At 48.9% G+C, this 57,671-nt stretch carries 49 protein-coding genes and 1 tRNA gene (1 of these 50 running past the window's edge); 29 read left to right on the top strand and 21 right to left on the bottom strand.

Annotated features, from left to right (window positions below; translation table 11 throughout):
• On the top strand, positions 1-297 hold the 3' portion of the coding sequence (locus JUF10_RS11640) for a phosphoketolase family protein (protein ID WP_203642482.1). The gene continues 2,082 nt to the left of window position 1, outside the view; 297 of the gene's 2,379 nt are visible here — the last part of the coding sequence; the start codon falls outside the window, past its left edge; its stop codon occupies positions 295-297.
• 643 nt (positions 298-940) lie between these two features.
• Here the strand turns inward: JUF10_RS11640 and greA are convergent.
• A complete protein-coding gene (gene greA / locus JUF10_RS11635; protein ID WP_203642480.1) occupies positions 941-1,426 on the bottom strand; it encodes a transcription elongation factor GreA in 486 nt (161 codons plus the stop codon).
• Positions 1,427-1,500: 74 nt separating this feature from the next.
• Between greA and JUF10_RS11630 the strand changes: the two genes are divergently transcribed.
• From JUF10_RS11630 to JUF10_RS11615, 4 genes are all read left to right on the top strand, one after another.
• On the top strand, positions 1,501-1,926 hold the full coding sequence (locus JUF10_RS11630; protein ID WP_203642478.1) for a hypothetical protein: 426 nt from the start codon (positions 1,501-1,503) through the stop codon (positions 1,924-1,926).
• Between the two features lie 816 nt (positions 1,927-2,742).
• Positions 2,743-3,498 carry a response regulator transcription factor gene (locus JUF10_RS11625; protein ID WP_203642476.1) on the top strand — a complete coding sequence of 252 codons (756 nt, stop codon included), beginning with the start codon at positions 2,743-2,745 and terminating at the stop codon, positions 3,496-3,498.
• A gap of 13 nt (positions 3,499-3,511) precedes the next feature.
• Positions 3,512-4,837, top strand: a complete 1,326-nt coding sequence (locus JUF10_RS11620; RefSeq protein ID WP_203642474.1) for a sensor histidine kinase — start codon at positions 3,512-3,514, stop codon at positions 4,835-4,837.
• Positions 4,834-6,177, top strand: a complete 1,344-nt coding sequence (locus JUF10_RS11615) for a signal transduction protein (RefSeq protein ID WP_203642473.1) — start codon at positions 4,834-4,836, stop codon at positions 6,175-6,177. The genes JUF10_RS11620 and JUF10_RS11615 overlap by 4 nt, the downstream gene beginning before the upstream one ends.
• Before the next feature lie 1,054 nt (positions 6,178-7,231).
• Here the strand turns inward: JUF10_RS11615 and JUF10_RS11610 are convergent.
• The 7 genes from JUF10_RS11610 to JUF10_RS11580 all read right to left on the bottom strand — a co-directional run bounded on the left by JUF10_RS11610 (position 7,232) and on the right by JUF10_RS11580 (position 15,035).
• A complete protein-coding gene (locus JUF10_RS11610) occupies positions 7,232-8,113 on the bottom strand; it encodes an RluA family pseudouridine synthase (RefSeq protein ID WP_203642472.1) in 882 nt (293 codons plus the stop codon).
• A 73-nt stretch (positions 8,114-8,186) separates the two neighbouring features.
• The gene (locus JUF10_RS11605) at positions 8,187-8,645 is read right to left on the bottom strand and encodes a universal stress protein (RefSeq protein WP_203642470.1); all 459 of its coding nucleotides are present in this window, start codon (positions 8,643-8,645) and stop codon (positions 8,187-8,189) included.
• Between the two features lie 530 nt (positions 8,646-9,175).
• A complete protein-coding gene (locus JUF10_RS11600; RefSeq protein ID WP_203642468.1) occupies positions 9,176-10,981 on the bottom strand; it encodes an oligopeptide ABC transporter substrate-binding protein in 1,806 nt (601 codons plus the stop codon).
• A 142-nt stretch (positions 10,982-11,123) separates the two neighbouring features.
• On the bottom strand, positions 11,124-12,074 hold the full coding sequence (locus JUF10_RS11595; RefSeq protein ID WP_203642467.1) for an ABC transporter permease: 951 nt from the start codon (positions 12,072-12,074) through the stop codon (positions 11,124-11,126).
• Positions 12,075-12,088: 14 nt separating this feature from the next.
• On the bottom strand, positions 12,089-13,048 hold the full coding sequence (locus JUF10_RS11590) for an ABC transporter permease (RefSeq protein ID WP_203642466.1): 960 nt from the start codon (positions 13,046-13,048) through the stop codon (positions 12,089-12,091).
• Positions 13,048-14,022, bottom strand: coding sequence for an ABC transporter ATP-binding protein (locus JUF10_RS11585; RefSeq protein WP_203642465.1), 975 nt, complete (start codon positions 14,020-14,022; stop codon positions 13,048-13,050). Before JUF10_RS11585 ends, JUF10_RS11590 begins: the two co-directional genes overlap by 1 nt.
• Positions 14,019-15,035 (bottom strand): ABC transporter ATP-binding protein, encoded by a 1,017-nt coding sequence (locus tag JUF10_RS11580; RefSeq protein WP_203642462.1) that lies wholly within the window; start codon positions 15,033-15,035, stop codon positions 14,019-14,021. The genes JUF10_RS11585 and JUF10_RS11580 overlap by 4 nt, the downstream gene beginning before the upstream one ends.
• Positions 15,036-15,468: 433 nt before the next feature.
• Between JUF10_RS11580 and JUF10_RS11575 the strand changes: the two genes are divergently transcribed.
• From JUF10_RS11575 to JUF10_RS11545, 7 genes are all read left to right on the top strand, one after another.
• On the top strand, positions 15,469-15,936 hold the full coding sequence (locus JUF10_RS11575) for an Rrf2 family transcriptional regulator (RefSeq protein WP_203642460.1): 468 nt from the start codon (positions 15,469-15,471) through the stop codon (positions 15,934-15,936).
• 361 nt (positions 15,937-16,297) lie between these two features.
• A complete protein-coding gene (gene lplA / locus JUF10_RS11570; RefSeq protein ID WP_203642458.1) occupies positions 16,298-17,311 on the top strand; it encodes a lipoate--protein ligase in 1,014 nt (337 codons plus the stop codon).
• Positions 17,312-17,445: 134 nt separating this feature from the next.
• A complete protein-coding gene (locus JUF10_RS11565; RefSeq protein ID WP_203642450.1) occupies positions 17,446-17,862 on the top strand; it encodes a hypothetical protein in 417 nt (138 codons plus the stop codon).
• 17 nt (positions 17,863-17,879) lie between these two features.
• The gene (locus JUF10_RS11560) at positions 17,880-18,362 is read left to right on the top strand and encodes a hypothetical protein (RefSeq protein ID WP_203642448.1); all 483 of its coding nucleotides are present in this window, start codon (positions 17,880-17,882) and stop codon (positions 18,360-18,362) included.
• Between the two features lie 347 nt (positions 18,363-18,709).
• Positions 18,710-19,300: a TMEM175 family protein gene (locus tag JUF10_RS11555; protein WP_203642446.1), complete on the top strand. Its 591-nt coding sequence runs from the start codon at positions 18,710-18,712 to the stop codon at positions 19,298-19,300.
• 16 nt (positions 19,301-19,316) lie between these two features.
• Positions 19,317-20,384 (top strand): YdcF family protein, encoded by a 1,068-nt coding sequence (locus JUF10_RS11550; protein WP_203642444.1) that lies wholly within the window; start codon positions 19,317-19,319, stop codon positions 20,382-20,384.
• 15 nt (positions 20,385-20,399) lie between these two features.
• On the top strand, positions 20,400-20,540 hold the full coding sequence (locus JUF10_RS11545) for a hypothetical protein (protein ID WP_203642442.1): 141 nt from the start codon (positions 20,400-20,402) through the stop codon (positions 20,538-20,540).
• 263 nt (positions 20,541-20,803) lie between these two features.
• Here the strand turns inward: JUF10_RS11545 and JUF10_RS11540 are convergent, their stop codons facing one another.
• From JUF10_RS11540 to JUF10_RS11530, 3 genes are all read right to left on the bottom strand, one after another.
• Positions 20,804-21,655, bottom strand: a complete 852-nt coding sequence (locus JUF10_RS11540; RefSeq protein WP_203642440.1) for an SAM-dependent methyltransferase — start codon at positions 21,653-21,655, stop codon at positions 20,804-20,806.
• A gap of 70 nt (positions 21,656-21,725) precedes the next feature.
• Complete coding sequence (locus JUF10_RS11535; protein ID WP_048734070.1) at positions 21,726-22,148, bottom strand: helix-turn-helix domain-containing protein; 423 nt, start codon at positions 22,146-22,148, stop codon at positions 21,726-21,728.
• 588 nt (positions 22,149-22,736) lie between these two features.
• Positions 22,737-24,548, bottom strand: coding sequence for a M3 family oligoendopeptidase (locus JUF10_RS11530; RefSeq protein ID WP_203642438.1), 1,812 nt, complete (start codon positions 24,546-24,548; stop codon positions 22,737-22,739).
• Between the two features lie 190 nt (positions 24,549-24,738).
• On the opposite strand from JUF10_RS11530, the gene JUF10_RS11525 reads away from it, so the two are divergent.
• From JUF10_RS11525 to JUF10_RS11510, 4 genes are all read left to right on the top strand, one after another.
• On the top strand, positions 24,739-25,683 hold the full coding sequence (locus JUF10_RS11525) for an alpha/beta hydrolase (protein WP_203642436.1): 945 nt from the start codon (positions 24,739-24,741) through the stop codon (positions 25,681-25,683).
• A gap of 520 nt (positions 25,684-26,203) precedes the next feature.
• Entirely contained in the window at positions 26,204-26,896 is a 693-nt protein-coding gene (locus tag JUF10_RS11520; protein WP_203642434.1) for a YoaK family protein, read from the top strand.
• 182 nt (positions 26,897-27,078) lie between these two features.
• Positions 27,079-28,710 carry a ribonuclease Y gene (rny, locus tag JUF10_RS11515; protein WP_203642432.1) on the top strand — a complete coding sequence of 544 codons (1,632 nt, stop codon included), beginning with the start codon at positions 27,079-27,081 and terminating at the stop codon, positions 28,708-28,710.
• A gap of 275 nt (positions 28,711-28,985) precedes the next feature.
• On the top strand, positions 28,986-29,555 hold the full coding sequence (locus tag JUF10_RS11510; protein ID WP_203642424.1) for a hypothetical protein: 570 nt from the start codon (positions 28,986-28,988) through the stop codon (positions 29,553-29,555).
• 486 nt (positions 29,556-30,041) lie between these two features.
• Here JUF10_RS11510 and JUF10_RS11505 read toward each other — a convergent pair whose 3' ends face one another.
• Positions 30,042-31,613, bottom strand: a complete 1,572-nt coding sequence (locus JUF10_RS11505) for a bifunctional metallophosphatase/5'-nucleotidase (RefSeq protein ID WP_203642422.1) — start codon at positions 31,611-31,613, stop codon at positions 30,042-30,044.
• A gap of 789 nt (positions 31,614-32,402) precedes the next feature.
• Positions 32,403-34,478 (bottom strand): cation:proton antiporter, encoded by a 2,076-nt coding sequence (locus tag JUF10_RS11500; RefSeq protein WP_203642420.1) that lies wholly within the window; start codon positions 34,476-34,478, stop codon positions 32,403-32,405.
• A gap of 546 nt (positions 34,479-35,024) precedes the next feature.
• On the opposite strand from JUF10_RS11500, the gene spx reads away from it, so the two are divergent.
• On the top strand, positions 35,025-35,423 hold the full coding sequence (gene spx, locus JUF10_RS11495; protein ID WP_048734088.1) for a transcriptional regulator Spx: 399 nt from the start codon (positions 35,025-35,027) through the stop codon (positions 35,421-35,423).
• A 981-nt stretch (positions 35,424-36,404) separates the two neighbouring features.
• Complete coding sequence (locus JUF10_RS11490; protein ID WP_203642418.1) at positions 36,405-36,914, top strand: helix-turn-helix domain-containing protein; 510 nt, start codon at positions 36,405-36,407, stop codon at positions 36,912-36,914.
• A 1,443-nt stretch (positions 36,915-38,357) separates the two neighbouring features.
• Here the strand turns inward: JUF10_RS11490 and JUF10_RS11485 are convergent.
• Positions 38,358-38,645, bottom strand: a complete 288-nt coding sequence (locus JUF10_RS11485) for a hypothetical protein (RefSeq protein WP_203642416.1) — start codon at positions 38,643-38,645, stop codon at positions 38,358-38,360.
• 181 nt (positions 38,646-38,826) lie between these two features.
• Positions 38,827-39,756: an oxidoreductase gene (locus tag JUF10_RS11480; RefSeq protein WP_203642414.1), complete on the bottom strand. Its 930-nt coding sequence runs from the start codon at positions 39,754-39,756 to the stop codon at positions 38,827-38,829.
• A 194-nt stretch (positions 39,757-39,950) separates the two neighbouring features.
• Between JUF10_RS11480 and JUF10_RS11475 the strand changes: the two genes are divergently transcribed.
• Positions 39,951-41,936, top strand: coding sequence for a S9 family peptidase (locus JUF10_RS11475; RefSeq protein WP_203642412.1), 1,986 nt, complete (start codon positions 39,951-39,953; stop codon positions 41,934-41,936).
• A gap of 210 nt (positions 41,937-42,146) precedes the next feature.
• Positions 42,147-42,506, top strand: coding sequence for a helix-turn-helix domain-containing protein (locus JUF10_RS11470; protein ID WP_203642410.1), 360 nt, complete (start codon positions 42,147-42,149; stop codon positions 42,504-42,506).
• 330 nt (positions 42,507-42,836) lie between these two features.
• On the opposite strand, the gene JUF10_RS11465 is transcribed toward JUF10_RS11470, so the two are convergent.
• The gene (locus JUF10_RS11465) at positions 42,837-43,310 is read right to left on the bottom strand and encodes a C40 family peptidase (protein WP_203642408.1); all 474 of its coding nucleotides are present in this window, start codon (positions 43,308-43,310) and stop codon (positions 42,837-42,839) included.
• A gap of 149 nt (positions 43,311-43,459) precedes the next feature.
• Complete coding sequence (locus JUF10_RS11460) at positions 43,460-44,416, bottom strand: linear amide C-N hydrolase (RefSeq protein WP_203642406.1); 957 nt, start codon at positions 44,414-44,416, stop codon at positions 43,460-43,462.
• A 150-nt stretch (positions 44,417-44,566) separates the two neighbouring features.
• Here JUF10_RS11460 and JUF10_RS11455 point away from each other — a divergent pair, with 150 nt between their 5' ends.
• Positions 44,567-45,193: an LVIS_2131 family protein gene (locus JUF10_RS11455; protein WP_203642404.1), complete on the top strand. Its 627-nt coding sequence runs from the start codon at positions 44,567-44,569 to the stop codon at positions 45,191-45,193.
• 96 nt (positions 45,194-45,289) lie between these two features.
• Here JUF10_RS11455 and JUF10_RS11450 read toward each other — a convergent pair whose 3' ends face one another.
• The 3 genes from JUF10_RS11450 to JUF10_RS11440 form a co-directional block, all read right to left on the bottom strand.
• Positions 45,290-45,844 (bottom strand): M15 family metallopeptidase, encoded by a 555-nt coding sequence (locus JUF10_RS11450; RefSeq protein ID WP_203642394.1) that lies wholly within the window; start codon positions 45,842-45,844, stop codon positions 45,290-45,292.
• Between the two features lie 902 nt (positions 45,845-46,746).
• Positions 46,747-47,397 (bottom strand): NAD(P)H-hydrate epimerase, encoded by a 651-nt coding sequence (locus JUF10_RS11445; RefSeq protein WP_203642392.1) that lies wholly within the window; start codon positions 47,395-47,397, stop codon positions 46,747-46,749.
• Positions 47,398-47,425: 28 nt separating this feature from the next.
• On the bottom strand, positions 47,426-47,884 hold the full coding sequence (locus JUF10_RS11440) for a MarR family winged helix-turn-helix transcriptional regulator (RefSeq protein ID WP_203642390.1): 459 nt from the start codon (positions 47,882-47,884) through the stop codon (positions 47,426-47,428).
• 135 nt (positions 47,885-48,019) lie between these two features.
• Here JUF10_RS11440 and JUF10_RS11435 point away from each other — a divergent pair, with 135 nt between their 5' ends.
• From JUF10_RS11435 to JUF10_RS11415, 5 genes are all read left to right on the top strand, one after another.
• Complete coding sequence (locus JUF10_RS11435; protein WP_203642388.1) at positions 48,020-48,346, top strand: hypothetical protein; 327 nt, start codon at positions 48,020-48,022, stop codon at positions 48,344-48,346.
• Between the two features lie 46 nt (positions 48,347-48,392).
• A tRNA-Arg gene (locus JUF10_RS11430) sits at positions 48,393-48,464 on the top strand.
• Positions 48,465-48,725: 261 nt separating this feature from the next.
• A complete protein-coding gene (locus JUF10_RS11425) occupies positions 48,726-50,084 on the top strand; it encodes an MFS transporter (protein ID WP_203642386.1) in 1,359 nt (452 codons plus the stop codon).
• A 246-nt stretch (positions 50,085-50,330) separates the two neighbouring features.
• Positions 50,331-50,906, top strand: a complete 576-nt coding sequence (locus tag JUF10_RS11420) for a helix-turn-helix transcriptional regulator (RefSeq protein WP_203642384.1) — start codon at positions 50,331-50,333, stop codon at positions 50,904-50,906.
• On the top strand, positions 50,899-52,455 hold the full coding sequence (locus JUF10_RS11415) for an MFS transporter (RefSeq protein WP_203642382.1): 1,557 nt from the start codon (positions 50,899-50,901) through the stop codon (positions 52,453-52,455). Before JUF10_RS11420 ends, JUF10_RS11415 begins: the two co-directional genes overlap by 8 nt.
• Positions 52,456-52,552: 97 nt before the next feature.
• Here JUF10_RS11415 and JUF10_RS11410 read toward each other — a convergent pair whose 3' ends face one another.
• Positions 52,553-53,638, bottom strand: coding sequence for a family 20 glycosylhydrolase (locus JUF10_RS11410; RefSeq protein ID WP_236008221.1), 1,086 nt, complete (start codon positions 53,636-53,638; stop codon positions 52,553-52,555).
• A gap of 270 nt (positions 53,639-53,908) precedes the next feature.
• On the opposite strand from JUF10_RS11410, the gene JUF10_RS11405 reads away from it, so the two are divergent.
• From JUF10_RS11405 to JUF10_RS11395, 3 genes are all read left to right on the top strand, one after another.
• Complete coding sequence (locus tag JUF10_RS11405) at positions 53,909-54,229, top strand: nucleotide pyrophosphohydrolase (RefSeq protein WP_236008219.1); 321 nt, start codon at positions 53,909-53,911, stop codon at positions 54,227-54,229.
• Positions 54,230-54,241: 12 nt separating this feature from the next.
• A complete protein-coding gene (locus tag JUF10_RS11400; protein ID WP_203642381.1) occupies positions 54,242-55,963 on the top strand; it encodes a DUF2075 domain-containing protein in 1,722 nt (573 codons plus the stop codon).
• A gap of 82 nt (positions 55,964-56,045) precedes the next feature.
• Positions 56,046-57,368 carry a replication-associated recombination protein A gene (locus JUF10_RS11395; protein WP_203642379.1) on the top strand — a complete coding sequence of 441 codons (1,323 nt, stop codon included), beginning with the start codon at positions 56,046-56,048 and terminating at the stop codon, positions 57,366-57,368.
• The last annotated feature ends 303 nt before the right edge of the window (positions 57,369-57,671 follow it).

Raw genomic sequence — 57,671 nt, 5'->3', positions numbered from 1 at the left:
GGCTTTGAAGACCTGGTTAAGGATCTCTTCTTCGACCGTCACAACCACAACTTACACGTTCATGGTTACCGTGAAAACGGTGATATCACCACGCCATTTGATATGCGTGTCCTGAACCATTTGGACCGTTACCACTTAGCTAAGGAAGCCGTTAGTGATATTGACGAGTACGCCGTTAAGGGTGCTTACTTTATCCAACGGATGGACGACATGGTTGCTAAGCACAATGCTTACATCCGTGAGGTTGGGACTGACTTGCCAGAAGTTAACGCTTGGCAATGGAAGCCACTGAAGTAGTCCATTAATATTTCGATTAAAAATGAGGAGCACGCTACTGGCCGTTATGGTCGGGGGCGTGCTCCTTTTGATATGCCGGAGGATTTTACTGGTAAATGGGGTGGCAGATGCTATACTGAACCCAACAGAAAAAGATCAGCGCACATGAGCACTGACCTCTTCTGCGATAGCTAGCCGTTGAGAAAACGGTAGCTCATTAAAGTTCGACTCATCTTTCGAGTCTTCCCTTAACCGGCCAAAGTTAAGAGGGAAGGCTTATTTCTTGTGATTTTGATTATCATGATGGACCTGGTAAAGAAACACAACCAGGCTCAGCATGAATGATAATCAAGCGACCATCCTGATTTTCCTTTTGTGATATTTTTCAATCATGTCAATTTCCCCTTTCAAATGACAAAGGGACGTTGCAACTGAGCCAAAGGATAAATCGTCTGCCATTCTCTCAACTTCTACTGAGTGCCATACTAGCAGACTTGCGGCGCGCATTATGGACGGACGACTCGGTGGGGATGAATTGGGTATAAATCCCCTTGTGGTTGCGGTTTACGGGCGGATAGAGACTAACAAGTACTAGAGAACACAAAAATACCGGCGAGATTTGCGAGAACAAGTCTAACCGGTATTTTCTAATGGTATACTAATATTATTCCGGTGCGGTCAGGCTGACCGTGAGAATGCGGACGTCATAGCTAGCGTTAGGCGCTTGAATGGTGACCGTATCGCCGGGATGATGGCCCAACAATGCTTTTCCCAGTGGTGATACCCGGGTGATTTTGCCAGCATCGAGGTCGGCTTCCTGGGTGCCAACGAGTTGGTAAGTGTCCTGATCGTCGTCATCCATGAAGGTTACGGTGACCCACTTGCCCAGCTCGACCGCGTCGTTATTGGTGGGGTCGACCACTTTGGCGTACTGCAATTGCTTGTTGAAGAAACGGAGCTGACTTTCCAAATGGCGCAGGTCACGCTTGGCGGCGGAGTATTCGGCATTCTCTGAGAGGTCGCCGTGGGCCCGGGCCTCGGCTAAAATTTCGATTTTTTCCGGCCGGTCGGCTTCTAATGCCGCAATTTTACGCTGTAAGTCACGGTAGCCGGCCGCTGTGATGGGGTTGAAGTCACCTGAATTTGCCATCGAAACACCTCGGTTTATTTCGGATTTGTCTCCATTCTACATAGTTATTTTCAAAAAGAAAAGGGAGTTATCATATGAAAGAATTCGGTCGATTTTGGTTAAAACAAGCGGGTATCGGGTTAGTCTTTGTCCTGATCATCGCTGTTTTCGGCCATTTTAATTACGCGAAGGGTCAGTTGATAGGCGGGATTACCGGCGCCGACTGGTATTTCCTGTTGAGTTGGATTTGTTTTCCCTTTGCCAAGTGGGTCGTTTTGATGGACGACAGGGACCTGCAAGCACCAATCTTCCGTCGTCGGCGCCGGCGTCGCAGACAGGCGGCTGATGAAACGGCCTCGGTCTACGAAAAGATGGCCAAGCCAGAACGGGCACCTCGGTTAGAGGCAGCACCTAAGTCAAAGCAGGCCTGGTACTGGCGGCTGTTGATCGACATCGCACTAGCCTTTATGGCACCCATCATTTTAGGTGGTTTCGTCACTTATTCCCTCAAGCACAATTAAATTGTGCTGTTTAACTCCGCATGAACGTTAAAAAAATGACGTTTTTGCCGCTTAACGTTTGATAAGTAAAAAGCATGGTAAAGTAATGACAGTTGGAAGGGGTCAGTTTTACGGCAACTGATTTTGTGGGTCAATGGATTAAAGTGTGAGCGATTCAACGGATTGATCCATCCGGCCTTACATCCCACGATTATCTAATCAAAACGGGCGGCCTGATAGAACGTCAAACGTAACTTAGGCGAGTAGCAGTTTCATCGCAATGAGCTGAAGAGTAAGTGATGGTTATTGGAATGCCTAGGGGTTATGCGACGTTAGAACTTGGGGGAGTGCTAATAAAGCCAGCACCGGCAATTAAATAATCAGCTTAAAGAAGAGCTACCTGCGGGTGGTTCTTTTTTATTAGAGCGTAGAACGAGGCGTTTAGGACCTGAGCATTAACGTCATTTAAGCAGGACTTGGTGGGCTTTACCAAGTCCTGCTTAAATGGGGTTAAGCGCAGGGTCCTGCCTCGTTCTGCGCGTTTCAGAAGCCGCCAGATTCGGGATGTAAAATTCGGGAGCCAGTCTAACGCAGTAAGCAAGTTGTCCTAACGCCTCAATTAATATCCCGTTCCCCCAAAAAAGAACGTAAGCTCACCAACCTAACCATAAACTAGTCGAATTCTAAACTAGTAAATACACTAATAAGTAAATCACCAAAATGGTTTTAGCCAGTTCTGAGCTTTCGTGACGAAAACAATTGCACGTGACGAATTTTCAGGTTACATTAGTGGGTGATAGGGTTACATAGTATTTTGTAAGAAGGAGTGTGATTTTGGTGCTAGCCGTTTATCTCTGCGAGGACAATCCCGAGCAACTTAAACACTACACGGACACCGTGCAGCGATACATTATGATCAACGATTACGACATGCAAGTCCAGCTGGCTACGCCAAGTCCACAGGCGTTACTGGCCGATTTGACGGCCAATCCGCCGGAGTATGCGTTATTTTTCCTCGATATTGAGTTTCCAGATGAGGATACGACCGGGCTGGAAACGGCCATCGCCATTCGCCAGCAGCTGGGGTTTGCGGAGATCGTCTTTGTCACAACGCATTCGGAAATGGCGTTGTTGACATTTGAACGCAAGGTAGAGCCCATGGATTTCGTGGTTAAGGACCTAGGACGCGCGCAGATCGACCAAAAATTGCGGGAAAATATCGACTATGGTTATCAACGCTATACCAATTACTTAGGAAATACGGAAAATCTCTTTAGCTATACCATTGGTGGCCGAAAATTTAGTTTGCCGATGGGAGACATTTACTTCGTGGAAACTGCTGAGACGCCGCATAAAGTGACGGTGCATGCGGCGAGTCAGCTGGTCGAATTTCCCGGGTTCCTCAAAGACATTGCGGACCAGTATCCAGAACTATACCGAACGGACAAGAGTTTCCTGGTTAATCTGGATAACGTGAGTGGTATCGACGCGGCTAATCGGCGTTTGGTTTTTCCCAATGGCGATGAGACTGATGTGGCGACCCGCCGTTTCCATGAGGTCAAAACGTTGGTGCAGAAGCATTTGAAAGCGTAAGTAGGTGACGATAATGCATGTCTTCGATCAAAATTTTTGGGTAAACTTCGTGTTGGCCGTGACCATGCAGTGGTTCTTGACGCTGTGGATCGGGCTGATTCGGCCGCAAAACTGGAAGCTTCCCCTGAAATGGATGGGGTGGGCGTTGATTCCGGCGTTCATTGGTCGACCGTGGGCACTGATATTGCCACCACTTAGCGCCCTCCTTTACCTCATTCATCACCGGCGCAAAATGGCATTGCTCTTTGTCAACGCAACGATCGTCATCTATTTAGTCGTGGTGCTCGTCAACGATTTGGTTCGGCAAGTCATGATCGAACTTTGGGGGCTCCCGTTTACGCAATTGCCATGGGTGATGGTGGGGCGGCTTTCCTTTCAGATCTTAATCTACTCACTGATTTCTCTAGCGGTGTCCGGGATGCGGATTCAGCCTGGGAACCTGGAACGACTGTCGTTTAGCCGCAAAGAACAGTGGACGGTAACGGCGTTGATGAGCAGTCTGGCGGTCTTGGCGCAAGTGTCGACCATTGTTATTCATAAACTGGATATTACGCACGCAATGTTAACGTTTGCGCTGAGTATTGAACTGGTCATGATCTTGTTGATCAGTGCCAGTTTATTTATCTTTCTCCAGAGCTTTTTTCACCGTCAAAAATTGCGCGCTCAGTATCAGGAATCGCGGATTCGGACGCGTTATGATCGCCGAATTTCCAACCAGGTTCAGGCTATCCGCCAATTCAAACAACTATACCAGAAGCAGATGTTGCGGCTCGGCGGGTACCTTGATAATGAGGACTACGCGGGACTGACGGCTTACTATCAAACGTTAAGTGACCGCTGGCAGGCCACAAGCCAACTGGTGGGGCTGGAAGAGGAAGGCTTACAACGACTGGGCGATCCGCCGTTAAAGAGCCTCCTGTTTCAGAAAATTTTGGCCGCGCAGAACCGAGGTATCAGTCTGCGGTTGGAAATTCCGGACCCGGTTCAGTCGATTCCGATGGACAGTATGCAGTTGCTACGAATCGTGGGAATTCTGCTGGACAATGCCTTGGAAGCCGGTCCGGTGAGCGCCGACACGGAGATTCATTGTGCTGTGTTGGACTATCCAGACGCCGTTGAACTTTCGGTAGCCAATCCCGTGTCGCCTGACCAGCCGCCGAAAATCAATCGGTTTATGGCTGCTGGTTACACGACTAAAGGGGGGAGTCACGGGCTAGGGTTAAGCACGGTCCACGATATCGTGTCGCAGACCAAGAACGCGGCCCTGCAGATCGAGTTAAAGCACAATATGTTATACTTTACGATTATTTTGACCAAACCAGGGAGGTCCTTAGCGTGATTACAGTGGGTCGAGTAAGTTACACCCTGGCGAACTTCTCGCTGGTCTTTTGGTTTGTTTACTTTCAATACTATTGGTTCCCGCGCTTGCGGAATGAACGTTTTCTCCACAGGGAACACTTTTTCTTACTTTATTGTGCGTTAATGGCCGGGGGATTTTCGTTCTTAAACACGCTGACGTCGTATGAAACGGCTAGCACGCTGATTGGTGCGATCCCAATCGTCTTTTTACTGGGGGTCGAGGTGGCCATCATGGGCTACTACCGCCATTGGGAGTACCTGCCCGCGTTCATTGAAGTTTCGATTTTGGCGTATTTATTAATCGAATTTGTCGACATGATGATTATTTCGGCGACGATTCAGTTGACCAGCATGACATTTGCCGTCAGCGTCTGGGGAACACTGACTGAGCTAGTCGTGGATAACATTATTTATGCGTTGCTAGCGGTGGGAATCTGGCTGACGCGGGCACCGATGGAAAATATGATCCAAGATATTATGGGCCGGTCTACAGAGTATTTCCTTCTAGGATTTATGTCGGTTATTGCGCTGGCTTATATTTTGTTTGAGTATTCTCTCCAGACCTTGCAGCAATCGGAGCAGTATTTAGTTTTCTTGGCCGGAATTGCCGGCATCCTATTGGTCGGATTAACGCTGAGTACTTATATTTTAATGCAAACGCATTTACAAGAAGAGCATACCCGGCTGCAGATGCAGCAGCATGAGTTTCGCGAACAGTATACGGCCGAGCTGAATCGGCAGATGGGCGAGGTCCGGAAGTTTAGTCACGACTACCAGAATATGCTGCTCGGTCTGGGTGGCTACCTGGAGGACAAGGACTATGCGGGTTTCCGGCAACTCTATATCGATATTCGGTCCGGTTGGGCGACCAGTAATGCCGCTGAACTAACGATTGGCGACCTTGATAATGTGCCGAGCCCGATGCTAAAATTTCAGCTCTATCACAACTATTTATTGGCACAGCAAAGTCATGTCCAACTCTTCGTCAAAACGCCGGAGCCATTGATGTCTACGGTTACCACGCTGAAGGAGTTAGAACAGGTCATCAATCAAGCATTACCGCCGATGTGGCCCGTGGTGGGGCAATTGACGCCAGCTATGGTGACCTTGGAATTGAAGGAAGTGAGCGGGCGACTCCGCTTCTCACTAACGTTCCCGGTACCGACCGATGCTAAATTGGACGGTCATACGCGAGTGACGGCCCAAAAGGGGACACTGGATTTCTCAGAACTACGTGAGTCGCTTTCGCAATCAGCTACGATGGCCCTGCAACTCAAGCTTCACTGGGGTCAGCTAATTGTGACGTTACCGACGGGGTAGCCCGGGCCTTGGACTATTCACAAAGTCCGTAGGGTGAACCGTTAACCGAAGAGTAATAATTCAGATAAGCTAACTCGATGAAAACGCTTGCATTTCTACAGCTGTCTGATATACTAGGACTTGTAATAGCAATGAATCACGTTGAGAAGTTAGCAAATAGCGGTATTTGATAGGTTCCCGACTTTGTGAAGAAAGCTTCAATTGAACAGATTAGAGTTTTCTTCATGATACGATTAGTTTTCCCAGAACTAAACGTATTTTGGTTTTAACTCAATACTACATATTGAGATTCAATAGCTAATCTGAGTGAACAGCGTTTTCCTGACTACAATCTGTGATTATGTTGAATTACTCTAATGATGCTAATGCGGCCGGAGAGTGGTTACTCCGGTTTTTTTGTGTATAAGAGTGCGGAAGCAGCCGGTTAGGTTCTGAGCATTAACGAGAATAATCCTTCTGTTCGGCTATGCCGAGCAGGAGGATTATTTTTGTTAAGCGCAGGGACCTGGCTGCTGGAGCACGTTTCGGAGGTTGCCAGGATCAGGATATAATGGCGAGAGCAAGATTAACGCTCTAAGGCAATGCAAGGTGAACGACCGCCGGACAGGAGACTTATTTTTACTAAGCGCAGGGACCTGCCCTGGCGACCTCCGAACTAACGAACTGAGCCTGCATAAAATGAACGACCAAGTCTGGACGGAACAGCTGGTTTTGTATCGTAACCGAATTAAACCACTTTCGCCAGCAAAAGAAGAGTTCCATTCTAATAAAAAAACGCCAATCGGCCCTCACCAATCAGCGTTACCTAAAATATCTAACGATAAATATTAACGACACCCCAGATTAACAGGATGGCTAGTAGCACAATCAGAATGATCAATGCTAATTTTTGTTGCCAACGCATCGAATCCCCCCTAGCCGTTGAATTCAATATAAGTATAACAAGACGCAATGGTTAACAGTAACAATCGTCTAAATCGTGGAAAAATTGACGATAATGCCAGGTTGCCCATTGATAGGGGGAAAGGTGTTACATGCTTTCTAAACAGTTTAGCTAGAACGTGTCAAAATCAGCTGGTACAGGCGCCGTTACGGTCGTTTCAGGTTCATCTAAGGTAAATGGTTGGGGAAAGGTCAAACGCCAGCAGTGCAGTCGCAGGCGGCTTCTTGTGGGCTCACCGTAAAGGGGGTCGCCAATCAGTGGATGGCCTGCGGCGGCAAGATGAACGCGAAGTTGGTGCGTCCGACCAGTCTCTAGCCATAACTGAACGAGCGTTGCGCCAGGCTGGTGTTTGACGACCGCATAGTGGGTCACGGCTGGCTGGGCGTGGTCCCCGTTGACCTGGCGTTTACGTTTATCCTGAAGGTCTCGACCAATGGGAGCATCAAAGACACCAGTGCCAGTCAATGTACCGGTCACCCAGGCGAGATAGGTCCGCTGCACGCGTTTCTCAGCGATGTTCCGCACCATGATGGGGACGACAGCGGGCGTCTTGGTCATCATTAAGGCACCGGTCGTCTCCTGGTCGAGCCGGCTCAAAATGTAGGGGCCGGGCTGGTCGGCGCCGAGGTAAGCCGCAACATGGTTCAGTGTCGTTCCCCGCTCGCCGGGTTGATTGGGGTGGGTCTTACTCCCCCGCGTCTTATTAATGATGAGTAGGTCAGCCGTTTCATAGAGAACGGAGACGGTCGCAGCACTATCCGGGTCGACGTCAGGAAAGGGTTCCTTGAAGTCTGCGGGGATAAAGGTGAGCTGGACGGTCTCACCACCAGTCACTAGCTGATTCATGGACCGATACTGGTTATTGACCAGCACCCGGCGGTTTAATCGCAGGTCGTGGACAAGATGACTAGGTAACAACCACGCCGTCAGCAGCTGGCGGAGGGGCATTGGTGGCTGAGTCTGTGGCAGTGTTCGAGTATAAGTCCAATGCATGAGCTGGCCTCCAATTTTGGATGTAATATAAAATGACCCCCTGCTAAGCAGAAGGCCATCTTTTCAGTTAAAGTTATTTGCTCGCTTCTTCAGGCTTAACGATCAGCACATCGCAGATAGCGGAACGGCTGACGTAGTTGGTGACGGAGCCGACCATTAACCGTTCAACGGCGGTCAAACCAGTCGACCCAATGATAATCAATTCTGACTTGTGGTCTGCAGGGAATTCCCGAGCGATAACGGGCTTCGGGTTCCCAAAACGAACATGGATGCTGACATCGGGAACACCGGCATCAATGGCTTGTTGCTTTAAAGCGTCGAGTCGGTCTTGGACGTCTTGAGAAAGCTTGTAGATGACGTCACCACTGACGGCACCACCATAAGTATCGCTGAATTGGTTTACTTCAAGCACGTTTAAGATATCCAAATGCGTGTTGTTACGCTTGGCAACTTCAATTGCTTTTTCTAAGACTGGCTGGGTTGCCTTGGAACCGTCAACGGGAACCAGAATGTTCTTATATTGTTGTAACATATGGAATGCCACCCCTTCACGAGTCATGTTAAAACTTTACCTTTACTATATCATTTATTTTACGGTGTGTAAGCACTAAATTGTCGCCGATTGACCTGAAAATAGATGTAAAAGCCGTAGTTTCGGGAATTCTTGAAAAATAAAAAATCCCGCGAATTAAATAAATGGTGAACAAAGTGGACTAAAACCGCCTTTGTGCTTAACTCTATTATCACAGGAATTGTGAGCGGTCGCAATTAAATTGCTTATTTAACGCGCTAGCTGATTAAAAAATAAATTTTTTAGCGGTGAGCAGAGGGATTAAGGCCGGTCAAAGAACCGGGGGAAACGATTCCGGTTATAAGTTAGGTAATAGGCAGATAACCGGTCGCCAAGCGGGGGCTAGTAATCAGCGAAGACTCCTGTATAGTTGGTCCTTACAGAGCTGTGAATTTTAAAGTTTGACCGCAGGGAGAGGGGGACCATGGGGATAACAAAAAACCACCGAACCTGATAGATTCGATGGTCTCATTGATTAAATGAACGTGAGCTTACTGTAACTTGCTTGAAGTGAAGGACAAGTTGCTCCAGAATTCGGTGTTGGCAGGACTGATATCGTAGCCCTTAACACGGTGGTTAACTGGAACCCAGTTGTAGCTGAAGCTTAATGGTGCAACAGCAGCTTGGTCGTTCATGTATTCTTGCCATTCCTTGAAGATCTTGGTCCGGTATTTGTCATTGAACGCCTTGTTGTTGTTCATGTCAGACATCAATTGCGTGTTCTTCTTAGAAACAAAGTGACCCATGTTGTAAGGTGCATCTTCACCGTACAATTGTGTAGGAGTTGGTTCTGATGAAACGCTCCATGCAGCGGCGTAGATATCAACCTTGTTTTGCTTTGGTGCTTGGATGGTTGAGTAGAAACTGTTCATTTCCATGGTCTTACCACCAGTGAATTGAACGTCCAAACCAACCTTGTGCCATTGTTGCAGGTAGTCTTGGTATTCAGCAGCGGAAGTAGAGTTCCCAGTCATGGCACCGAAGTGAATAACTAACTTCTTGCCATTAGGATCTGAACGCCACTTGCTACCGTTACGCTTCTTGTAACCAGCTTGGTCAAGTAACTTTTCAGCCTTCTTGACGTTCAATGGGAAACCTTTAGCACTTGAATCCCAGTACTTCTGGAATACTGGTGGAATCAAGGTGTTCGCACGCCAGCTGATACCGTTCCCGAACTTCTTGTAAACTTGGTCGACGTTCAGAGCGTACATCATAGCTTGACGTAAGTTCTTGTTAGCCATCTTACTGTTCTTATCCATAACGTTCTTGCCGGCCTTGGTGTCGAAGTGACCAACGTTAAAGCCGAAGTAACTGTAGGAAAGTCCTGGTTGACCAGTCTTGGCGTAACCCTTGACGTTCTTCAATTGCTTGTAAGAAGTCCCACCTAAGCTAGAAATCGTGAAGTCATACTTCTTGGATTGGATAGCCTTAACAATGTTGTTAGTTGAAACAACGTTGATGTTGATGTGCTTGATTTGTGGCTTCTTGCCGTAGTAGTACTTGTTTACTGACCAAGTCGTGGATTCACCTTCGACAACTTTATCCAGCTTGTAAGGACCAACAAAGATAGGGTCTTTCCGGACTTGGCTAGATGAAGCTAGCTTAGCAATTGGCACGTTCTTGATGTATTCGTAAGGTTCAACGGTACCCCAGATGAAGGAGTTCCCAGAGAACTTCATACTTGGCGTGATCTTGCTTAAGTGGATAACAGCGGTGTTACCTTTTTGACCATCAGGGTAGGTAATCCCAGAAATGGTCTTGGCCTTACCAGCATGGTAGGCTGCCATCCCTTTGATAGCGTTAAAGTCAGAAGAATATTGTTGTGAGGTCGTGTTCTTGTTAGCAACAACTTCGTAAGCATACTCGATATCCTTGGCGGTAACGTCCATCCCGTTAGACCACTTAGCATTGGAGCGTAACTTGATAGTTACAGTCTTAGCTTTACGGTTGATCCGTTGGTTAGCAAGACCACCATCGACAATCTTGTAGTTCTTGTCGACGTTGAACAGGGAACCAGCACCACCAGGAGCGAAGACATCAGAGTCTTCAGCGTTGGTGGCTAAAACAGGGTCAGAAATCCCTTGGAACGGTGAATCGTTGGCTTCTGCGACCTTCAATGTACTGTTGTTGTCAGCTGTCTTGTCAGTAGCCTTAGTGTTGTTATAATCGGTACTTAACTTCAATGAAGCACCGTTACTTGGCGTGCTTGACTTAGATGAGCTTTTGCTTGAACATGCAGCGAGACTAACAGTTGCGAGGACTGCCATCGCTGATAACACAAGTTTCTTTTTGTTCATGCTATGTTTCCCCCTTGTTTAAGATCCTCTAATATAGGTGCTGGCCAATTCTCCTCAGGATCGGTCGGCGAAAACAAAAATGCCATGGATACGGTTGGTGGCTGGGTAGGCACCATCTCCTCAAATGAAGTAGTTTCTTCAGTTAGTCGGCGGCACCTTGCCGTTGCGAAGAATCAGCAGCGCGACGAAGAACTTGGCCGATATAACTAATTGATAGACATAGAACAACGATTTCTAGGGCTGCGGGTAACCAAGTCCACCAGTACAACGTGATGTTGCTAGGATCGTTGGCGTTCGCAATCATGGTCCCTAGGGAAGGCGTTTGGTTAGGTAACCCAAAGCCCAGGTAGGAAAGCCCCGTTTCAACCCCAATGTTTTCGGCGAAAGATAAGGTACAGTCGACGATAATCAAGGATGAAATGTTTGGCATGATTTCTTTGAAGATGATCTTCCAGTGGTTGGTTCCGGAGGTCTTAGAAGCGGCAACGTAATCTTTCTGCGTTTCCGCCAAGGTCCGTGAACGAATCAACCGTGACGTTCCTTCCCAGTAGAAGATAGAGAAGATAAACGTTAAGGAAACGGAGTTATAGTGGGGGATGATGGTAACTAAAACAATGATCATCATGGTCATTGGGAGCATCATCATGAAGTCATAAACCCGTTGCATACCCCAGTCAATGTAACCACTGAAATAGCCGGAAACTAATCCCCAAGCGATACCAAAGGTTGACGAAATAATGGTTAGGCCAATCGCAATTCCGATAGAGTTACGGGACCCGACAATCAACTGTTTAGCAACGGAACGACCACCTGAATCGGCACCTAGCCAAAACCCATCGGTGAAAGGTTTATCAAAGTAATCCATGATGTTGGTCTCCATCATCTTTGGTGTGTTGATGAAGAGGGCACCAATCATGACGAAGACGATAAAACCAACGACGATGATGAGGGCGGCCATGGCCGGCTTGTCGGCCTTAAATTCATTCCAGATGATTTTAGCAGTTGATGGTGTTGCTTCCGCTTGTGCTTCCTGATTTAGGCGGGCTAAATCAGCTGCGGAAATGTCTGAGTGTTGTTCAAAATTTTCTGCCATTCTGTTTAGCCTCCTTATTCAATCCGAATTCGTGGATCGACAATACTTAAAATAATGTCGGAAAGTAACGTTCCAAGTAAGTTCAATAGTCCGAAAATCAGAACCAATGCGGTAATGACGGTGTAGTCCCGGTAACTGATTGAGTTCACGAATAATAGTCCCATACCAGGGTAAGAGAAGACGGTTTCGGTAAAGATAGAACCGTTTAATAATCCAGTGATGGAGTAACCAGCAAACGCTGCAATTGGCAATAAGGAATTCCGGAAGATATGGTGACGGTAAATATCTTTGCTAGGGACACCTTTGGAACGAGCGGTCCGTACGTAATCAGAATGCTTAGCATCGATAACTTCGGAACGCAGGTATTGTACGATATTGACGGTACTGAACAATGCTCCTAAGATACCTGGCAAGAGAATGTGATAGAAATGTGATCCAATGGTTTGAGCCCAGCCTTGCGCATCTGATGAAACCGATCCGGTAGTTGGGAACCAACCGAAGACGTAACCGAAAATCCAAATCCCTAAAACCAAGATAACGAAGAAGGGAATACAGTAGGTAACGTAGGTATAAAAACGGATAATCACATCTGGTAGTTTGCCTTCGTGGCGACCGGCGAAGACACCCATTGGAAGGGCGAAGGCATAGGTAAGAACCATACTGAAGAAGGCTAACCAAAGTGTATTACCGGCACGGCCTTCAATCAGTCGGGTAACGGGTTCTTGGTATTGATAACTGTTACCAAGGTTCCCATGGAACAAGTGGACGACCCAGTTCCAGTACTGTTGGTACCAAGGGTCATTCAACCCATTGATTGCCATTAAGTGCTTGATTTGAGCGGGATCAGCCTTGGGGTTGATTGACCCAGTGAATGGGTCCCCAGGCATAGCTTTAGCTAAGAGGAAGACCAGGATGCTAAGGATGATGACTTCGGGCACCATAATCATGAGACGGCGTAAAATCGTTTTCCACATTAGGCCTGCACCTCTCCTTCTTGGCTGGCAAGTTGTTTAGCGATGGTTTCAGGTAAGGCTACTGAATGGGTAGGACTGACCTGAACTAAGGGGTAGGCCATCCCATCTTCGTCGTAGTATTTACTCTGTTGATCTTCGTAAATCTTTTCAACGGCGAGACGAGAAGCACGGTGAGCAGCCCGTTGGTTGACGTTGGTTTCGGGGATGGCAGCTAATAACCGCTTGGTATAGATATGTAACGGGTGGTTGTAGATGTCTTCTCGGGTGCCAATTTCAACTAAGCGACCCCGGTTCATGATGGCAATGTTATTACACATGTGCCGCACGACCCCTAAGTCATGGGAGATAAACAGGTAAGAAATCCCAAATTCCCGTTGAATCTTCTTCATGAAGTTCAACACTTGAGCTTGAACGGAAAGGTCCAATGCGGAAACGGGTTCATCAGCAATGATGAGCTTGGGGTTCGTTGCAACTGCTCGGGCGACCCCAATCCGTTGACGCTGACCACCGGAGAATTGATGGGGGTACTTGTAAAGCGCATCGGCGTCCAACCCAACAATATTTAGTAATTGAAGAACACGTAATTTTTCGTCGTCCTTGCTTAGGTGTTCGAAGTTTCGGAGCGGCTCAGCAATGATGTCTTCGATTCGTTTCCGGGGATTAAGACTGGAAAGGGAATCTTGGAAGATCATTTGAACATCGCGGTTGTAGTCCAACTTACGCCGGTTATCAGCCTTAGTGATGTCCTTACCGTTATATAGGATAGAACCGCTGGTGACCTTTTCGAGACCAACGACGGATTTGCCAGTTGTTGACTTACCAGATCCGGACTCACCAACAAGGCCATAAGTTTCGCCGGCTTCAATGTTGAAGGTGATGCCATCGACGGCTTTAACGGAGTCGGTGACGCGGTTCCAGAAACCAGAGCGAATCGGGTAGTGGACTTTTAAATCTTTGATTTCGACTAGACTCATACGGTCACGCTCCCCTTCTTCTGATCTGGAAATTGAAATGTTTTGTAGCAGGTGCAACGAACTTCGTGGCCCGGCGCAATTTCATGCATGACAGGATCTGCTTCGTGAGCACTTTCTGGTACCCAAGGAATCCGTGGTGCGAAACGGTCGCCAGTACTTGGCATCTTCTGTAAGGAAGGAACGTTTCCTTTAATGACGTACAGGTCATCGCCTTCGTTGTCACGTTGTGGCATTGAACGTAGTAAGGAACGGGTGTAAGGATGTTCTGGTGTGTTAAAAATTTGTTCGGCAGTTCCTTGTTCAACGATTTGACCAGCGTACATAACAGCAACGCGGTCAGCCGTTTCAGCAACGACCCCTAAATCATGGGTGATTAGGATGATGCCGGCGTGGTTTTCCTTTTGAATGTCTCGTAAGACGTCCAGAATTTGTGCTTGGATGGTAACATCCAGCGCCGTAGTCGGTTCATCGGCAATGATGAGGTCGGGCTTGCAGGCAATGGCGATGGCGATGACGACCCGTTGCCGCATCCCACCGGAAAGTTCATGCGGGAATTGATGAGCGGTTCGTTGTGGGTTCACAATACCAACTTCGTCGAGTAATTCCAAAACGCGGGTGTGCTTTTCAGCCTTCGTCAACGTCGTATGGTAATCCATGACTTCACTAATTTGATCTTCAACACGCTTCAATGGGTTTAATGCAGATAAGGGATCTTGGAAGATCATGCCGATCTTGGCACCCCGGAATTTGTTGTACCCATCGTCGTCAAGCTGCAGGAGGTCGGTGCCTTCAAAATCAATTTCACCGGAAATCTTAGTTTCTTCTGGATCATGCAGTCCCATAATGGTAGTTGCTAACGTACTTTTACCACAACCTGATTCACCAACGATGGCGAGAATCTCGTCGTGTTGGACCTGGAGGTTAATGTGGGAGATAGCGTCGTAGAACTGGCCGTCAATTTTGAAAGCCGTGCTGACGTCTTTAATGTTTAGAAAGTTTGATTCGGTTTCCACGGAAATCCCTCCCAATGTTCTAATATATCTCTCATTTTGATTTGAAGCCCGATGAATAAACATCTCTGAGTATTCACGAACGACTCAAACAATAATTGTGTTTGATTATAGTTAATCAAATTCTCATTTACAACCCCAAATTTAACATAATCGGTCATGGAAACTTCATAAAAACCTCATAAACTTTGTTATATCAATCATCGCAGACATTTCAAAAAATGATAAAAAATTTAACTTGGAAGTCCATAGTTGGATAACTGGGTTGTCTAACTAATGATTTAGGGGCAAAAGCTATGCAAGTCTTGAAAAATTATGCAACTCCTTTCAATATGAGAAAGTCCTTAGGTTTTCATCCGGCCGCTACTATCTGACTAACGGAGTGTGGTATGATACCTATAATGACTACAGAATTCTTGAAAGCGATGGTTGGACGATGAGATTAGACTTTTCCGTTGCGGTTCACAGCTTGCTGTACTTGGACGAAAATCGTCCGCGTAAGATTGCAAGTCGGGAACTCGCGACGTCCCTTCAACTGAATGCGGTAATGATCCGCAACATTCTCTCGGTGCTCCATAAACAGGGGTACATCGAGGGCTCTGTTGGTAAAAATGGTGGCTATCAGCTCATCAAAGATCTCGCTGATATTAATGTTGGCGAACTCTACGACCTGACGATTCCACCAACCATTAGCTACGCGCGTTTCATTACGGGTGATTCTAAGGGGACCAAGGCAACCGACGAAACGGATATTTCTGCCAATATTTCGCAGACGTTGACGGACTTGTTTACCCTGGCTGATGAGGATTACCGCAAGTTTTACCACCAATTTACGATGACGGACCTAAAACACGACCTGCATCAGCACGGTTACTTCCGGCAACTTATTAACCCGGAAGACTGAGCTAAATGCTACCTTTTTGTTAGTAAGGGGCCTATAATTGGGTCAGATAAAGGGATGGTGGTTACGGCCACCATTAAGCTTAAATGACCGCCTAGGGTGAACCCAGACGGGGAAGGAAGCGAGACAAAACCTCGCTTCCTTTTTTTGCGCATTTTAGGCGAATGACCGAACAAACGACAAGCGAATTTTATGAATTTGAAATCGTTTTCAACCTATCTTATTACAAAATAAATTGAGGAATGAAAGTTAGCTAAACGCTAAATTGTAATCGCTAACAAAGCGTGCTATGATTTAAAGTAACCGAGAAACCTACAGTTCTGTAGGGCCTCGGGTTGGTTAATTTGAAAGGGGTTTTTGGGTTATGTATTGGTACGCTATGAAGTCACACGACATTCGGCACAACTTAGCAACTGAACAGTACTTGATGAACAACAAAAAGTTTGACGAACCATTAGTTCTGTTCTATTACGAAGGACCTTGCATTATCGTTGGTCGGAACCAAAACACATTGGAAGAGATCAACCAAAAGTACGTTGAAGAAAACAACATCACGGTCACTCGTCGGTTATCGGGTGGTGGTGCTGTCTACCAAGACCTCGGGAACCTTTGCTTTAGCTTCGTGGTTGATAGCGATAGTGAAGAATTCGGGGATTTCAAGTCCTTTGTCCAACCAATCGTGGACGCCTTACACGCCATGGGAGCAACGACGACCGAGGTTTCTGGCCGGAACGACATTTTAGTCGACGGCAAGAAGTTCTCTGGTAACGCGATGTACTCTCACAGTGGGAAGACTTTCTCTCACGGGACTTTGATGTTGGACGTGGACCAAGATGTGATTGCCCACGCCTTGAACGTTCCCGAAGACAAGATGAAGTCCAAAGGAATCAAGTCCGTGCGGTCACGGGTAACTAATTTGAAGCCATTCTTGGCACCTGAATATCAAAACTTGACCGTGCCAGAATTCCGCGACACCTTGTTGAAAGAATTGTTCCACGTGGACAGTTTGGATGCCATCAAGGACAAGGAAGTTACCATCGAAGACAGCGAAAAGGCAGCTATCGATAAAATTTACAATGACTACTACAGCAACTGGGATTGGGTTTACGGCAACTCACCAGAATTTACGGTGAAGAAGCGGCAACACTTTACGGCCGGGACCATTGACGCACGGTTGTTGGTTGAAAATGGGAAGATCAAGAACATCAAGTTCTACGGTGACTTCTTCGGTCCGTCCGATGCAACTGAACTGGCTGACAAATTGGCCGGTGTCCGTTACGACCGGGAACATGTCGGCGAAGTTCTGAACAACGCTAACACGCAGCTGTACTTCAACGGCATCGATACCCAAGATGTTTTGGACCTGTTAGTTGATTAGTTTCCCGTTAGTTTTCGGGGATTAGCTGATTTTCGGTCGGGAATAAGTTAAAATAGAAGAGGAACTTGACTAAAACGTGGTCAGTGTGACCGCGTTTTTTATTTTAGGAAATTTATTGAGGAGTTTATTTTAAAATGAGAGATCGTAACGTGATTGCTTGGGCCATCGTGTCCATGTTCGGCTTTATTGCCATTAATTTTTTAATGTCCCGTCCCTTTATTCACAGTGCGAACGTCCAAATGACGATGGCCGAATTTTGGCACACCACGCTGATTGCGGTCATCTTGTACATGATTCCGATCATTATGGCGGCACTGAACTGGAAGCCATCATTTTATTTCATGGGATTGGTCATTGCCCTGTACACGTTGTCACCGATTAGCGTGCTGTTCAACATGTGGAGCGACAGTGGGGCCAGCATTATGATCAAATTGTTGATGTCAGCCTTCAGTCTCGCTTTAATGTGGGGCAACGCATACTGGCTGGTCCTGGCATTGCGGTTACGGAAGAAGCAACAAGATCACGCTGACCGGAAACGGTTTGGTCACTAAAAAACGAGGTGTAAAGAATGAAACGAGAAATTCAAACGTTTATTGACGCAGTCGCAGCCGATGAAATTCAACATTTCACGGCGGACACCACGGAAAAAGAATTCTTTGCCGACCCAGATGGGCTCATGTCACCGTTGGCAACGTTTATTCGTGAACAGATTGGTGCCGATAAATTGGCACAAGCCGAATTGAAGCTGACCGACACCGAGGCCTCCGTACGGTTGGAACTGAGTGTCATCAACCTGCCGTTACAGGATACGAAGACGATTGGAAAAATTATGGACACCGATGAAGAGGCTGAGTTGAACGTCTACGCGGTCATTGAAACGCCAGACATCAACGTTTCCGGCCTCCGTATCGATGCGTTAGCCCCGGCAACGACCTATGTGGATCAGGCGGCGGTCGCCGATACCAGTCTCCATGATTGGCTCAAGCTGCAGATTGAAAAGCTCCAGGCAGCGGCTACGAATAAAGAAGAAACTGACATTAAGAAGAAATAGCCTTGTTTCGACGCGCAACGTGTGGTAGTATTGTTCCTATGCGATGAGTCGAGAAATCACGCAATTCTTGCTTGCAAGGATTGTCCGCGCAAGCGGCTAGGTGAATTTGTCAGCAGGGCACATATGTCACCGTATTGTGACGTGTCTGACTTTGAGGGAATGTGGATTCCGAGATAAGTCCATTCGGTAAAACGAATGCTGTGGTAAAAACGTCCAATCAGCTTAGGCTGATTGGACGTTTTTTTTTTTTGGCGCAAAATGAGCACAACTTTTGGGGCTTCAACAATCGTTCGCAATATGTTCTGTGCTATTCTAGGATTATCAAGAAAATTTAAGGGGTTTTGCGGATGAATAAGGGACGGGTCGAGGCTTTTACGGATGCAGTCGTCGCAATTTTACTGACGATTATGGTGTTGGAATTCAAGACGCCGGATGAGCCAACGTTTGCGGCATTGGCAGCCAACTGGAGTTATTTGGTGGCTTATCTGATTAGCTTTTTATTTATTGGCGTGGCATGGTATAACCATCATTATATGTTTGCGCTGACCAAACGGGTGACCAAGCGAATTTACTGGACGAACAACCTGTGGATCTTGGTGATGGCGATGCTGCCAGTGTCGACGGCTTGGGCTGGGGAATTTATCACAGACGTTCAACCGGAGTTGTTTTACTTCATCATTTTTACCTTGTGGGCGTTGGCTTACGCGGTGCTGTCTTTCGAGGTGATGCGCGCCAACCGGAAACACAATCCGGAAGTTGCCCAGAAGATTCGGGCGATGTCGGCCTATCGAATCCACGCGAATATCTGGTTTTGGTTGGTATGGATCGGCGTGCTGGGATTGATCTTTGTGTGGCCGCCAATCTCGCTGGTGTTTACGCTGATTGAACTGACCATTATGGCCGTTTGGACGCCGCAAGACAGCGATAAATTGTTTTAGGGGAGTTTAGAGTGTAATGCAAAATGAACTTTTTAATATTCCAGCGGTTTATTACCTGGGCTGGCTGATCCCGTTGTTTTTTGGCGTGGTATTTGGCGTCAGCTATGGTATCGAGAAGCGCCGTTTAGGAAATGGTATTTGGTTTTCGCTATTTTTCTATTCGTTTTTAACGTTGTTGGCCATGACCATTTTGGGGACTAACAATAAGTGGCTGATCGTCATCAGCATTGTGTTATTTGTGATTTTGTTGATGCTGATCGGTATCGTGTTTGCCCTGCAAGCCTTCCTGTTGCTGTGGAATGCGTGGATTGTCTGGAAACGGGAGAGCCATACGCTGGCGAACATGTTGACGCTATTTCTGGGGATTGCGATTCTGATTGCACCCTTTGTGACGCGGCTGTCGACGTTGTATTTGCCCGTGCCAGTAGCGACCGTGCTGAATTTATTTCCGGCAATGGTGATTTTCTACGTGTTGTTCTGGTTCTACAATTACCTGACGATGCTAGTCATTTATCAATTTAATCATCCGCGATATAAGCAGGATTATTTAATCGTGTTGGGAGCGGGACTGTTAAATGGTAATGAGGTCTCGCCACTATTGGGCCAGCGAATCGACCGGGCCCTGCGTTTCTATCGTAAGCAAGTGAAGAAGACCGGCCGCGCGCCCGTTATCATCTTTTCCGGTGGTCAGGGTGGCGACGAGACGGTTCCGGAGGGCGTTGCAATGCGCCAATATGCGTTGGACCGTGGCTTGCCGGCCGCCGATGCGCTTGCTGAGGACCGCTCGAAAACGACATATGAAAACATGATTTTTTCCAAGCAGATTATCGACGACCGGGGTGCAGTTAAGCCGCGCGTCACCTTCGTTACCAATGGCTACCACACTTTTCGGGCGGGGATGATTGCCAGAAAAGCTGGTTTGAAAGCGAATGGTATCGGTGCCCACACGGCGAGGTTTTTTCTCCCCAATGCCATTTTGCGGGAATACATCGCCATTTTCGTGGGGAACAAGCGCTGGCATGCGGTGGCAATTGGGTTGATGCTGGTGTTGACGTTGGTGCTGACTTGGGCGGAATATCAGTAAATGGAGGACAGCCTATTGAAAAAGATTACGGAAATTGATAGTCGTCGGCTGACGGCGGAGCAAGCGTTTGCTGCAAAAATGATGCGGGTGGCAGAGGATGCTCGTCAGGGAAAGAAGTATTCTTGGGATGAGGTCAAACGTGAGTTGAAAGCATAACGGCTAAAATTAATTTGACAACTTATCAAAAAATACCGACCAGCCACATATCCGGCTAGTCGGTATTTTTGTCTCTATTCATCGTGATGGGCCTGGTAACTCGCGAACGCTGCGTAACCTAATGCCGCGACCAGCAAGATGCTCAGACCGTAAAACAGAACATTGCTCAGAATCATGGTCGATTCCTCCCCATCTCTTGATATGCCTCTAATAGCATATCAAAAGGGGAATTTGAGGTAAACCGTTCCAAGCAAATTGTAATCTTACTTCACTAAGTAAGCGTGGTCCTTTACCAAATCAAACGGGGTGAAGTGGCGGTTCAACTGGCGTGTCGCCGCATTTTCGACCAATTCGGCGTGTGACCAGAAGGCTGCTGAATCCGTTGCGCCGTCTTTTTCGCCAATGACCACGAAGTCCACGTCCGTCTTGGACTCGCGAATCGCTTGCAACAACTCCCAATCCACGGGCAAGCCGTCCGGTGACCACGACATGACGACCACGCCGATTTTATCTTGGTATTTCTGGAAGGCTTCCACGGCCCCCAGTGGTTCAATCGTCGTCAATGCGTGCCGGCCGGTTTCGTTTTCTGCCGTCCAGGTCTGACTATCCGTGGCGTACACGGTTTTGTGCGCGTCCCGCAGGCCTTTTGAAATGTAGCCGTTACCCGCCATGACTTCCAGCACGGCGCGGTCATCTACGAATTTCGCCAAATCGGCCACAAATGGTGCAGACGTGTAGGCCCACATGCCGTAGTGGTTTTCCAGATAATCCCGGAAGGAGCGCAAGTCGTGGTCCAACTGGGGCAGCGCATCGGTCAGCTCATTCCACAACTGGTCGCCCTTAGCGTCACCGGTCGGGTACTGACTCGCTAGCTTCTGGAAAATTTGGTCCTGAATGTCATCCGGTAGTTGCAGGAGGGGCAACTGTTGCGGCAAATCGCCAGCCGCCAACATTTTATCGGCTAACAGGATATTGCTGATTAAAATTTTAGCCGCTGGGAAGTCATTAAATTGTTTATAATAGGCCGCCATCCGGTCCATGTAAGCCGTCTTACGTTGGCTCATGGGGAGGTGACGGACTTTTTTCTTAAGCTTTTTCAGTTTTTTTGGATTCACGGGAAAGGTCCTTTCAAAATAAAATTAAAAGCCGGCCGATTAGCGTTTCCGCTGACCAGCCGACTCGCGGTTAATGGTTATCGTCTAAATGGAGATCCAATTCTTCCTGCTGGTTTGGTTCGGCGCTGGTATAGCGATTTTCCTTGCCATGCAGGTAGCCATCGATCAACTGGTAAATTTCGTAGCGATCGCGGCCACTCAACAGCTCACGGTTGAAGCTGAGTTGCTTGCCAGAGAGGAAGAGGCGGCCTAAGTCGTACTCGTCGCGTTCCGCCTTACCGGTTAAGTAGTCCATGGTCACATCGAAATATTCGGCTAACTTGCGCACCTCAAGAAATGACGGTGTCCGGATACCCCGTTCCCAGTTGCCAATTTGTGACGCTGTGTTGGGGTGGTCATCCGGCCCCACGGAATGTTCGTTTAAGCCAGTTGCCAATTGTTCTAGTGTAATGTGTTGGCCGCGTCGCAAGGCCCGAAGTCGTTCAGAAAACATACCAATCACCCTTTTCGTCCCATATTATTATCTTCATTATACCACTCTACGTTACTTTTAAATGAAAGATAACTGGCATGTCGCCTGCGGCTGCCAGGACTGCGCCTGCTATGGGGAACGCCTCCAGCCAGAGTGCGGGCTTCCGGCTCGCCTCAAAGCCACGAAAACCGCGTGTCTCCGAGGTCGTCCCACGCTGTAAGTCGGGAAAATACCCCGACAAACACCGTCGACACAGCTGGCTTCGTCCTGACCTCCTCCGGCTAGGGTTGTGGCTAATGTGGAATGAGTGCATGCCAATATCATTGAGTTTTCAGCCGATGGTATGTGACTTATCAGTCATAACAGAAAGTTGATAAAGACCTAATCATCCGTGACCATAGGACAACTACGTAAGCCGAGAGGTCGGCAGATATGGGCTCAGGCGCGTCGTTCTACTTAGTCGGCGTTTTTTAGCCGACTTACGTAGAAGACCAACCTTGAAGACTCGCGGTTTTCGAGGCTTCAAGTTGTGTCCGCACCGTTCCAGCCCATATCTGCCGGCCGGTAAGGCGATGACATTACTAGGTTGCCTGTATTCAGACTAACCCTTTATTTCTTAACCAACGGATCGGTTAACCGCATGAACTCGGCGACATCGTGTTTGATGAGTTTGACACCGGCCAACCAGAAATCGGGTTGGGTCAGGTCAACGCCCAAGTGCTTTTGGGCTAATTCTTCGGTCGACATGTTGGCCGTGTCCCGCAGCAGGGCGATGTAGGCGTCCTCGAAGTTGCCCTCCTGTTGGGCCTTGGCGTAGATGCCCAGACTGAACAGGTAGCCGAAGACGTACGGGAAGTTGTAGAAGGCCGGTTCGTCAATGTAGAAATGGAGCTTGCTAGCCCACAGGTGTGGCGAGTAGGTCGACAGGTCGTGACCGAACGCTTCCTTCTGCGCGTTGAGCATCAGCTCGTTGAGTTCGGCTGGTGTGACCAACTTTTGTTGGCGCAACTGGTAGAAGCGAGTTTCAAATAGGAACCGGGCCCGGATATTCAAGAACATCGCCAGGGGGTTATCCATTTTAGCATTTAACAAGGTGATCTTTTCCGCGTCGTTTTTCGCCGCCTTGACGTTGGCATCGGCCACGATGAGTTCACCGAATGTCGAGGCCGTTTCCGCCACGTTCATGGCGTACCCTTGCCGCAACAGGGGCAGGTCGCCCATCACGCTGGAGTGAAAGGCGTGACCCAGTTCGTGAGCCAGTGTTGACACGTCGTTCGGTGAGCCCGTAAAGGTCATGAAGATTCGCGATTCGTTGGTTTCTGGCGCACTTTCCATCCAGCCACCGGGTGCCTTGCCCGCGCGGTCCTCGGCTTCGATCCAACGGTGTTCGAAGGCGTGCTTGGCCAGCGCCGCCATCTTCGGTGAGAATTCGCCGTAATGTTTGATAATAAATTCTGCGGCTTCATCGAACGTAAAGTGGTGGAGGTGACTCCCTGGCAGGTTCAGCGGCGCTTCCACGTCCTGCCAGCCTGCGTGCTTCTTGCCCAACAGCGCCGCCTTGCGGTCCAGGTAGTCGAGCAAGAACTGCTTGTTGTCATCGACCACTTGCCAAATCGTCGCTAAGGTTTTCGCACTTAACCGGTTGTCCTTTAAAGGTTCGCGCAGAAAATCAGTCGTCCCATGAGCGGCATACTCGGTCAACCGGAATCCGGCCAAATGGTTCAACGTGTCGGCGAAGAGCTGTTCCTTATCCGCCCACGCCTGTTCCCATGCTGGCAAGAGGTCAGCGCGGTACTGTGGGTCGGCGTTTCCCAGCAAGTTGTTGTCGGCTTGCCCCGCGGACAGGGTGACCGGGTGACCATCGGCGTCCTTGAATGGCACGCTGACGGTGGCAACCAAGGAATCGTAGTGGGAGCTCCAGGCAGCCTTGCCGTCCATGTTGAGCCGGTTGATCAGCGCCTCCGTCTTGTCGTCGAGTAATTCCTTACCGGCGTCGCGCATTTCTTTTAAATTAAACGCGATCGGCTGGAGTTCTGGCCGCGCCAGCATTGCCTTGAAGTTGGCGTCTGATACCTGAACCAACACCTTTTTCAGTTTGCCACTGACGTTTTCGGCCTGCGTTTCCAAGTCGAGCAGTTGGGCTTCCTTGGGCGCCACGTCGGGGTTCTTGATGTCAGCGTCACCTACGGCCATGATGAAAATGCCCGCCTGACCTAATCCGGCCTCAATGGCCTGTAATTGGTCGATGAGTTTCACAAATTGTTGGTACTCTGGTGCGTCACTGGCGGCGTCCCAGCGGTCCAGGAGGTCACCCAGCGTGGCGATGGCACTCTTGATCTGAGCGAGTTTCGTTTTGAGTTGCGATGAGGTAATGCCCCCCGCAAATAAAGAATCGAGGTCCCAATTTAAAGAATATTTCACAGAAATTGCCTCCTAGGTAACTATTTTTTCTGGACAGGATTGCGGTTAATCCAGAGCTGACTTGGCTTGCAAGCCGCGCCACCGTAATTGGGTACATTATAGCAAACTTCGTAACGATTGCGCTGGCCTAAAGAACTCCGTATACTTACCAATAAGAGAGATTTGAGAGACGATTAGGGGGAAAAGTAAGATGAAAAAGCGTTTGAAATGGTGGCTGATCAGCCTCGGCATCGTGATCCTTTTAGTGGCGGGTGGCCTCGTGGGCGCGAGTCTGTACTTCTACAACATGACGGTGGCGAGCGGCAAAAAGAGCTTCGTTGCCACGGACACCCGGCTGAAAAAGGCCGACCCGATGTACACGCAGAAGAAATGGTACCGTGACGTTGCCAAGCAACACTGGACGGAAAAGGCGGCCGGCGCCAATTTGAAATTAGTCGCGGACTACATTCCCGCGGATCAAAGCAGTAAGAAGACGGTCGTGCTGGTCCACGGCTTCGGTTCTGACAAGGAAGCCATGGGCGGGTACGTCGCCATGTTCCACGACCTCGGCTACAACACGCTGATCCCGGACACCCGCGGTCAGGGCCAGAGCCAAGGCAAGGTCATCAGTTACGGCCACTATGAGAGCCGGGATTATTTGAAATGGGTCGACCAGGTCATCGCCAAACAGGGACAGGATTCCCAAGTCGTCCTGTTCGGGGTGTCCATGGGGGGCGCCACGACCATGATGACCAGCGGCTTGAAGACGCCGAGCCAGCTGAAGGCCTACATTGAGGACTGCGGTTACACCAACGCCGACGCCGAAATCGCCTACCAGGCCAAGCAGATGTACAACCTGCCTTACTGGCCGCTGGTACCACTGACGAGCCTGACGACCAAACTGAAGGCCGGCTTCTACTTCAAGGACGCCAACGCCACGGCTGCGGTCAAGAAGAACCACAAGCCAATGCTGTTCATCCACGGTGGCGCGGACAAATTCGTCCCAACCAAGATGGTCTACGATGTCTACCGCGCGGATGCCGGGCCTAAGGAATTGCTCATCGTTCCCGGTGCCAAGCACGCCGCAGCTCTGTCACACAATCCCAAGCTCTACGAAAAGACAGTTAAGGCTTACTTAGCGAAATACATTAAGTAGGATTATGACTGGCAACTCTAGCGGTCCTGGCGCCTTACCGGCCGGCAGATATGGGCTGGAACGGTGCGGGCACAACTTGAAGCCTCGAAAAAGCCGAGTCTTCAAGCTTGGCCTTCTGCTAAGCAGAACGACGCGCCTGAGCCCATATCTGCCGACCTCTCGGCTTGGGTGGGGGTTGTTAAATTTGTTGGATAGCTTTAATAACAGCAATTGTTAGTCGTTAAAGCTATCCTGCGATATGACTAATGGATAACTGTCGTTGATAACTTGTAATTGAAGTATGCAACCTGATTTTCGGCTATCTTAGTCGAAGGCCAGCGGGCACAGAACCCTGTGTCGGTGTTCTTAGACTGGGCGAATTTCCCAGCCTTAGAACACGGGCCGAGCTTGGAGACTCGTTTTTTGAGGCTCCAAGTCGCCCTGAAGACTTGTGGTTTTCAAGGCTTCAGGTCTGCCCCACAGGGTGGCGTGCCCGCTGGCCGAAGACGGACCCAGAGAGCCAAAAGGAGAGAGTGAGCAGATGGAACCAGTGACGGAACGACAATTTCGACCCATGACCGAAACGATTCTGACGCTGGGGGCGACCCTAGTCATGGGGATGATCGACGCCGATACGTTCCTGAATCACGGCGCGGTCTTCGTGAGCGCCCAGACAGGAAACCTCGTTGTTTTCGTGGTCAAACTGGTCGAACACGGCTGGGGCGACGCGTGGGTCAACGTCCCCGTCTGGATCGGTTATTTCCTAGGCTGTTTTGGCGCGCAGGGACTGAGCGAACACATTAGCCAAGACAATCGTCGGCGGCAAATGCGCTGGTTACTGCTCCTGGACATTCTTGCCTACGCAATCTTAGCCAGTCTGCAGACGAATTTGCCGACCATCTGGCTGGTCTTTTTCCTCGGCGTTGTGGCCGGGTACGAGCTGACGATTTTTCGCCAGGTCGGCGGGATCGGCATCAACAATGGCATCATGAGTGGCAATACCAAGAATCTCGCGACCGATACCTACCGTGCTTGGGTCGATGGTGATCGAGCGGCCCGGGCACGGCAAGGAAAATTAGCGCTCGTCTTGATTACCTTCATTCTGGGCTGTGCCATGGGGGCCCGATTGGCCATTTTAACGGCGCTCGGGGTCCTGTGGATCGCCACTGGCTTAAAATTAATTCTCCTCTGCTGGCTATTTCTGCCGGTCGCGATGGAAAAACCGCGCGGATGATTGGTTGGGTTGTGGCCGTAAATAGCGTATAATTAACTAGAATCGGGTGTAGACTAGACCGCCATTTTGAAACAGGTGGCGTAAAGTCACCGGTAGCGCCATTTCACGTTACCTTTCACCCGAAATTACCTATTAACGGAACCCACGATGATCGTGGGAGTGAAATTAAGGAGCTTAGCAAATTGTTAATCACAGGACTAATTATCGGTCTTTTGGTGATTGGGCTAGTGCTCGGCTATCTGGTGCGGCAACACAAGCACCGTCAAGAACTCATGGCGGTTCAGGCCCAGGCGCGAGACATCATTGCTCAAGCAACCGAAAAGGCGAAAAAGCAGGTCACCAAGTTGCAGGCGGATAGTCGCCGCGACACGCTGGCTTATCAGCAATCAGTAAAAGACGAATTGACCGAGCAACAGAGCGACATTACGGTACGGGAACAACGGCGGCAGCAGCGTGAACAGTTGCTGGGACAGATGGCCGTTCGGTTGGACGACCAGACCGCAATGTTGGACGAACGCAGTCAGGCCAACCGCGACCAGCGCCAGGCCATCCATTTACTACACGACCAAGCCACCACGTTGCGGGAAGACCGCGAAAAGACGTTGGCAGACCGTGCGGAATTGGATACCAAGGGTGCCCAAGACACGGTGTTACAACATACCGAACTGGAACTCAAGCGTGACCGCGACGTGGAAATCAAGGCGTTGAACGATAACGCCGTTGCCAGCGCCGAACGCTGGGCCAAGGATGTCGTCTTGTCGGCAACCGAAAGTGGGCCACAAGACCTGCCAAAGGAACACATGGAACATACGGTGGTCGTGCCCAACGGTGAGGTTCGCAGTAAAATTATTGGTCGTGATGGTCAACACATCCGTTTGCTGGAAACGTTGACCGGGACGGACCTGATTTTTGTGCCGGACGACAACTCGACGCTATTTATCAGCACGCATGACCCGATTCGCCGCGAAGTGGCCCGGGTCGCGTTGACCAACTTGATCGCCAGTCGCCGCATTTCCGCCAACCAAATCGAAACGCAGGTGGAAAATGCGCAGCGTGATGTCAACCACAGCCTGTGGGAGACCGGAGAACAGACCGTTAGCCTGCTACACGTGGGCTGGATGCACCCCGACCTGATGAAGCTGATTGGGCGCCTCAAGTACCGGACCAGTTACGGTCAAAATGTGCTCTTGCACTCGATCGAAGTGGCGCAGTTGACCGGAGCCATGGCCGCTAGACTGGGATACAACACCCGTTTAGCACGGCGGGCCGGCTTGCTTCATGATATTGGGAAGGCCATCGACCACGAAGTCGAAGGCACCCACGTGGAAATCGGGACGGAATTTGCGCAGAAGTACGGTGAAGACGAGGTCGTCATCAACGCGATTGCGGCCCACCATGGCGACGTTGAGAAGACGTCCCCATTGTCCGACCTAGTCGCGGCGGCCGATGCCGTCTCCGGTGCGCGTCCAGGTGCCCGGAGCGAGTCCGTTGAAGATTACATCAACCGACTGCGGGCGTTGGAACAGATTGCCAACGAACAAACCGGGGTCTCCGAAAGCTATGCGATTCAAGCAGGTCGTGAACTGCGGATCGTCGTCAAGCCACAAGAACTTGACGACAAGGCGGCGGCTAACTTGACCAAGGAAGTCGCCAAGCAGATCGAAGACAAGCTGACGTATCCTGGGAAGATCAAGGTCACCACGATTCGTCAACTCGCCGCCGTTGAATACATCGGCGATGAAAAAAAGAAGAAAAAGAAGCGTAAGAAAAAAGCCGCTAACGAGAGTGGTAGGCTCTTTGTCAACGGGTGTTGATGTGGAGATTTGGGAGGTTCAATTCACTTTAGAATTGGGCCTCTTTTTTTGTCCTTAATTTTACGATGGCGGCTACCCATAATTAGCTCATTGTTTGTACCCCCTTTGTCATGTGAAGCTAAAAGTTAAGAGGAACGCGGTAGTTTACGTGGCAATGATGTAAACGGTTGCGTTCTTTTTTATAGGAGTGCTCCTAAGATATATTGATAGTGCTATCGATAGCGTACTTAAAAAGCTGAATTTTTTAGTTTATATCAGAGGAGAATAAACAAGTTATGATAAGTCCAACATGGAAAGAAAAAAAGTCTACAATTTGGTTTAGAAGTGGTATCTTATTGGCTAGTACTTTAATGATTGGAGGTACGATTGCCACTTCAGCTAGTAGCGTCAATGCAAGCGCTGATACGGTTCAAAAGGCACCAGATAATAGTATTTCTAGTGAGGATTTGGGGACGTTAGAAAATTTAGATCCTAATGAATTAGCCTATCAAATCGCAATAGCCTTGCAACAAGAAGGAATTAATCTTGAAGAACTTCATGATAATCATGAGATTAGTACCCGTGGGATTAAAAGCAAAGCTGCTAAAGTGGCCGCAAAGGCAGCAATTGCGGCTTTAAAAAAGATGGGGAGAAAAGCTTGGAATAAAGCTATTTCATCGGTACCGCTTATCAAAGGCTTTTTGAAAAAATATTTAAGTTACGAGTCGGTGATGAAGACTTTGAATATTGTGTCAGACTTTGAAGGCAATATTGATAATGCCATGGCAAAACAGTTTCAAAAGCAAGGTATGCCTAAATCGATAGCTGGTATAGCAGCTAGAGCAATCACAACGATTTTATTATGAGAAAAATAATTGGAAAACAGATACTTTTATCTGCTGTTTTAGGAATGACATTAGCGGTCACCGCTGTATTTGTTATTAATCCTATGGTTGATTGGGGAACTCGTGCAAGTGGTTATAGTGAGTATCGATTACTGCTAACGATAACGATACTGTTTGGAATTGGTACCCTTACCATATACCTCTTGAATAAGATTTATAAATATAGCAAAAGCGTTGATTCGAAGTGGCTACTGTGGATAATATGTTTACTGTTTACCTGCGTTGTTACTGTTGCAGGTGGGTACATTTTAACCATGATAGTTAATCTTGTCTTTTAGTAATCGCCTACACCCATGTTTTAGTGAACATAGTGCATATTCTGAAAAGTAACGCCAAAACTTCCTATCATCAGGACACTTTTTGAAGAAGAATGAAAAAACGGTTATCCTTTCAATCTCGCTAATAATAGCAGGGTAGAAAGGATAACCGTTTTTCAATTGTTCCAGATTAATCTTGTGGGTCATTGACCACGGTAAAGTTATCGTTGGTGGTCGCATCTATCGTCGGATGGTCTTGCAGATAGTCCGCGATAATTTCACTCATCGCACCCTGACTCTCCGCAATGATCTTGTCGGCACCGTACATGGCGTAGTGGCCGCCACCGACCGCACGGTATTGGTTCAGCGCGATTCGCAGTGGCTGTTCTGGCGTGACGGGCTCACCGTGATACGTCAGGCTTTCGACCCGATGACCCATGGGTTTCGCCACGTTCAAGCGGTAGTCGACACCTTCGTACATGTCGTAGTTGTACTGCCGCCGCTTAGGGTGAACGAACGCTGGATTGACGGCAATTTCGCCATCTTTCACGGTGAAGTACCGGGCACTGACTTCCAGCGCCGCCTTCAGGTCAGCCCCGGTGATATTCAGGAGGGATAGGCCGTTGGGGTAGACATAGTTGGTCATGATATTCCGCATGGTGATGGGATTTTCAAATCCACGGGCTTCGTCGTTAAACAGGGCCGTTGCGGAAATGTCGGCCCCCATCGTTGCCATTTGGACCTTTTGAATAAATTCGATATATGGCGTCTCGTGAATCCGTGCGGCAAAGGGATCGGTGAAGGTCATGTCACCCTTGATATGGCCCAGCGGTTGATCGAGCCAATGGCCGACTTCGTTGTTGAGGTCGGTGGCGGCGGTCAGGACTTTTTGGTCTAGGGGTGCTTCTTCGGCGCTGACCAGTTCGGAATGGTGCTTGGTTACGTGGACTTTACCAGCAGCATCGCGGTCGAGGTCCAGCGTGATCTTGCCCACGGCTTGTCCCCGGAAACCGGGTTGGGTCGTGGGGATGTCAAAGACATCGGTGGCCAATTGGCGGTGTTGATGGCCGGTGACCAAAGCATCGATGCCTGGAATGGCCTCTAGGATGTGGTAGGCTTCGTTTTCGCCCACGTGAATGTCATTAGGTTGACCGGTGACCAGATCGCGTTCAAAGCCACCGTGATAGCACACAACGACAACGTCAGCGAGTTCTCTGATGATGGGGACGTATTTCTTGGCGGCGATGAAGGCCGATTCGAATTGCAGGCCACTGATGTTGGTGGCCTTTTCCCATTTATAGACTGCTTGGGTGGTCAGTCCCAGAACGCCAATCTTAATGCCGTCCTTTTCGATGATCTTGTAGGGCTGACCGTATTCGGGTTTGCCGTTAGCGTCCAAAATATTTGCGCACAGGATCGTTCGTTTGGCGTCACGAATGGCAGCCTGCAGGTATTCCTGACCATAATTAAATTCATGGTTCCCCAGGATACCGCAGTCATAATTAACTTGATTATAGATGTTCATGAGTGGTTGTGGATTGCGGTCAGGCTTGACTCGCGCCACATAGTAGGCCAGTGGGGAGCCCTCTAAAAAATCACCATTCTCAATGGTCACCACGGGACCCTGAGCGTTGGCTTGTTCGCGGGCAATCACCGTGGCAGCGCGCGCCAGGCCAAATCCCTGGTGGCTTCCCTTTTTCACATAGTTCGTGGGGAAGACGTACCCGTGGGTATCGCTCGTCGATAAAATTGTCAGCTTCATAACAGTCACCCTCCAATTCGCGAAAAGACGCCAAATCTTTAACGTGTTAAAGAAATTATAAGCTAGTTTGCGATGAGTGTAAATTTCTGGTGGCAAAAATCATTCAATTATGAGATGTTTTCTAACTTAACGAGCAGAAATCGACCAATTTAGGGGGTTATTTTGCCTTAGATATAAGCTGAACACACTTTGAAGTCACGAAAGTACTGAGTTTTCCGGTTGCGTTTTCTACTCGGCTAGTGAGAAAACAGGACAAACTGAATAAAATCCCGTGCCTAACTTCATATTCCGCAAACTGTTGCTTAAATAGAGAGGTAGTTGTGATAATCGCACGCTGACTAACTCCTGTTGCCCGGCAATAATTGTCGCGTGAACGCACAATCTAAGCCGGAGGATGCCAGGGATGTAGCCAGCCGTGGAAATCATGGTAGCTTGCAGCTACCATGATGGGCGACTTTTAAGACGCATGGTTTTGCGGCTTAAAAGCGAGCGAGAAGCCTGATGCTTTTTCAGGCTGAAGCGTCCCCACAGCGGGCGGAATCCCTGGCAGCCGCAGTGCGTCAAATTTTGCAAGAGCGACAAAAAACGACGACCAGACCGGAATTGTCTGCGTCGCCGCTTTTTGTGAACGTATATTACGTTTGGAGTAGTGGGTCGACCGCCGTAGCTAGCCGCCCGTTATTTTTACTTTTGGAGGAGTAAAATTGTAACTTATTCGTAGTTAATTCGTAAGTTATGCGACAACTATAACAGTTAATTGTGAAGAAAATGTGACGCTTCGTGGAGAAACTAATCAGTCGGCGCAATTTCTTGCATGTAAAGCATTTGGTCAGTGGAAATTTGTTGGTAGAGTTCGTCTGCAAGCTCCGGTGAAAGCTTACGGGCGTTGCGTTGCTCGCGGACGTAAGTGTACTCAAATTGGAAGGCTTGGATGAACAATTCGTTTTGTTGGCTATCGTCTTGATTGATGTCAACGCGACGGTGACGGGCGTTGTAATAGTTCCGCACGGTGTTGACCTCGGTTTGGTTGTCGACGCTAGCAATTTTCGTGAGAAAGTCGATAACGTTGTTGTAGACACCGGCTTCGATCTTGTAGAAGTTTTCGCGTCGTTGCTGGTCGATCCGTTGATTACGCAGTGGTCGGCGGTTTCCTTGCTTCTTTTGTAGCGCAATGCGCCGTTCCTGTGCCGCTTCTTGTTCTGCGGAGTGGGGGCGTTGCTGGAGCTGTTGCCGTTGTTGAGCGATTCGTTTGTCACGGCGGCGATTGTGCACGATGGCGTGCGCGACCCGGTGCCAAACGAAGCGGGCCCACAGCGTAAGATTGACGAACGGATTGTTACTGCTCATCTGGGATTTGACCACCAGCACGCGGACGTAGCGTGCGGCGAAGCTTTGGGGAACCGTGCCATCGTCAGCGAATGCCTGAACCGTTTCGACTTCGACCTGCGTGGCCTGGTTTAAAATGGCCTGCATTTTCTTTTTGTCCGGGCGTTGGTCCGTAGCCTGACTGTTGAGAATTTCAATTACGGATTGTGTTGCGGCGGAATCGGCGGTACTTTCTTGGGCTAAACGGTCAGTCGCGTAGGCCACGAGTGCCTTGCGTTCCTTGAGCGCCGTTGCGGGATCCACGGGCAGTTCCTTATTTGGCAACACGAATGGCAGCACGATGGTCGGCACCAGAAGACTCAGAATGATGACGACCGCGGCGATAAAGATCATCGTATTACGGAAAGGGAAGACGGCACCGTTAAACGTCAGTGGCAAGGAAAAAGCCATGGCTAGCGTGATGGTTCCGTGCACACCGGACAAAGCCCCAACTAGCGCATTTTTCCGCCGGTTGTTTTTTTCGGAATGAATCAGGGCCCAGTCGAAACGAATCCAGAGATAGCGGAGGGCGAGCATGACCAGATAGAGGGTCACGGCCAGCAACAAATAGGTCGGTAGCGACTTGGTGTGGTCCTGTTGAATATTTACCCAGACGGTCGGCAGGGAGACCCCTAACAGGACGAAAACGAACCCGTTGAGGACGCTGGTGATGATGCTCCAAGTCGACCGTGAAACCAGCTGTAACTGTGTGCTGGAGAGTCGCAACTGGTTGTTAGACGCACTGTAGACCAGACCGGCGGCGACCACCGCAAGAATTCCGGATAGTTCGGCGTGTTCTGCGGCCAAGTAGATGAGAAAGGGCACCAGCACGTCGTAGGGCACGATGACGCTAGCGGAGTCCTTCCCACTTTGAACCAGATAAACACGGGCCCAAACGGCGATGACCCCAAGAACCAGGCCAATCAGGAGGCCGCCGAGAAAGACGACTAGGAAGTGCTTGATCCCACCGCCAACGGAGAATTTGCCGGTCGTAAATGCGGTCAAGGCAAGACTGAAGGCCACCAAACCGGAAGCGTCGTTGAAGAGCGATTCCCGTTCCAACATGCCCATGACGCGTTCGGGGACCGCCATGTTGGTGGTGATCGACGACACGGCCACGGCATCGGTCGGCGTGACGATGGCGGCGAGGGCGAAGGCCAAGGCCAACGGGATGCTGGCAATCATGGCGTGGCTCACGTAGCCCATCAAGATGACCGTCAGAATGGCTAGGACGACCGCCATGGAGAGCACCGACCCGACGTTACGGCGGAGTTCCTTGCCATCGGCATTGCGGCCATCGTAGAACATGAGCGGGGCAATGATCAGCAGCATGAACACTTCGGGCTCAAGGACGAAGTGGTGGTAGAGCGGCACCAAGGATAGAATGGCCCCGGCAAAAATTTGGTAGAAAGCCTGCGGAATTAGCGGAAAATACGGATAGATCGTATTGGCGACGATGGTCGCGAGCACTAGTAGCAGGACGGCATAGAAGACGTTCACGGAAAATTCCTCCCAGTGGAAATAACTTTGTGCTCTCATTCTACAACTAATGATGACAGAAAGGGGAAACGAATATCTTTACATAGCAGAAACGCCGGTTTAGCCACATCGGCTAGTTTGGAGTGTTAAATTTAGATTGAAATTTCGATTAAAAGTGAATATAAATTCCGTATCAATGAATATTAATACATTATCGTGAAAAAGACACACGTGGCGGATTTAATGGATAATCAAAATGACTTATCAGGGGATAATTTGCCAACTGCAATCACATTGTGACAAAACTAACGCCGATAATTCCGCCATTTTTAATTAATATCACAAATTCGATTGGGTCAAAGGTAATGGTTGGGGACAACAACCAACTCACTAAAAAATGTTGCCTGTAATTTAGAAAGTTTCCAAAAAAGGTTGATTATTCATTCAGTTGTGGTAACATATAAGTTGGTTCTACTAGATGATTCAGTGAATTATTTGGTAGCAACCAAGCTAAGTCAATTGTTTTTTCTATCGTTACTCAATCCAACGATAAGGAAGTGCTGAGATATGATCAATTTATACATTGCGCCAAGTAGCGCATCCAGTCGGAAGGCCCGTGCATGGCTGAAGGGACACGATATTGCGTTCAGAGAACGGAACATCAAGTCCAAGCCATTGAACGCAGCCGAAATTAAGCAGATTCTTCGCTTAACTGAAAACGGCAGTGAAGACATCATTTCGACCCGGTCGAATGTTTTCAAGCAACTACACGTTGACCTAGACACGCTCTCGGTTAGCCAGTTGGTTGATTTGGTTGTAAAGTACCCCGATTTAATCAAGCGCCCCATCATTTTTGATGACAAGCGGCTTGAAGTGGGCTACAACGAAGAAGAAATTCGGCGGTTCTTGCCTCGCGATGTGCGGACGGCGGAATTACACCATTTGGAATCACAACTAAGCTCATAGACTAGATCGATCAGTTCTCGGGGGAGTGCTGATCGGTTTTTTATTTTGCCTTGAATTGAACAACAGGAATAGAAAGGGAACGACGCGATTGAAGTGCCCCACAATTATTAGACAGATAAGTCTAACGATTGTGGGGCTTTTCTTATGACGACATCATAGTAGCTAATTCAAAGCTAAAGTCTGCGATGAATATCCTTAATTGGTTAACTGTTGTTTTACTTGTATCATCATTCTATGATACATTAGAAAGCTTGATATGATAGGGAATGTAACTAGGGGAAACGATGGGTGTCTTTGCAAATGTGCTGTTTTCTTATATGCTATGGGTGGTGCCACTGGTTTTGCGCTTCGTATTGGATTGAAAGGTGCTTATTTAATACAGTTTGTAAAGGATTTGCTAAGGGCCGTGTATTCCAATTTAAAGGTGGTAAGTATAAGTCATGGTCATATCAATAAAAAGAATACTTCTAGTTTTGGTTAGTATCTTAATAGGCATTTTTGCGGCAATGAACTTTGAGTATACGTTAAGAACGAGAATTATTTTGGCCGTTGCGTTTTCAATTGCAAACGTGTTTTCGTCATTGTATACGTTAGCGCATTGGAATGAATTGCGTGAGGACCGTTATAGTCAGTTTCAATACTTTATCATGTTTGTCGTGATGGAGGCCGCTTTGTGGGTGTTTACGGCCGTTGTTCCTAGCGGTTTAACTGGAATAAATTCATGGGTTTGGCTTGGTGCCATTAACATATGTTTTTTTGCTGTTTTGATGATTATTGCAATCTCGTTTGAAAGATTTTGGAGAAAGCACTAGATAGAGTTAGATGGGGAGGCTGCGATATAACTAGTCCCTGTAGGAAGGACCTGGGACCAATTTTTTCGCCAATAATATTTTTTTAGTATAGTATTAGATTTGACAATATAATTTATATTCGTCAAAAAATTTTCTTACATAGGAGGAATATCTAATCGCAGATTTTAGCTTGCAACTAAAGAGTGCTCGTATTGCACAAGGATTTTCACAAAACGAAGTGGCCACAATTCTACACGTCACCCGCCAATCCATTTCAAAATGGGAAAATGGTCGAGGCTATCCAGACCTGGATAATCTAATTCAGCTCAGCGATATTTATAAAATGTCAATTGATAAATTACTAAAGGAAAACTCAGAACTAAAAGAACAAATTGACGTCAACAACGAGCAAATTGCTGAGAAAAAGGGACAGTTAAAAAAGATTGACACGTCTCCTTATCAAAATACTGACGAAGGAATCATTTTGATTTTACTGGCAATGGTTTCAGTGCTTCTCCCGCCAGTCGGAATCTTTTTACCCATGTATGTCATGTGGCGAAACACCAGATATAATAGTCTACATAAGACCATCATTTTAGTCTCACTACTAGTCATTGTTTTCAGTCTAATTAGTTGCTACGTCGTTATTGAAGACAAATGGATTACACCATCAAAAACCGTTGTCTACCAAATTAAGTAAGCCTAAGTCTCGCAACTTTTACTAACCCTTGCAGAAAACCTACTACTTAAGTTATAGGCAATATCACTCTATTGACAGAACCTTATACTACATAGTATTTCAACAATTTTATGACATGTTTTTAATATCCGAAATTATATCATCAGAGATAGCACCTTTGTATTTTTTAAACAAGATATCGCTGATCATATAGTACCGTTACTGTCACAACCGCAACTATCCCTTTACATTTACCCACGTAAACAGCCCGGTTCTTTTTCTCTCAATTAATATCGTTTAGTATTAACCTTGTTCCAAAAGAAAAGGAAGGAAACACACAATTCATCCCGCGATTAAAAGCGCAGGCTTTCTGCTTGGTTTTTAGTAAAAGAGGTCTAAACAAATATGAGACAATTTTATAGTCATTACAAAAAGTAAATAGATAGTTACTTTAGTACCGTACAAAGTTACACCTATTTCCTAGTCTTTCTCATATTTATCATCAAAGGAATAATAGATTTGTTTCAAAAAGGCCATTACTACTTACTCAAGTACCTTCAAACAGCAGCAACGTCCTTTCTCAGTGGGTTAGCATTTTTCGGAATAATCCTAGCAATCGAATGCTTGTACGAAAGACACAAACGCAAAAAGCACCAAAAGTAATGCTTACCAACATGGATCAGAGTGGAAAGGTTGGGTTAAAGTTCGCACTCAAGAAGGCTGGCTTTAACAATTACTGGGCAGGTGTCACAGCAAAGGCCATCTCTTTCATATTCTTCTAAAAGGACATAGGGATAATGAAAAAATTGTACAATCGATATCAATTACAATTTACCAATTATTTTGAAAGTATAGAGTTACTAATAATAGTCATCCTCATAGTAACTTTTGGCATAAAAGGCCCAATAGATCTATTCACCAAGGGTCATTATTACTTAATTAATTATATACGCATCTCAATAATATCAATTATTGGTGTTGCTCTATCATTCATAGATGTTCTCATCGTTGATTGTATAAATGCAAAACGTAAGGCCAAAAAAGACAAGATGAAACGATAATGGTTTCGTTTTTAATGAATATAGAATGAATCAAAGATACTGAAGAAGTCAATAATTTTCAAATTTCGAAAATCGGTTTCCAAAATATGTGCAAACAATAAGAAATTTGAAAAGTATCTCCATATTTTTTGTTGTTTGAGTAGGGGACTATATGGAAAAGATTGTTCGGATTATATGTCTATGTATAGTGTTTGGATTATTTTCATCCCTAGTGTTTAGTTTCGTAACGGATTTCAAAGTGATGCTATTGGTAACGCTCGCCCTATGGGGTACAAGCTATATCAAAAAACACTTCTTGGGTAAGTAGTTAACGATGAAAAAAATAGGTGAATGAAAACCGGTATCGTGGCAGTTTTCGCTACGGTACCGGTTTTTTCATCTCGTCATAAATTACAAAAGCCCACTAAGCGTGTTGTTGCTTCTGATAGTTGTTGGCCATATTTTGGTAGCCAAGTTGTTCCAGCGTCTCCACCACGGTCGCTTCGATTGTGCCAGTCGCAACGATGTCAAAGCCTGCGAGCTGGGCAACAATCAGGCTTTCAACACGGTGGACGACTGTGGGGTCGTTGGTGAGCGCCGTTAACGCCGCGTGAATCTTACGCGAGTTAAACGGAGCGTGCTCCCCAGCTAAGTTTTCCACGGTTAGTCCGCCGGGATGCATCGTGGTCTGTGATCTTCTTAAAACGTCCATCGTCTCTAGCCCTCCAAGCCTTTTGGAACGTAAATCTAATTAATTTCTACGTTCAGTCAAAATGAGTATAAGTCTATGTTACGATGAACGGGCGGAAATTACAACTAGATATTGGGGAGTAAAAGACACTTTTTCTACATATAGTAGTAAAACCACAGAGCGTGGTGCAACGGATTTTCCGTTAGATACCCAACAGGCTTTCCTTAGCGTGGATCTGCTGAGCGAGGTTAGCATTGATGGGGGCAGGAACGTTAAGTTGGGCACCTAATTTCGCCACGTAACCGTTCAGAAAATCCACTTCGGTTGGCCGGCGCTTGGCCATATCCTGATGCATCGACGGATAGTGACCGCCGTTGGTCGTTGGGTCGAATTGTGCGGCGATGAGCTCGGTCACGGCCTGCGCATCGAAACTAATTTTAGCGGCATCGGCGACGGCTTGAAATTCATCGAGCACGGCATCGTTGAGCGTCCGCCAGTTAGGCAAGGCGCCGAACTCACCGATATTGCAGTCAAACAGGGTGCAGTAGGTGTTCAAGACACTATTGAGGCCGGCCTTTTTCCAGATAGCGGCCAACACGTCTTCGGCCACGCTAGCGTTGAGACCCGCGTCATTAAAGGTGTTCAGCACAGCTGGCAAGTCCGGGAACTCGTCTGGCACGATGGCCTGAAGTGAAATACTGCCGGTCCCCGTGACCGTAATATGGCCGGGGCCGGTGAGACTGGAGGACCAGATGGTGGTTCCCGCCACGACGCGGTTCTTCGGCACGTGTTTTTCAATCGTTTCGATGTTGCCGATACCGTTGGCGAGGGTCAACACGACTGGCTGATTGCTCAAGACGTCGCCCAGTTCCGTCAGCATGTGGTCCATCTGCATGGCCTTGGTGAAGAGAATGATGAGGTCAAAGTGGTCGGTCACGTCCTGTGGGGCCGCGGCGGTCATGGCCGTCACGTGATCGGTGCCATCGTCGGTGGTGACGATGAGGCCGGTCGTATTGATGGCCGCCACGTGGTCGGTCCAGTTATCGATCAAGGTCACGTCGTTGCCGGCATTCTGTAACTTCACGCCAAAGCGACACCCCATGGCGCCAGCACCCGCAATTGCAATTTTCATAGCAAAATCACTCCTTATCTTATAGTTGTGTTTAGTCTACCATGCTTTGTTCGCCCCTGGCTGGCGGAGGACGAGCAATCGAACTAATTTTGGGGCAAACTCAGCTTGGGAATTGACATCGGTTGGCGACTAGGCTAACATGAAAAACAATCAAATGAGAATATAATGAGAAATTAAGCTGAGGAGCGATGTGTATGCCACAAAGTGTCAGTGCCCAGGATCTTTTTAAATTAAAATCAGTGTCGCAACCGTTAGCAGCAGGTCAATCGTATGTCTTCGTTGAAAATAGTGTGGATCAGGCCAGCAATGGTTATCGCGCGCAACTCAATCGCGTTGACGACGCCGGCCATCAACAGGTCGTTGCGGTCAATGGCAAGTTAAACGTCCAACCCGCCGTGGTGGGGGACCAAGTCTTCTTTGCGGCCAATGTTGGCGATGCCAAGGCGCAGCTCTTTCAAGTGCCCATCACCGGTGGCGAGCCCCAGTTAGTGACGACCACCACGCCAGCCGAAGCCGTTAACACGGTGTTGGCGACGGCCGATGGCACCAGTGTCTTCTTCAAGACGACCGAAACGGCCGAACAGCCCAAGTTGCCGAGTCCGCAAGCCTTTCCGCAGACGCGTCACGTGGAGCGCCTGATCAACAAGGCGGACGGCTATGGCTGGTTACCGCTGGACGTGACGTACCGATTACGGCGCTTCGTGCCAGCAACCGGCGTGGTTGAGGAGTTGTTCCAACAGGCCAATGATTTTAGTTTAACGTCCGTGAGCGCTGACGGTCGGTTCGTGGCCATCTTACAGGATGACCATCCGGGAAATGACCGTGACTTTGCGCATGGTGTCTACTGCGTCGACGTGGCGACCGGGGATGTCGTTGATTTGACGGCGACGCTACCCGCTGGTCGCTTCAGTGACGCCAGCTTTTCTCCAGACGGTCTTCAGCTCGCCTTAGTCGGTAACGATGGTGAATTCGGTGAGCAGACGGTATCTAACCTATACGTGGTCAACCGCGAGACCGGCGAGCTGTCGAATTTGACGCCGGACCTGCAGGCGGACTTGGTCCCGGACTTTGCCGGGGACTTCGTGCAGCAGCCAGAGGGTAAATTAGCCCGGTGGTTGGATGCCGACCACATCGTGTTTGCCGCGGCTTTCCATGCCCACAGCCAGTTGTACGTGGCCGGGGATGACGGCGTGAAATTGGTCGACAATACGGCCCGCCAGATTGTTGATTTTGATGTGGTTGACGCGGAACACGTGATCCTCGCCGTTTCCTATCAGGATAAGCCGAGTGAGCTGGTGAAGTTAGACCTGGTGAGTGGCCAAGAAAGGGTCATCTATGACCCGAACGCCGCATACGAGGGCACGCATGAGTTCGCCCACCCACAGCATTTCGAGTACCAAGCCGCCGATGGCCAACCGTTAGAAGGCTGGTATTTACCGGCGCAAACGCAGGCGGCAACGCAACCGGTTCTCCTGTATGTTCACGGTGGCCCGCACGCCAACTACGGTGAGACCTTCTTCTATGAATTTCAAGTCCACGCCAGTCGTGGGTTTGGCGTCGTCTTCTTCAATCCGCGCGGGTCGACCAGTTATGGTCAGGCGTATGAAAATGACGTGAACGGTCATTACGGCGAGAACGACTACCACGATGTGATGAGCGGGCTCGACGCGGCATTAGAGACCTATCCGGCCCTGGACCCTAAGCGCCAATACATCGCCGGCGGGTCGTACGGTGGGTTCATGACGCTCTGGACGATTGGGCATACGCACCGCTTCGCCGCGGCCGTGTCACAACGGTCGGTGACCAACTGGATCAGTTTGTTTGGGACCAGCGACATCGGCTTTTACTTTAATCCGGTCGAACTGGGCACGGACCTCTTCGACAAGGGGGGCGTGGCCTCATATTGGAAACAGTCGCCAATTGCCTACGCGCAAAACGTGACGACGCCGGTCCGCTTGCTGCATGGCGAGTGGGATATGCGTTGCCCCATCAGTCAGTCCGAGGAATACTTCACGGCGGTCAAACGCAACGGGGTCGACGCCGACTTTATTCGTTACCCGCAGAGTTTTCATGGCGTGTCCCGCAATGGGTTGCCAAGCCTGCGGATTCAACGGCTCGATGACATGACGGAATGGTTTACGGCGCATCCATCTGTGCAGCCAGAAAAGGATGAAAATTAAGTTCAATTGTAAAACGACCACCCCTTGATCTTGTGGTGGTCGTTTTTTGGTGCTAAAGCTGATAATATTGATTTACCGGGATTCGCAACCCGTTCTGCAACAGTGACGGGCGCAACTAGCCCGGGCAAAGTGCGGCTTGGAACAGTTGTTTGCTAGTCAGCATCTGAGGGAGTGGGTATGATAGGGTCAAACATAAGGGAGGGAAGACGCATGGAGAATTTGTTTAAACAGCAGCTGGTTAAATTACGCCGGCAGAGAAACTTGTCACAGGAACAGTTGGCAAGTCAGCTATTTGTGACCCGCCAATCGATTTCAAAGTGGGAGCAAGGAGAAACGTCACCGGATCTGAATACGCTGGTGAGCTTAGCAAATATATTTGAGGTTGATTTGAATGAGTTGGTTGGGGGCGAGCGGGTAGAAGCTACGGTGAACGACGCTGATCGGGTGACGGAACGCCGACCGACGAATGATGAGATGCGTCGCCATCCGATGAACTTCTGGGAATTCTTCGCCGGGTATTGGTGGTTATTGGTTCCTTTGGCGGCGATTTTTAGTTCAATGTTTCACTGAGAACGTAGGGGAGGTGTCACTGTCGTTTTGGCGGTGGCACCTTTTATATTTTTGGGAGGGGATGGCTGACGAGGTGGGTTGGTTCGTTAAGTCGTGTCCCGCGGAACAATGGCGAACACCTGCGGCTTCTGAAACGCGTTCCACGAGGCAGGTCCCTGCGCTTAACCCCAATCAGCACCAAACCGGTTTCACCGGCTCGGCGCTGATTGACGTTAATGCTCAGGACCTAAACGCCTCGTTCCACGCTCTACCAAAAAGCCCCCGTCGCGACGTACGACGGGGGCACAGTTTATTTCATTTATGAAGGTTGGAACTGTTTTTGAATTCTAACTATTCAACGGAACCGACACGAGCGTAACCAACCGCGTGCCACCATGGGGCGTGAACGGCTTCCGTCACAACACCACGGTTTTGTGAATCGATCATCCGACCGTTACCGACGTATAAGCCGACGTGGGAGATGGAGTGCTTAGAGCCACCAAAGAAGACCAGGTCGCCCTTCTTGATGTTCTTGTAGCTCACATGCTTGTACTTGTTGTATTGGGCTTGGGCAGTCCGGGGAATACTCTTAGAAGCACCCTTCTTGTAAACGTAGCTGGTAAAACCAGAGCAGTCAAAGCTAGAAGGACCAGTTGAGCCCCAGCCGTAAGGTTTGCCAAGTTGAGCCTTAGCGACCTTGTGGATCTTGCTGTAGGACATGGCTGCGGCATTAGCATCAGTGGGTTGCATGATTTCAAAACCTGCAACAGCAAAAGCAACAGTGGCCAGTAAAGTTAAAATAATGTTCGTAAACGTCGTCTTCATAAATGTAAATAAACTCCCTTAATTTCAAATTTGTTTTTAGTATTGAATATCTTTCGATGTGTTTAATACTATCAGGGAGTTGTTACAGAAATGTCTCAAACCAATATCAATCGGATTAAAGGTGAAGTTAAGCTTTGCAACATTTACAGTTAATCGGCTGAATAAGTGTGTGGGAAACGCCGGTGGGCCGCCATTTCAGCCGTTAATGTGATTTGTTGCAAACGGCCTGTCGTGCGCGGAATAAAATTGTAAGTTAAAGTGTCCAAGTCGATGACGGCCCGGTAATGGGTGTAGTTATGGTTGCCTTGATGGCGTCGCGTTGCGTCGTAGGGCAGGATAACTTCGGCTAACCAGTGGAAAATACCGGTCACTGTTTCATCCGTCGCGGCCATTGGGAAAGCACCCCAACGGCGAATCGCGGTACTAATGAAGCGCCGTGTTGGCACGGTCCCGGTCGGCAGGGGAGCACCACTCGCCAGGTAGTCTCGGGCGGCAGTCACGGTCTCACCGGTAAACTCTGAGCCTGCAACGCCGAGAAAGTCATTGAGATTCTTGAGGTGGGTCCCCAGCACCGGCGTATTGGTCAGCACGTCAGCGGGATTGCGCTGGGCGGTCAGGGGGCCGCCGGTGGGCTCGATGACCAACGTTTGCCCACTGCGGTCACTTAAAATCCAGTGGAAGGGGTAGACGTAGCGATCCTGACCCCATTTGCGACTGACCAGGGTCACCCGTGGCAGGTCAGCAACGATTTCAGCGAGCGTGGCGTGTTCGCCCAGCACCCAGTTGATGAAGTCCTGCGGTGTCAGGTTGATTTGACCGTCAACCGGATCATCGGCGTAATCGACGGCCCCGGGCAGATAGAGTTCAGCACAGGTGATACCGCTTTCATTCATGCCGTCAGCCATGAGGTAGGCGGAGAAATCAACGGCCGGTCGACCACCACCGAGAATCGCATAACGCGTGGTCCGCGTGGTGTTCAGCGCCGTTTGCCACTGGTAGTTGCGCGGTAAAAAGACTGGCCGCCAAGGGGTGGTCGTGGGAAAATCCATGGTGCGCGCAAAAAAATGGTGGTTCGCAACGGAGGTATAGGTTAGACTAGTACACACAAGGGATTCCTTCTTTTTTCTTCATATTAGGTTTAGTATAACGTAAATTGACCGAGACAGTGGCTTGTATTCCCGGGGCGAATCTCGTAAGCTAGTAAAGAAGTGAAATACCCGAATTGTGTTTTTAACTATTGGAAGGGAATTGGGAAAATGAAATCAACTTGGAATTTGGTGGGGATGGGCATTTGGCTGCTCGTCCTCATCGCGCTGGTCTGGATGGTGCACGATATGCGTGTTCGCCGGATTCAGCTAATCGTTAAGGAACACCACAGTTTTTCGTGGCGCAACTTTACCATTTCGACGATTGAACTTGTGGCGTGGCTCCTGGTCTTTGGCGGCATGAGCTACACGACCTTTTTCCAAAACGTGAACCATTTAGGCGACCGGGTCAGTCAAACGACGCGTTACGAACCGTTGGTCATCAACACGGGGGATGGCAACGGCTCGTCCTATTACGTGACGGTCAACAACAGCAAGGGCAACAAGCCGATTCAGACGTATACATACCTGACTGAGGGTGAGAAATACCAGGTCAGCAGTACGGACGCCACCGTATCGGACGGGAAGAAAGCCATCAACTTGCCGGCATCCGCTTATAAATGGGATGCCAAAAAGGTGACGAAGTACGATCAGCGCCACCAAAAAGCGTGGGTTGGCGTCATCGAGACGACCTATAAGAAGTCGTTCGTGAACGGTCTAGGGCTGCACGCGGGTCGGTTAGCGGATCGCTTTACGTTGATTCGGATTCCGGATCACTCGTTTATGTTAGACCAATAAATGAATACAAAAAGTGAGTCCGAGAGTTGTTCTCAGGCTCACTTTTTTTCGTCGTACTCGGGGGAGTGACTAACGTGGTGCAGTACACAACTAACCTTAGAAATCATTGGGATTGGCCGCGGCCGGGCCGTAGTCGTCCATTTGCGCATCGCGGTAGTCCCACCATTCGTTTTCGTAGCCGAAGAAGCCGGCATCGCGCATGGCTTGATCCAAAATCTGGTAGTGCTTGTCCTGTAATGGCGTCCGCGGCTGGTCGCGATGTGCGGCGGTCGTGAAGTCGTCGAAAGGTGTTTGCATTTCCAGTTCGTTCCCTTCGGCATCACAGAGTGTGAGGTCGAAGGTCACCCCTTTTTGATGTGAAAAATTGGGGTTGGGCTTAGCCACGAACGAAGGATCGGGATAAACAGCATAAAGGCGTTCCTGAGCGGATACGGGGCGATAGGCGTCCCAAATCTTTAAGCGGTAACCCTGTTCACGCAGCGCAGCGCTGGCCGCCGCTAATTTTTTAGCCGTGCCAGTCCGTGCAATTGCAGTGGTGAAGTCGTAAATCACGTGATGGGTAAAGTTGTCCGGGGTGGCGTAGCGCAGGTCGACAAGGATGCTGGGGTCCAGCGCTTGGACGTTGGTAAAGCCAGTTTCGATTGATGACATGGGGCACCTCCTGTAGTTGTTAGGGTCAGTATACCGGGTATCGTTCAGAAAAGCTTGTGAAAGGGCTCAGTTCGGCTGGAAATAAACGACAAAATTTACGGAGTGGCGACAATGATGTGGCGGTCGCCTTACCGGCCGCCAGATATGGGCCGGAACGGTGCGAACACAACTTGAAGCCTCGAAAGTGCCGAGTCTTCAAGCTTGGTTTTCTACTAAGCCAGTGGGAAAGTCACCCACTAGCTAAGTAGAACGACGCGCCGGGGCCCATATCTGGCGACCTCTCGGCTTACGTGGTGGTTTTGTGGCAACTGTAGGGTTGTGATGGCAGACTGGTTATTGTTTTCCGTTGGACAGCTAGTGAAATTTTGACGTCTACTAGTTATAGCGGTAACAAGCAATTGGAGGCTACCCGTAGTAAGGTAAGTGCGGTGACCAAATCTACTAGCTGACATACTGATTCATCTTATAAATCAGTGAACGGTGGACAAACAAGTTAAATTGTTTTCAGGAACTCAACACGTGTTGTGAGAATGCTCAATCTAAGCCGGAGGCGGCCAGGGATGCAGCCAGCCGTGGTAATCCTGTTAGCTGGCCGTTGGCTAGCTAACAGGATGGGCGACTTTGGAGACACGTGTTTTTCGTGGCTCCAAAGCGAGTCGGAGGACCGCCCCTCAGTCCGGAGCGTCCCCACAGCAGGCGGAATCCCTGGCAGCCGCAGTGCGTCAAAGTTTAACCAACCTGATTTTAAACACAAAAAACGTCCAACCGATCAAAGGGTTGGGCGCTTGTTTTAGTCGGGAAACACGAAAGTCACTCCACTTCCGTACCGTCTATTTTACAGGAAATGGTTAACGACCAGGGCATTTAACGTCTGGTTGGTACGGTGGGCTAGCAAACTTGTTCTAGCGCGCATGCTCCAGCCGGTCCTGAGCGTAAATACCGATGTCGGCGACATGAATGGTGCCACTGTGTTGCTTACCACTAGTCGTTAAAAGACCGACCTTGTTGTAGGCCATGGTGGTGGTACTGTCGGCAACAACGGCAACGCCAAGAACGTCGCCAGTGTCGGCGTTAATGCCGGATGGCACGTCGATGGCGACGGTCTTGGCATCGGCCGCGTTAATGGCGTTGATGGCATCGGCAAATTTACCAGTGACCAGCCGGGATAGGCCGACCCCGAAGATGGCGTCGACGATCAACGTGGCGTTGACGATACGGTTGAGGTCGGTGATCCGCGGAATGCTGTAGTAATCGGCGATCTTGAGCTGTTGCTTGGTCTGTGGCGTGGCGTTGTCGGGATTGCCTAAGAGGTAGATCTCAACGTTGAGGCCGCGAATCTTGAGCAGACGGGCAACGGCGATACCGTCACCACCGTTATTCCCGGTGGCAGCGACCACGACGATTCGGCTGAGGTCGAAATCGTCGTTTAAGATGTTATTGAAGGTTGCCAGGGCCGCGCGTTCCATCAGGACGAGTGCGGGGATGCCGATTTCATTGATCGTGTGGGCATCGTAGCGTTGGGCTTCAGCAATAGTAATGGCTTTACTCATCAAAAATCCCTCCTTCTGGGAAAAAACGCGGCTAGTGGCTCTCTGATTGCCGGTCGTCGACTTCCAAGACACGACTGGAGAGCAACTGGAGCTGAGCGGTAATGGTGGCGTAATCGAAATTGCTGTCGGTTGGTGTGGCCTGTTGCCACCAGTCGTGGAGGACGGCAATGGCCTGTTTTACCAGTTCCTTACCATCCGCAGTTAATTTGAGCCGCCGGTTACGTCGGTCGGTAGGGTCGGTCTCCTTTTGTAGGAGCGACAGCTTGACCAGGTGTTGGACCATCCGCGCCATGAGGCCTTCATCGACGGCCATGGTCCAGGCCGCCCGCCGTTGGTTGAGATGACTAGTTTCTGAGATGAGGACTAACAAATAAAATTCGGTGATATTGACTGGCATTTTGTCGGCTTCCAGAATCTGGTTCATTGCCCGCTGAAATTGGCGGTGGAGGATGGCCAGATTCGTGGTAAAGTCGAGTATCGAGTCTTCCATGAGCCGCCTCCTTAATCGTAATTGCTTAACTTACCCCTAGTTTACACCAGATTGTGTGGAACGATAATGCTTTGACTCGTTTCTTTAGTAGGAAGTGATAGAATAGCAGTAAAACTAATTATGGGAGGCACCGCCGTGTTTATTCAAGTACCGACTGATATGGATGAAGTGCAGATGCGCCAGCTACAATTGAAGCAACAGGGAGAAACGGTCACGGAGGACGTCATTATTCGCCAAGCCGTGCTCGATATCTTCCAAAACTTATTGGACCAAATTGAGGATGGCCACTACGATACCGCCAAGTGGCAAGACGAAACGTTAACGGTCACGGACATCAATGGGGATTTGATGGCCACGGTCAAGCCAAAGGGAGAAACGTTTATCGCAGACTTCCGCAAGAATTCGGACGCCACGGAGGAATATTTGGAGCAAGAAGCCATCCGGGCTGCCGGGGGCCGATAAAATAGTTGGTCACTGGACTAATTTAGGACTAAAATAAAGGTGTTGTGCGCCCTTAGTGTAATGGATAGCACATGAGATTTCGGTCCTCATGATCCGAGTTCGACTCTCGGGGGGCGCAATAGAATAGTAAGTTGAGCTGATGTTCTGGGAAAATTCCTGGAATGTCAGTTTTTTTGTTGTCGGCGATGACCTAGTTAGCAGTGCGTTTTAGGTCTTAGTATACGTTAAACGTAAGGTGGCTTGCCAATTTGGTAATTTTCAAATGGTCAGCTACCCTTTATGCTTGATTGGACTTATGAAAACAAGAGAAATGGCCAAGCATTTTCCCGCAATAGGGTGGTCAAACGACTCAAACTGATGATTAGGATAGGGGTTTGCCATGAATCAAAAAAACGAAAAATTTGGCATTGTTCTACCGATTATTTTATTAAGCTACGTCATGATTCTTTTGGATAACTCGATTATTTTTACGAGTACCGTCAAAATTGCCACAGACCTTCACTTGAATTCGCAAACGTTGGCCTGGGTTAGCAGTGCCTACACCTTGACCTTTGGCGGCTTTCAATTGTTCGGCGGCCGTATCGGTGACGTGTATGGCCGTAAGCGGGTCTTCTTGATTGGTCTCTTGGTATTTTCCTTAGGGTCATTGATGGTGGGAATTTCCACCAGTGCGGCAATGATTATCTCAATGCGGGCGCTTCAAGGTGTTGGTTCTGCTATTCTGGCGCCCACCACGCTGGCGCTCCTGCTAGATAATTACCACGGTACGATGCGTTCGCGGGCGATTGCGGCCTATGGGGCAACGGCCGGGATCGGCGCGAGTCTAGGAATGGTCCTTGGCGGCGTGATTACGAGTGTTTTCTCGTGGCGTTACGGTTTCTTCTTAAACGTACCGGTTGGGTTATTGATGTTTATCCTAACAATCCGGTTTGTTGATGACGGTGCGGGCAAAAGCGGCAATCGGCTTGATGTTGTGGGCACGTTATTGTCAGTTCTAGGGTTATCCGCCTTGGTTTACAGCATCGATGGGACTAGCCATCAGCTGCTGGCTTTAGTCGTTGGCATCATTGCTTTGGGACTGTTCGTTTACGCTGAACGCGTGGTTAAAAGTCCGATTATGCCGTTGCGGCTATTTGCCGATGGCCAACGGAACAGTGCGTATGTCGCGCGATTCTTCTTTATTGGTGCCGCGTTTGCCTACTTTTTTGTCACGACACAGGCGCTGCAAAGGATTTATGGTTTTACGCCGTTTTTAACCGGTCTGGCATTTTTACCGGTAACCATTCCTCAACTGATTGGCGCACTCCAGGTTTCAAGGCTATCTAGCAAAATCGGTAATGCCCGGTTGATCGTTATTGCCGACCTGCTGGTTGTTGGGGGCATCTTGATGACCGCGATTATAGGTATGAATCGTGGCTACTGGGTTGCCGTTGCCGTGCCAATGGTGATTTTTGGCGTTGGCCAAGGACTAGTGCTGAGCCCGCTGACGGCAGAGGGGGTTGCGAATACTGATCCTGAAATAGCTGGGGCTGCCTCCGGGGTCGTCAATACGGTCCATCAGTTTGGGCAATCGGTTGGTATTTCGGTCGTCGTGGCCCTTACCAGTGGTGTGCATGACTTTTCAACGAGCTATCATGACCAGTTGTTGATCATTACGTTGATTGCTGGGCTTAGTTTGCTGGCGGCCCTGGTCCTTCAGGGAAGTCGTAGTCGGCAGCTTGTGCGAGATTTGAAATAAATGAGCATGTAGATTGTCTGTTGGATTAGGCTAACTTATATGGATTGGACGCCATTTAACTTGGGCGTCCTTTTTTTGACTAAAAGTAGCGGCTGGGTTTGATCCCGACAATGAATATGTTGGCCGTTAGAACGCGATGTGCCGGCTCTTGGGGTTGGCAGCGCTTCCGGAAATTCAGCGTTGACAACCAGTCGAAAAGACCTATACTTAATAAGTCGTTACGACCTATCTATTTGGAGGCAGAACATGTACGAATTGTTAATATTAGGTGCTTTGATGTCACGGGATATGTCCGGCTATAAGCTAGGACGGGTCCTTGAAAGCATATTGGTCCCGCGCCGAAAAATTTCAAATGGCGTGATGTACCCAATCTTAAATAAGCTGGCAGCCGCTGACGATATTGTCTTTGTGCCGGCGAAGGCGGACACGCGGGGGAAGCGGTTGGCGCAGATTACCCCCCAGGGACGGGCGCACTTGCACGAGATGTTAGTGGCACCGGTCGCGATGGATGCGAAGCGCGAATCAATCTATCGGTTCAAATTTAAAGGGATGGGAAATGAACCCTTGGCCGTTCAACTGCAGATCCTCAACGAATATAAGGCGGCCGTTATCACGGATCTTGAAGTGTATCAACGGATTTACCTCCATCTGCAAAAGAAGCTAGAAACGGCGGCACCAGATCGCGTTAGTGGCTTGGAATGGGGGATTCGCACTCTGGAACTCCAGATTGCGGAGGGCGAAACGAAAGTAAAATGGACGAATCAGCAGTTAGCTAATTTAGGACCCGCTGAAGTAAATGGAGGAAATCAACAAAATGACTAAGTCATCTCGAAATTGGATTGGGCTGGCGGCCCTTTCTCTAGGGGTCTTCATGGCCTTACTGGACGTTACGATTGTTAACGTGGCGCTGCCGACGATGGTCCGCGATTTCAATGAATCATTTAATAATGTGCAGTGGGTTTTGAACGCCTACTCACTGGTACTGGGAGTTACGTTACTGATTGTGTCGAAGATTGGTGATATGTATGGCTTGAAGCACATTTTTGTGCTGTCGCTGGCTGTCTTTGTCTTGGCATCGGCCGTTAATGGGATGGCGCCGAACCTGCTGATCTTAGACATTGGGCGGGGCGTGCAAGCGTTAGGTGGTGCGGGGATGAATGCCCTAGCCATGGCACTAGTTGCCGTTAGCTTCAAGGGGAGCAAACGGGGCGTGGCGCTCGGTATTTTAGGTTCCGTTATTGGGTTGTCATCGGCGTCCGGTCCCCTGGTCGGCGGTTACTTGGTGGCCCAATTCGGCTGGCGGTCGATTTTCTACGTTAACATTCCAATTGGGATCATTGCTATTATTTTAACCATGATTTATGTTGACGAAGTACCAGACCTGAGTCGAAATCATAAGATCGATTTTGCCGGGATGACGCTGTCGGCGGGGAGTTTATTTGCCCTGATCTACGGCTTGATTTTAAAGGAAAATCATCTAAATTGGAGCTGGACGAGTCCGCAAATGCTGGGCTGGTTTGGCGCGGCCATTCTGTTGTTTGTTCTCTTCATCGTGGTTGAGAGCAAGCTGAAACAACCGATGGTCAATTTGGAAATGTTCAAGAATCCCCATTTTGTCGGTACGGTCATTGTGGCCTTGGCGCTGGGGGCCGGGATTTATTCCTACAACACTTACTTGACGGCTTTGATGCAAAACTACATGGGCTACTCGGCGCTGCAGGCCGGGGTGCGTCAATTGACGATTAGCATCTGGTCCTTAATTTTAGGGCCGCTGACAGGATATTTAGGCAATCGTTATTCGAAAAAATGGATGATCAGCGGCAGTCTGTTCCTGGGCGGAATTGGGTTTCTCATGTTGGCCAACGCGATGACGGTAAAGGTTTCCTTCGCCGAATTGTGGCCGGGGATGATCCTGATGGGGATTACCAATGGGATGGTCAATCCACTCCTGAATAGTACCGGGATGGAAGGCGTGCCGGTGAGCGAGATGGGGATGGCCTCCGGGCTGATCAACGTCTTCCGGCAAATCGGGGTGACACTGGGAATCGTGAGCCTGGGATTGGTCCAAAACAACGTCTACGAAAAGTACCTGACGGCTCACTTTGGTCAAATCAACATGCCAAAGGCAGCGGCCACGGGGATTCATAAGGCGTTGGTCAGTGCGGGACCATTTTCCGGTCACAGCATTGCCTTCAGCAGCCGCATGTCTCAGATGCCATTCGGTCATGCCGTTCAACAGACGGTGTGGCAGGCGTACGCTAATGGTACCCGGGCCGTCACGCTGACATCGGCCGGCATTGTGGTCGTTGGGGCGATCTGCGCCGGCATCTTTATGCGGAATCGGCGAGCTGCGGCGGAGAAATTGGATTAGGTTTGGTTCGGCTTGGACAAGAAAGAATATAAGCGGAAAAGCGGGTACCACTGGGATTGTCTCGGGTGGTACCCGCTTTGTGTTATTGATGGTTAGTCTACTTCGGTACTTCAATCCGCCGAACAAAGTCCACAATCGTCTGCACCGACACATCCTTTGAGTCGTGCCCCCACAGACTAACTAAAGTACCGGTCGTTGTCACATCAGATTCCACCGTTCGATTCTGGTTCTGGCCGTACACGTCAATTTCATTAAATAGGTTTGGACGATACTGGTCGTGTAGATATTCCAAGAAATAGCGGTCGTCGTTAGCGTTGTCGATGTATTTGAGTTGGTAGTAAGTGGCATAGCTGTTGGCATTCACGATTTTTCGGTTGGCAGCGATTAGGTCGGGCACGGACACGCGTTTAGCCTTACGTGAGTTGAGTTGGCGTGCTTCTGAGTGATTCCCAGACTGTGACCAGTAATTGATGACAATATTGGTGTCTAACTTGGGCAGTTCTTTTTTGTACAGAGAGTCATTCCAAATGGTCGTGGTAAATCCGTGCTTGTTTTGGTCGAGGTTGATCTGGTTGATGAAGGTCGTCAGCGATTTATGGGCAGTGCCATCGCCGGGGACTTCGTCGGCACCTAAGATTAGGTCACGGTGCGGCTGGTGTTTAAAGGCGGCGTCTAATTCATGATAGATTTTCTTGACGACCGTGATGGATTTCTTTTTAGTGTAGTCGATGGTCTGTTTGTCGAGCTTAACGGCGCGGTACGTCTTGGGATGCTTGCGCTTTAACTGTTTTAAAATGGCACCGGCATGTGACGGGAAGTCCACGTCTGGGACCACTTGAACACCCTTGGCATTGGCAAACATCACCAGCTTTTTCAAATGACGTTGTGAAAGAACGGTAGCCGAAGCCTTGTTACCAAGGTAGGCCGAGTGAAAGCTGAGATGTTCGTTGTCGCTGAGGTGTAAAACGACATAGTCTAATTTGGCGGTCGCTGCGGCGTCGATGATTCGTTCAAGACTGGGTTCAGATAGGGGATGCCGGCCGAGATCTAGCAGTAGCCCCTGACGGTTATTCAATTGCGACGGTTGGACTGCGGCGTGGGCGGCTAGTGGTGTTTGTAAGATAAGTAGGCAGCTCAAAATAGCGATGATACTGGTTAATAAGGGATGATTTTTCTTTTGCACGGTTGGTTCCTCCAAAGCAGGTTGGATTGAATTCAGAAGTATTAGATTTGTTCGTGACGCGTTACCCTCATAGTACGGGAATTATTATCAAAATCATAGGGACAATTGGGCTGAATGATTGGATAATCTGGTTGCCCTAGCAGTGATTCAGGTGGTTAAGTGTACCAATCAAATGGCCGGTTTAGCGTGAATGCTACTAAACTTTACCAGCTGCTGGATCTTGCAAAATGGTATAATTTAGCTTAACAGAATGTCAGGAGGGGTCGACAGATGGCTGATTTGGATTACTCACAAGTGATACAGGAGTTGCGTGACTTTCGTGATCAACGGGGGTGGCGCAAATACCACACGCTACCAGCTTTGGCACGGGCATTGTCGGTTGAAGCAGCAGAGGTCAATGAGATTTTTCTTTGGCAGGACAATCAGACCACTATTTCTGATCAGCAGACTGCGGACCTGAAGCTTGAGATGGCGGACGCGCTGACATACCTTTACTACATGTGTGACCAGTTAGGGGTAACGCCTAACGAGTTAGTTCAGGCTAAGCATGAGATCAACTTGAAGCGTCATTGGAAATTTGATCAGGATTAGGGGGTCGGCTAGATGACAAAATTACCGAAACCAGTAATTGAGGAAGTTGGGTTTAGTCATCAAGGACTGGCCGACATCAAGGAAAAGGTCAGCGGCAAGCACGTTGAGCTCCTTTTAGAGTATCCAACTGTTTATATTGTTTATGATCAGGAAAAACCGCGGGCTTACCAAGTCTATGTTGGCGAGACCAACGACATTGAGCAACGAACCCGCCAGCACCTAGACGATGATGCTCATGACCGCCAAGATTGGCAGTATTTGGCGAATAGTGCAGAGTCACAATTGCTGGTGATTGGTCACCCGCATTTCAATAAGTCACTGACACTGGATATCGAGAATAGCATGATGTTGTACATGTCTGGTGTAGAAAGTGTTAAGAAGCTTAATAACCGGCGTGAAAATCAACAGAATAAATACTATACCGCTGATGAAAAAGGGGCAATTTTTTCTGCCATTTGGCGTAAACTACACCAGTTTGACCCTGATTTATTTCCGATTGAATCGGTGGTTCGGGACTCGGCACTATTTAAGGCTTCACCCTTTCATGAGTTGACTCGTGAACAGGACAGTGCCCGCGAGCTGATTCTGCGGCGAATCAAAGCCGTTTTTCGAGCTCACGAGACGCAGCAACTGATTCTGGTCGAGGGCGAGGCGGGGTCTGGAAAAACGGTGTTGTTAAGTACCTTGTTCTATCAGCTATGGCAACTGGGAGAAGACTTAAACTATACCGATTTCAAAACGGCTAATATTTACTTGTTGGTCAATCACGATGAGCAGGTCAAAGTGTATCAGAACATTGCTGAGAAGCTAGGAATGAAGGTTGCTAATGTCAGCAAGCCTACAACGTTTATCAATCACCATGACCCGGATGATCCGGTCGATGTTGTATTGGTCGATGAAGCCCATTTGTTGTGGACACAAGGAAAACAGTCTTATCGCGGCCAAAATCAGTTACAAGATATCATGGCGCGAGCGAAGCTGACTGTAGCGGTGTTTGACGCAAAACAGATGCTGAAAACGGAAGGTTATTTAACAACTAATGAGATTCAGAAGTTGGAGAACCAAGCCGCGCAACGGGGTAATCTGATTAAATTCAAACAGCAATTACGAATGAATGCCAGTGAAGCAACGACGACTTGGCTACATAGTTTGATTGACCGGCGCGTGGTGGATAAAATTCCCCAAGACGACCAGTATGATTTGCGAATTTTTGATGATCCTCAGGCGATGTATCAGGCCATTGTCGCCCGCGCACAGGATGAATCGCATGGCTTATCGCGGGTGTTGGCAACGTTTGATTGGCCGTTTAAACTCAGGGACGGTCACAGAGATATGGTCACGGTCGGCGATTTTTCGTTACCATGGAATCTGCAATTGCCATTAGCAGCTGACCAGCGAGGACAAGCGAAGCATTTGGCTTGGGCTGAGCAGCATCAAACGTTGGGCGAGGTTGGGTCAACGTATACGATTCAAGGATTTGATTTGAACTACAGTGGCGTCATTATTGGGCCCTCGGTCAAGTATCGGGATGGCAAAATTATTTTTGACCCAACGGCCAGTGAGAACACTAATGCGACGCGGAATCGGACCATGCCGGATGGCACCATGCGACATGTTGACGATGAACTCTTGCCGAATGAATTAAACGTTTTGTTGACGCGAGGGGTGAATGGCCTCTACATTTATGCTGTCGATGATGAATTACGAGCGGCGTTACAACGTGCCAGTCGTTAGAAAAGAAGGTCAACGTGGTTGCCAGCGTTGGCCTTTTTCATCGCGCAAGTTTATCATAAAAGATAAAAGGACGGTGATTCTCGTGGAGCAAGAATCATTATTTGCAAACCAACAGAATACGCCGCTAGCCAGTCGGGTGCGGCCACGGACGTTAGCGGAATTCGTCGGGCAGACGCACCTGCTGGGTTCCGGCAAGATTCTCCGTGAGCTAATTGAAAATGACCAGGTCTCATCGATGATTTTCTGGGGACCGCCTGGTGTGGGCAAGACAACGTTGGCTGAAATTATTGCCCGGCAGACACAGGCCAAATTTCTACGGTTCAGTGCGGTCGACAGCAGTATCAGCCAAATCAAAAAGATTATGAAACAGGCGGCTAGCGATGTCGCAGTCGGCGAGAAGACCATCGTATTCGTTGATGAAATCCACCGGTTCAATAAGGCCCAGCAGGATGCGTTCTTGCCGTATGTTGAGCGGGGAAGCATCGTCTTGATCGGGGCGACTACCGAGAATCCTTCGTTCGAGATCAATTCGGCGTTACTCTCCCGGTGTAAGGTCTTCGTGTTAAAGGCCTTGGAGAGCACTGACATCGAACAACTATTGACCAACGCGTTGGCTAGTCCAGAGGGTTTCAAAGGAAACGTCAAAATTGGGGATGACGAATTACGCGCCATCGCTGAATTTGCCAATGGCGATGCCCGCACAGCCTTGAACACGCTCGAAATGGCAGTGCTCAATGGCGACAAGCAGGGCGACCAAGTGACGGTCGACATGAACGACTTGAAACAGTTGATCACGGAGAAGTTCGTGCTCTACGACAAGTCTGGTGAGGAGCACTACAACATTATTTCCGCGCTTCATAAGTCGATGCGCAACAGTGATCCGGACGCCGCTATCTACTGGCTGTCGCGGATGCTGGAGGGTGGCGAAGACCCATTGTACATTGCGCGACGACTGGTCCGGTTTGCTAGTGAAGATATTGGTTTGGCCGACACCAACGCGCTCAACGTCGCCGTGAATGTCTTTCAGGCCTGCCAGTTTCTGGGAATGCCAGAGTGTGATGTTCATTTGACGGAGGCCGTGACCTATTTGGCACTGGCCCCGAAGTCCAATGCCATTTATAAGGCCCGGTTAGCTGCCAAGAAAGATGTCCAAGAGACCCGTGACGAGCCGGTGCCGTTACAGATTCGTAACGCGCCAACTAAACTGATGAAGGACTTGGATTATGGCAAGGACTATCAGTATGCACACGACACCAAGGATAAATTGACGACCATGCAGACGTTGCCGGATTCTCTCGTGGGGCACGAGTATTATCAACCGACGGATCAGGGGCGCGAGGACTTATTCAAGAAGCGCTTGGATTATGTCAAAAAGTGGCGCAAGGAACATGAAACGGAAGACTAATTCGAGATTGGGCTGATTTGGGATTAATAGCCATAAATGTGTTCTGTTTATTGAAAAATAGCCGAATTTTTGATTATTGGAGCACTTAAGTAGTCTCTTAATCCAAAATTCGGCTATTTTTGGATTAGTGGGGGTCTTGGACCCGTTGTTTATTGAAATATCGGCTATTTTTGAATTATTGGCGGTCCGTGACCATCTGTTTATTGAAAAATCGCCTATATTTTCAATGGCGAATTCTATAATCAAGTTAGCCACTTAGAATTTAGGACAAAATAAATACACCAAGACGTAGATCTCAGGTAT

Origin of the sequence: Levilactobacillus andaensis (assembly GCF_016861695.1) — a bacterium.
Classification (GTDB): Bacteria; Bacillota; Bacilli; order Lactobacillales; family Lactobacillaceae; genus Levilactobacillus; species Levilactobacillus andaensis.
Note: the sequence above shows the minus strand (reverse complement) of the source record. Positions and strands in the feature narration are given on the sequence as shown.

Bases quoted from the DNA above. Each gene is read 5' to 3' on its own strand.
- greA (WP_203642480.1), bottom strand. From the start codon at position 1,426: ATGGCAAATTCAGGTGACTTCAACCCCATCACAGCGGCCGGCTACCGT.
- JUF10_RS11630 (WP_203642478.1), top strand. From the start codon at position 1,501: ATGAAAGAATTCGGTCGATTTTGGTTAAAACAAGCGGGTATCGGGTTA.
- JUF10_RS11620 (WP_203642474.1), top strand. From the start codon at position 3,512: ATGCATGTCTTCGATCAAAATTTTTGGGTAAACTTCGTGTTGGCCGTG.
- JUF10_RS11610 (WP_203642472.1), bottom strand. From the start codon at position 8,113: ATGCATTGGACTTATACTCGAACACTGCCACAGACTCAGCCACCAATG.
- JUF10_RS11605 (WP_203642470.1), bottom strand. From the start codon at position 8,645: ATGTTACAACAATATAAGAACATTCTGGTTCCCGTTGACGGTTCCAAG.
- JUF10_RS11600 (WP_203642468.1), bottom strand. From the start codon at position 10,981: ATGAACAAAAAGAAACTTGTGTTATCAGCGATGGCAGTCCTCGCAACT.
- JUF10_RS11595 (WP_203642467.1), bottom strand. From the start codon at position 12,074: ATGGCAGAAAATTTTGAACAACACTCAGACATTTCCGCAGCTGATTTA.
- JUF10_RS11590 (WP_203642466.1), bottom strand. From the start codon at position 13,048: ATGTGGAAAACGATTTTACGCCGTCTCATGATTATGGTGCCCGAAGTC.
- JUF10_RS11585 (WP_203642465.1), bottom strand. From the start codon at position 14,022: ATGAGTCTAGTCGAAATCAAAGATTTAAAAGTCCACTACCCGATTCGC.
- JUF10_RS11575 (WP_203642460.1), top strand. From the start codon at position 15,469: ATGAGATTAGACTTTTCCGTTGCGGTTCACAGCTTGCTGTACTTGGAC.
- lplA (WP_203642458.1), top strand. From the start codon at position 16,298: ATGTATTGGTACGCTATGAAGTCACACGACATTCGGCACAACTTAGCA.
- JUF10_RS11565 (WP_203642450.1), top strand. From the start codon at position 17,446: ATGAGAGATCGTAACGTGATTGCTTGGGCCATCGTGTCCATGTTCGGC.
- JUF10_RS11560 (WP_203642448.1), top strand. From the start codon at position 17,880: ATGAAACGAGAAATTCAAACGTTTATTGACGCAGTCGCAGCCGATGAA.
- JUF10_RS11555 (WP_203642446.1), top strand. From the start codon at position 18,710: ATGAATAAGGGACGGGTCGAGGCTTTTACGGATGCAGTCGTCGCAATT.
- JUF10_RS11550 (WP_203642444.1), top strand. From the start codon at position 19,317: ATGCAAAATGAACTTTTTAATATTCCAGCGGTTTATTACCTGGGCTGG.
- JUF10_RS11535 (WP_048734070.1), bottom strand. From the start codon at position 22,148: ATGTTTTCTGAACGACTTCGGGCCTTGCGACGCGGCCAACACATTACA.
- JUF10_RS11525 (WP_203642436.1), top strand. From the start codon at position 24,739: ATGAAAAAGCGTTTGAAATGGTGGCTGATCAGCCTCGGCATCGTGATC.
- JUF10_RS11520 (WP_203642434.1), top strand. From the start codon at position 26,204: ATGGAACCAGTGACGGAACGACAATTTCGACCCATGACCGAAACGATT.
- JUF10_RS11510 (WP_203642424.1), top strand. From the start codon at position 28,986: ATGATAAGTCCAACATGGAAAGAAAAAAAGTCTACAATTTGGTTTAGA.
- JUF10_RS11505 (WP_203642422.1), bottom strand. From the start codon at position 31,613: ATGAAGCTGACAATTTTATCGACGAGCGATACCCACGGGTACGTCTTC.
- spx (WP_048734088.1), top strand. From the start codon at position 35,025: ATGATCAATTTATACATTGCGCCAAGTAGCGCATCCAGTCGGAAGGCC.
- JUF10_RS11485 (WP_203642416.1), bottom strand. From the start codon at position 38,645: ATGGACGTTTTAAGAAGATCACAGACCACGATGCATCCCGGCGGACTA.
- JUF10_RS11480 (WP_203642414.1), bottom strand. From the start codon at position 39,756: ATGAAAATTGCAATTGCGGGTGCTGGCGCCATGGGGTGTCGCTTTGGC.
- JUF10_RS11475 (WP_203642412.1), top strand. From the start codon at position 39,951: ATGCCACAAAGTGTCAGTGCCCAGGATCTTTTTAAATTAAAATCAGTG.
- JUF10_RS11470 (WP_203642410.1), top strand. From the start codon at position 42,147: ATGGAGAATTTGTTTAAACAGCAGCTGGTTAAATTACGCCGGCAGAGA.
- JUF10_RS11465 (WP_203642408.1), bottom strand. From the start codon at position 43,310: ATGAAGACGACGTTTACGAACATTATTTTAACTTTACTGGCCACTGTT.
- JUF10_RS11455 (WP_203642404.1), top strand. From the start codon at position 44,567: ATGAAATCAACTTGGAATTTGGTGGGGATGGGCATTTGGCTGCTCGTC.
- JUF10_RS11450 (WP_203642394.1), bottom strand. From the start codon at position 45,844: ATGTCATCAATCGAAACTGGCTTTACCAACGTCCAAGCGCTGGACCCC.
- JUF10_RS11440 (WP_203642390.1), bottom strand. From the start codon at position 47,884: ATGGAAGACTCGATACTCGACTTTACCACGAATCTGGCCATCCTCCAC.
- JUF10_RS11425 (WP_203642386.1), top strand. From the start codon at position 48,726: ATGAATCAAAAAAACGAAAAATTTGGCATTGTTCTACCGATTATTTTA.
- JUF10_RS11420 (WP_203642384.1), top strand. From the start codon at position 50,331: ATGTACGAATTGTTAATATTAGGTGCTTTGATGTCACGGGATATGTCC.
- JUF10_RS11415 (WP_203642382.1), top strand. From the start codon at position 50,899: ATGACTAAGTCATCTCGAAATTGGATTGGGCTGGCGGCCCTTTCTCTA.
- JUF10_RS11405 (WP_236008219.1), top strand. From the start codon at position 53,909: ATGGCTGATTTGGATTACTCACAAGTGATACAGGAGTTGCGTGACTTT.
- JUF10_RS11400 (WP_203642381.1), top strand. From the start codon at position 54,242: ATGACAAAATTACCGAAACCAGTAATTGAGGAAGTTGGGTTTAGTCAT.